At 65.3% G+C, this 41,725-nt stretch carries 29 protein-coding genes, 1 tRNA gene and 1 pseudogene; 17 read left to right on the top strand and 14 right to left on the bottom strand.

Going from position 1 to position 41,725, the window contains the following annotated elements; translation table 11 throughout:
- From I5M_RS34385 to I5M_RS04395, 5 genes are all read right to left on the bottom strand, one after another.
- Positions 1-172, bottom strand: a 172-nt coding sequence (locus I5M_RS34385; protein ID WP_376738664.1) for a DUF6538 domain-containing protein, incomplete at its 3' end; no start/stop codon positions are given.
- Positions 173-309: 137 nt separating this feature from the next.
- Positions 310-399, bottom strand: a tRNA-Ser gene (locus I5M_RS04410).
- Positions 400-556: 157 nt separating this feature from the next.
- The gene (otsA, locus tag I5M_RS04405; RefSeq protein WP_022720297.1) at positions 557-2,044 is read right to left on the bottom strand and encodes an alpha,alpha-trehalose-phosphate synthase (UDP-forming); all 1,488 of its coding nucleotides are present in this window, start codon (positions 2,042-2,044) and stop codon (positions 557-559) included.
- Between the two features lie 114 nt (positions 2,045-2,158).
- Positions 2,159-2,959 (bottom strand): trehalose-phosphatase, encoded by an 801-nt coding sequence (gene otsB, locus I5M_RS04400; RefSeq protein WP_022720296.1) that lies wholly within the window; start codon positions 2,957-2,959, stop codon positions 2,159-2,161.
- A 135-nt stretch (positions 2,960-3,094) separates the two neighbouring features.
- Entirely contained in the window at positions 3,095-5,173 is a 2,079-nt protein-coding gene (locus I5M_RS04395) for a methyl-accepting chemotaxis protein (protein ID WP_083909505.1), read from the bottom strand.
- Between the two features lie 227 nt (positions 5,174-5,400).
- Between I5M_RS04395 and I5M_RS04390 the strand changes: the two genes are divergently transcribed.
- The 5 genes and pseudogenes from I5M_RS04390 (at position 5,401) to I5M_RS04375 (ending at position 10,628) form a co-directional block, all read left to right on the top strand.
- The gene (locus tag I5M_RS04390; RefSeq protein ID WP_022720294.1) at positions 5,401-5,886 is read left to right on the top strand and encodes a (2Fe-2S)-binding protein; all 486 of its coding nucleotides are present in this window, start codon (positions 5,401-5,403) and stop codon (positions 5,884-5,886) included.
- Between the two features lie 123 nt (positions 5,887-6,009).
- Positions 6,010-7,162, top strand: a pseudogene (locus I5M_RS34380) (xanthine dehydrogenase family protein molybdopterin-binding subunit); the annotation flags it as partial.
- 93 nt (positions 7,163-7,255) lie between these two features.
- Positions 7,256-8,353 (top strand): xanthine dehydrogenase family protein molybdopterin-binding subunit, encoded by a 1,098-nt coding sequence (locus I5M_RS34375; protein ID WP_376738663.1) that lies wholly within the window; start codon positions 7,256-7,258, stop codon positions 8,351-8,353.
- 177 nt (positions 8,354-8,530) lie between these two features.
- A complete protein-coding gene (locus tag I5M_RS04380) occupies positions 8,531-9,331 on the top strand; it encodes a xanthine dehydrogenase family protein subunit M (protein ID WP_022720293.1) in 801 nt (266 codons plus the stop codon).
- Between the two features lie 187 nt (positions 9,332-9,518).
- A complete protein-coding gene (locus I5M_RS04375) occupies positions 9,519-10,628 on the top strand; it encodes a CaiB/BaiF CoA-transferase family protein (RefSeq protein ID WP_022720292.1) in 1,110 nt (369 codons plus the stop codon).
- 265 nt (positions 10,629-10,893) lie between these two features.
- On the opposite strand, the gene fahA is transcribed toward I5M_RS04375, so the two are convergent.
- From fahA to I5M_RS04345, 6 genes are all read right to left on the bottom strand, one after another.
- Entirely contained in the window at positions 10,894-12,159 is a 1,266-nt protein-coding gene (fahA, locus tag I5M_RS04370; protein ID WP_022720291.1) for a fumarylacetoacetase, read from the bottom strand.
- Positions 12,160-12,322: 163 nt separating this feature from the next.
- Positions 12,323-12,991, bottom strand: a complete 669-nt coding sequence (maiA, locus tag I5M_RS04365; RefSeq protein WP_022720290.1) for a maleylacetoacetate isomerase — start codon at positions 12,989-12,991, stop codon at positions 12,323-12,325.
- Complete coding sequence (gene hmgA / locus I5M_RS04360) at positions 12,988-14,334, bottom strand: homogentisate 1,2-dioxygenase (RefSeq protein WP_031335341.1); 1,347 nt, start codon at positions 14,332-14,334, stop codon at positions 12,988-12,990. Before hmgA ends, maiA begins: the two co-directional genes overlap by 4 nt.
- Positions 14,335-14,382: 48 nt before the next feature.
- Complete coding sequence (locus I5M_RS04355; protein WP_022720288.1) at positions 14,383-15,333, bottom strand: MBL fold metallo-hydrolase; 951 nt, start codon at positions 15,331-15,333, stop codon at positions 14,383-14,385.
- Positions 15,334-15,519: 186 nt separating this feature from the next.
- Positions 15,520-15,735 (bottom strand): DUF2783 domain-containing protein, encoded by a 216-nt coding sequence (locus tag I5M_RS04350; RefSeq protein ID WP_022720287.1) that lies wholly within the window; start codon positions 15,733-15,735, stop codon positions 15,520-15,522.
- Positions 15,736-15,951: 216 nt separating this feature from the next.
- Complete coding sequence (locus tag I5M_RS04345) at positions 15,952-17,556, bottom strand: FAD-dependent oxidoreductase (RefSeq protein WP_022720286.1); 1,605 nt, start codon at positions 17,554-17,556, stop codon at positions 15,952-15,954.
- Between the two features lie 179 nt (positions 17,557-17,735).
- On the opposite strand from I5M_RS04345, the gene I5M_RS29165 reads away from it, so the two are divergent.
- Positions 17,736-18,287: a MarR family transcriptional regulator gene (locus I5M_RS29165; protein WP_051048655.1), complete on the top strand. Its 552-nt coding sequence runs from the start codon at positions 17,736-17,738 to the stop codon at positions 18,285-18,287.
- A 192-nt stretch (positions 18,288-18,479) separates the two neighbouring features.
- Here I5M_RS29165 and I5M_RS04335 read toward each other — a convergent pair whose 3' ends face one another.
- Positions 18,480-20,378, bottom strand: a complete 1,899-nt coding sequence (locus I5M_RS04335; RefSeq protein WP_283804860.1) for an autotransporter domain-containing protein — start codon at positions 20,376-20,378, stop codon at positions 18,480-18,482.
- Between the two features lie 616 nt (positions 20,379-20,994).
- Here I5M_RS04335 and I5M_RS04330 point away from each other — a divergent pair.
- From I5M_RS04330 to I5M_RS04300, 7 genes are all read left to right on the top strand, one after another.
- On the top strand, positions 20,995-21,615 hold the full coding sequence (locus I5M_RS04330; RefSeq protein ID WP_031335338.1) for an OmpA family protein: 621 nt from the start codon (positions 20,995-20,997) through the stop codon (positions 21,613-21,615).
- Positions 21,616-21,912: 297 nt separating this feature from the next.
- Positions 21,913-24,075, top strand: a complete 2,163-nt coding sequence (locus tag I5M_RS04325; protein ID WP_022720282.1) for a caspase family protein — start codon at positions 21,913-21,915, stop codon at positions 24,073-24,075.
- A gap of 23 nt (positions 24,076-24,098) precedes the next feature.
- A complete protein-coding gene (locus I5M_RS04320) occupies positions 24,099-24,626 on the top strand; it encodes a hypothetical protein (RefSeq protein ID WP_148287821.1) in 528 nt (175 codons plus the stop codon).
- A 305-nt stretch (positions 24,627-24,931) separates the two neighbouring features.
- Positions 24,932-26,473 carry a caspase family protein gene (locus tag I5M_RS04315; RefSeq protein ID WP_022720280.1) on the top strand — a complete coding sequence of 514 codons (1,542 nt, stop codon included), beginning with the start codon at positions 24,932-24,934 and terminating at the stop codon, positions 26,471-26,473.
- A 138-nt stretch (positions 26,474-26,611) separates the two neighbouring features.
- Complete coding sequence (locus I5M_RS04310; protein ID WP_022720279.1) at positions 26,612-27,256, top strand: OmpA family protein; 645 nt, start codon at positions 26,612-26,614, stop codon at positions 27,254-27,256.
- A 283-nt stretch (positions 27,257-27,539) separates the two neighbouring features.
- Complete coding sequence (locus tag I5M_RS04305) at positions 27,540-28,424, top strand: efflux RND transporter periplasmic adaptor subunit (protein ID WP_376738662.1); 885 nt, start codon at positions 27,540-27,542, stop codon at positions 28,422-28,424.
- The gene (locus I5M_RS04300; protein WP_022720277.1) at positions 28,424-31,582 is read left to right on the top strand and encodes an efflux RND transporter permease subunit; all 3,159 of its coding nucleotides are present in this window, start codon (positions 28,424-28,426) and stop codon (positions 31,580-31,582) included. The genes I5M_RS04305 and I5M_RS04300 overlap by 1 nt, the downstream gene beginning before the upstream one ends.
- A 169-nt stretch (positions 31,583-31,751) precedes the next feature.
- Here the strand turns inward: I5M_RS04300 and I5M_RS04295 are convergent, their stop codons facing one another.
- Positions 31,752-32,432, bottom strand: coding sequence for a Crp/Fnr family transcriptional regulator (locus I5M_RS04295; RefSeq protein WP_022720276.1), 681 nt, complete (start codon positions 32,430-32,432; stop codon positions 31,752-31,754).
- A gap of 250 nt (positions 32,433-32,682) precedes the next feature.
- Here I5M_RS04295 and I5M_RS04290 point away from each other — a divergent pair, with 250 nt between their 5' ends.
- The 4 genes from I5M_RS04290 to I5M_RS04275 all read left to right on the top strand — a co-directional run bounded on the left by I5M_RS04290 (position 32,683) and on the right by I5M_RS04275 (position 40,204).
- Positions 32,683-34,614, top strand: a complete 1,932-nt coding sequence (locus tag I5M_RS04290; RefSeq protein ID WP_022720275.1) for an AsmA family protein — start codon at positions 32,683-32,685, stop codon at positions 34,612-34,614.
- 146 nt (positions 34,615-34,760) lie between these two features.
- Positions 34,761-37,217 (top strand): adenylate/guanylate cyclase domain-containing protein, encoded by a 2,457-nt coding sequence (locus I5M_RS04285; protein WP_022720274.1) that lies wholly within the window; start codon positions 34,761-34,763, stop codon positions 37,215-37,217.
- 214 nt (positions 37,218-37,431) lie between these two features.
- Complete coding sequence (locus I5M_RS04280) at positions 37,432-38,343, top strand: efflux RND transporter periplasmic adaptor subunit (protein WP_031335335.1); 912 nt, start codon at positions 37,432-37,434, stop codon at positions 38,341-38,343.
- A 181-nt stretch (positions 38,344-38,524) separates the two neighbouring features.
- A complete protein-coding gene (locus I5M_RS04275; RefSeq protein WP_022720272.1) occupies positions 38,525-40,204 on the top strand; it encodes a methyl-accepting chemotaxis protein in 1,680 nt (559 codons plus the stop codon).
- Positions 40,205-40,316: 112 nt separating this feature from the next.
- On the opposite strand, the gene I5M_RS04270 is transcribed toward I5M_RS04275, so the two are convergent.
- Positions 40,317-41,725, bottom strand: a 1,409-nt coding sequence (locus I5M_RS04270) for a lysine--tRNA ligase (RefSeq protein WP_022720271.1), incomplete at its 5' end; no start/stop codon positions are given.

The raw sequence follows: 41,725 nt of genomic DNA, 5'->3' as shown, positions 1-41,725 counted from the left end.
TTTGGATATTGGTGGCCATGGAGATGCTCGTGCCAAACCGCTCGATCTCAGCATTTCTCTCCCGGAAGAGAACCTCCGCGAGTTTGGGGTCGGAGGTGCCAAGCGAAAATTTGATTTCGCGTTTACCCCCATAAACTCGACAAGGTTGGCCGGCACTCGCCGCCTGAACCACCAATTTTCGCTACGGGGATTCTTCCAAGGACTCTGAATTTTAAAGGCCATTTGTGTCCACTTTCGTGTATCACTTGGCGCTTGCAGAAAGCCTTAATTCGTCTAGTGAATTTGAATCACTCGGGTTTTTGGAAGCCCTGGCGGAGAGAGTGGGATTCGAACCCACGGTACGGTTTCCCGCACACACGCTTTCCAAGCGTGCGCCTTAAGCCACTCGGCCATCTCTCCGGCGGCCTGTTCATGACCGCGCCGCGGGGATTTGGCAAGGGATCGGCGCCCTGGCCGGGGATTTTTGGCTAAGGTATTGTGGATTCGGCACATTCGGCGCGGCCGGAGAGCCCGCCCAAGGGCAGAGAAGCGACTACAATCCGCCGAATGCCCCCGCTTAGTGCAGCATTGTCCCGTCGTTGGCCTTGAGGACGCGCGGCGACCAGCTGCCGCTGGAGACCGCGATGGTGGCGCCGCTGCCGGCTGCGGCGGGGCGACTGCGGCCGTTGCCGGCGTGGGCCTTTTCCAGGGCCGCGATGAAGTCGGCGAACCACGCCTGGACGCCGCCGCTTCGCAGCTTGGCCATCATGGCTTCCCAGCGCATCCGTCGTTCGACCAGCGGCATCGCCAGCGCAGTGGCGATGGCTCCGGCCATGCCGTCGAGGTCGTGCGGATTGACGAGCAGCGCGGTGTCGAGCTCGCTGGCGGCGCCGGCATATTTGGACAGCACCAGCACGCCGGGATCCTCGGGATTCTGTGCAGCGACATATTCCTTGGCGACCAGATTCATGCCGTCGCGCAGCGGCGTCACCAGTCCGACCTGAGCGGTGCGATAGAGGCCGGCCAGCACCGCTTGGCGATAGCCCTTGTTGAGATAGCGGATCGGGGTCCAGTCGACTTCACCGTGGCGGCCGTTGACGTCGCTGACCAGCTTGGCGAGTTCGCCCTGCAGATTGCCGTAGGCCTCGATCGCGCCGCGCGACAGAGTGGCGATCTGCAGAAGCGACACGCTTCGCTTGAGCGCCGGGCGGTCGGTCAGCATGTGATCGAAGGCGTTGACGCGATTGATCAGGCCCTTGGAATAATCGAGCCGGTCGACACCGATCACCAGCTTCTCGCCGTGAAGGCTGCGGCGCAGCCGTGACACTTCCGGATGTGCCAGCGCCTTCTGGGCCTGATGCGCGAATAGATCGGCCTCGATGCCGATCGGGAACACCGCGCAGCGGGCGGTGCCGTGCGCAGTGGCAACGACACCGTTGCAAACCTGACGGCCGAGCTCGGTGCGGACGTAGTTGAGAAAGTTGGCGCGGTCCTGTTCGGTCTGAAACCCGATCAGATCGTAGGCCAGCATCGCCTCGATCAGCTCGCGATGATGCGGCACGCCGGCGATGACCGAGGACGCCGGCCACGGCGTATGCAGGAAGAAGCCGATCGGCTGATCGACGCCGAGACTGCGTAGTTCGGCGCCGAGCGCGAGGAAGTGATAGTCCTGGATCCAGAACGTCGTCGCCGGCTTGCGAAACCGCAGCAGCGCACGCGCCATGAAGCGGTTGACTTCGCGATACGAGCGATAATCGTCGTGAGTGACCCGGATCAGATCGGCGCGCGAATGCAGCGCAGGCCACAGGGCCGAATTGGCATAGCCTTCGTAGTAACCTTCATAGTGCGCCGCCGGCAGATCCAGCATCGCCAGCGCGCCAGCGCCGAGCGGCTCGACATCCGCGAACGGCTCCCGACCGGATTCTTCCCGTAGCCGCCCCGAGGAACCGACCCAGATCGCGCCGGATTTTTCCACGACTGGCAGCAGCGCCGCCGCCAATCCGCCCGTCATCGGCTCATTGGCCGACGCACGCGCCACCCGGTTGGATACGACAACGAGGTCCACGATCCCCTCCGGCTCCCGAATACGACTGACGTTGGCCGATTAACAATTGTTCATCGACTTCGTTCCTTTCTGTCGTCAGAGACTTGGTACGTCCTGCACATTGCGGACATAACGTCAGGAAACGCCGGCCCGATCGACCAGTTTTCCGAGCCATTCGCGCACTTCACGCGGTTCCTGGAACTGGCCTGCCACAAATTCGCTCTCGCGTGCGACGGCGTACGCAAGGCCTTCAAGTTCCGGCATGATCGCGAAAACGGTTTCATCGGTGACGTCGTCGCCGATGAAAACAGGCTTACGGCCGCAGAATGGCGCGTGGGTCATGAGTTCCTTGACACCGCTCGCCTTGGTGAAGCCTGAGTGCTTGATCTCGCACACGGCTTTGCCCGGCATCACTTCGAGGGGCGCATCCGGGTTCTCAGCACGAATGGCTGCGACCGACTCGTAGATCGCGCGCTCGGCATGCGGTGCTAAGCGATAGTGCAGCGCCAGTGAGTAGCCTTTGTCCTCGAGCAGAATGCCTGGGCTGATGCGTGCGATAGCAGCCAGACGACTCTTCAATTCCGGATCGAGCGGCGGGGCGTGCGTCGCGACGGCGTCACTATCGGGAGACAACCGCATCTCGGCGCCATGGCCGCCGACCGCAGGGAGCCGCAGCGGGGCGAAGATCAGGTCGATATCGTTGATGGAGCGGCCGCTGACCAGCGCCAACGCGCCCGAGGTTCGCTGGTAAAGCGCTCGCAGCGTCCGCTCGAGCTCCGGCGGCACCCAGACCTCACGCGGCGTCGGCGCAAAATCGAGCAGCGTACCGTCGATGTCGAGCAGCATCGCAGAGGCGCTCAGGTCGACGGCATCGGGAGACGGCGGCTGGGAACGCGGCGAAGGCGCCGCGGTTTCGGCGGCGGATGGCGAATTCATCTGATCTCCTCGGCTGCAGGCAAAAGCTCCGCTCGCCGGGCCGAGGCCGCGACCGCGTTGCTCGCGAAGGCGGATTGCCGCACCAACAGTCTGCGCCGGTGCAGGTTCCAGCCCAACCGGTAAATGAGGCGAGGATCAGGCGGCGCGGATATTGGCCATGAAACGGTCGAGTTCGCTGCGCAGCCGCGCGCTCTCGGACGACAGGCTGCGGGCCGATTGCAGCACCTGCTCGGAGGCCGTGCCGGTGTCGGCAGCGCCGCGGTTGACCGCCAGGATGTTACCAGCGACCTGCTCGGTGCCATGGGCGACGCTCTGCACGCTGCCGGCGATCTCGCGGGTGGCGGCGCCCTGCTGTGCCACCGCGCTGGCGATCGACGCCGAAATGGTCGATATCTCCGTGATCGTGTCGCCGATCGACTTGATCGCCGCCACCGAGTCGCGAGTAGCCTGCTGCATCTCGGCGACCTGGGTGGAGATATCTTCGGTGGCCTTGGCGGTCTGTGTCGCCAGCGACTTCACTTCGGCGGCGACGACAGCAAAGCCGCGGCCGGCGTCGCCGGCGCGCGCGGCTTCGATCGTGGCATTGAGCGCCAGCAGATTGGTTTGCTCGGCAATGGCGTTGATCAATTGCACCACCGCGCCGATCTGATCGGCGGCCTGCGTGAGCTTGCCGATACGGCCGTCGGTCTGATGCGCCTGCTCGACCGCGCCAGCTGCGATGCTGCTCGACTGGCCGACCTGGCGGCCGATCTCGCCGACCGACGCCGATAATTCCTCCGTCGCAGTCGCCACCGACTGCACATTGGCCGAAGCCTGGCGCGACGCTTCGGCGGCAGCTCCGGACAAAGTCTGGGTGCTCTCGGCGGTGCTGGTCAGACTGTCGGCAGCGCGCGCGAGTTGCTCGGCGGCTTCGGAAACGTGCGCCACGATCGCGCCGACGGCAGATTCGAATTCATCGGCGATGCCGATCAGCTCGGCACGGCGGGCCTCGCGCGACGCCGCTGCACCTTGTTCACGCGCTTCCGCGTCCTGCGCCGCCTTGCGGGCAGCCTCGACCTTGAAGGCCTCGACCGCCGCCGCCATTTCGCCGATCTCGTCGCGGCGGCCGAGCCCGGGCAGCACGACCTCGAAATCGCCGCCGGCGAGCCGGCGCATGGCCGCACACATCGTCTGCATCGGCCGCGAGATGCCGCGGCCGAGCAGCACTGCCAGGACCGCGCCTAACAGGAAGCCGCCGACGCCGAGCATGGCGACCAGCCGCTCGGTCGCCGCGATGGTGCGGTCGGACTCGTGCTCGAGCCGCTGCTGACTGGCGACGAAATCGGCCTTCATGGCATTCGAATCCGCCGCTATCGTCTGCTCGCCCTGCAACATCCGGCCGGCGCGGTCGTCGATCTCCTTGGCGTTGTCGACCAGCTTGGTCAGCGCCTGCGTGTAGTCGGCCAAAAGCCCGTTGATCTCCTTCAGCCGCTCCTTGATATCGGCGTCGTCAGCGGCGATGGCGCGCAGCGAATTTTCGACGAATTTGAGCCGCGCCAGCGCGCTGGCGGCGACGCTGCGATCGAAATTGATGACGAAGGTGCTGACCAGCGTCGTCGCCGCCAAGAATTGCCCCGACACCTGCTTGGCACCCAACTGAACCGCCGGCAGATTGTTCTCACCCGCCTCGCTGGCGAGATCCTCGATCTTGTAGCGCAGGCTGTTGCCACCGCGCACCAGCCGGTTCTGCACCAGGAGCGCGCTGTCGTTCTTCAGCGACTGAATGTCGGCGAAGACGCCGGCGAGACGATCGAATTCCCCGGACAGCCGAGCGATCCGATCGCGTTGCTGCGGATCGTCAGCCGATTGTAGCGACCGATTGATCGCCGACTTCAGCGCTTGCTGCGCTGCGATAGCAGCCTTGGCGTCGTCATCCTTGCCGGTGACGATATAGAATCGGGCCCTGGCACGGTATGCGGTCAGCGCCGAATCAATGTCGCGGGCGAGGTCGGACTGCCGCACCGCATCACGATAGCCGACCGCGACGCCCGAGACCTGCTCGAAGCCGAGATAGGCCAGCCCCATGCTGACGGCGGTGATACCGAGAACGACCGCAAAGCCGAGCGTCACCTTGCCGCGAAAGCGCAACGCAGGAAGCGCCGCGGACCATCCCCCAGGACCCGGTCGGTTCGTATCAGTCACTTGAATGCACCCCGTACCGCTACGGGCATACATCCCCGCGCCACTGCACAGAATAGCGGCGGATTATCTAAGACCGCGTAAACCACGTCCATCACACGCACCTCGCGTGATTACGGTGAAGCGGCGGCATTGGAGGCTCGCGGCGAGTCACCAAAACGTCATCAACTTCGCGCCGACATCGCGTGAAAAATCCCAGTTGCAAAGTCGGCACGGCCTGCGTCTAATTAGAATAATGAAAAATTCACTGGGAGGACTACCGCGTGTCCAAGGTCTCACTGACAATCAACGGCAAGCAGGTCACCGCCGAGGTCGAGGATCGCACCCTCCTCGTCAACCTGCTGCGTGACCATCTCAATCTGACCGGCACCCATGTCGGCTGCGATACCAGCCAATGCGGCTGCTGCGTGGTGCACATCGACGGTCGCGCCGTGAAGTCCTGCACCACCCTGGTCGGCCAGGTCGACGGCGCCAACATCACCACGATCGAAGGCATCTCCAAGGGCGACGAACTGCACCCGATGCAGGCGGCTTTCCGCGACAATCACGGCCTGCAGTGCGGCTATTGCACGCCCGGCATGATCATGTCGGCGATCGACATCGTGCATCGCTACGGCGGCAACCTCGACGAAGAAACGGTGCGGCACGAGCTCGAAGGCAATATCTGCCGCTGCACCGGCTATCATAACATCGTCAAGTCGGTGCTCGACGCCGCCTCCAAGATGAAGATGGCCGAAGCTGCGGAATAAGGCCGCCGAGTAACCCCGCCGCGCCGCGGCCTCGCCTAACAAGCCGATCATCGCATCGAAAACAGCGACTACGGGCTGCCGATCACCATCGGCGCGGCTCGATCAGTCCACAGGGAGAACACCATGGGCATCGAAGGAATCGGCGCGCGAATTGCGCGTAAGGAGGACCGCCGCTTCATCACCGGCCGCGGTCGCTATGTCGACGACATCAAAATGCCGGGCATGAGCTACGCGCATTTCGTGCGCAGCCCCCACGCCCACGCCAAGGTCAAGAGCATCGACGTGTCCGCCGCCAAGGCGATGCCGGGCGTGATCGACGTGCTCACCGGACAGCAGATCGTCGACGACAAGGTCGGCAATCTGATCTGCGGCTGGGCGATCCACTCCAAGGACGGCTCGGCCATGAAGATGGGCGCGTGGCCGGCGATGGCGCCGGAGACCGTGCGCTTCGTCGGCCAGGCGGTCGCCGTCGTGATCGCCGAGAGCAAGAACCTCGCCCGCGATGCCGCCGAAGCCGTCGTGGTCGACTACGAAGAGCTGCCGGCCGTCGCCAACATCAAGGCGGCGATCGCCGACGGCGCGCCGCAGCTGCATCCCGAAGCGCCCGGCAACATCGTCTACGACTGGGAGATCGGTGACCAGAAGGCGACCGACGAAGCCTTCAGCAAGGCCGCCAACGTCGTGACGTTCGAACTCACCAACAACCGCCTGGTGCCGAACGCCATGGAGCCGCGCGCCGCGCTGGCGAACTACGATCCGGCCGAAGAGCACTTCACCCTCTACACCACCTCGCAAAATCCGCATGTCGCCCGGCTCGTTTTGTCGGCGTTCTACAACATCGCGCCCGAGCACAAGCTGCGCGTGGTGGCGCCTGATGTCGGCGGCGGCTTCGGCTCCAAGATCTTCATCTATCCCGAAGAGATGGTGGCGCTGTGGGCCTCCAAGCGCACCGGCCGCCCCGGTGAGTGGACCGGCGACCGCTCCGAAGCTTTCGTCACGATGCGCACGCCGCGACAATGTGTCGAAGGCCGAGCTGGCGCTCGACGCCGACAACAAGATGATCGGCCTGCGGGTCAAGACCTACGCCAATTTCGGCGCCTACATGTCGCTGTTCTCGTCGTCGGTGCCGACCTATCTGTATGCGACGCTGCTCAGCGGCCAGTACAACATCCCGGCGATCTACACCGAGGTGGTCGGCGTCTACACCAACACCACGCCGGTGGACGCCTATCGGGGCGCCGGACGCCCGGAGGCCTGCTACCTCTTGGAGCGGCTGGTCGAGACCGCGGCGCGTCAGCTCAAGGTCGATCCGGCCGAGCTGCGCCGCAAGAACTTCATCACCCAGTTCCCGCATCAGACCCCGGTGATCATGGCGTACGACACCGGCGACTTCAACGCGTCGCTCGACGCGGCGCTGAAGGCGATCGACTACGCCGGCTTCCCGGCCCGCAAGGCCAAGGCGAAGAGCGAAGGCAAGCTGCGCGGCCTCGGCTTCTCCTGCTACATCGAAGCCTGCGGCATCGCGCCGTCGAAAGCCGTCGGCTCGCTCGGCGCCGGCGTCGGCCTGTGGGAGTCGGCGGAGGTGCGCGTTAATCCGGTCGGCACCATCGAGATCCTGACCGGCTCGCACAGCCACGGCCAGGGCCACGAGACAACGTTCGCCCAGCTCGTCGCCGACCGGCTCGGCATTCCGATCAGCCAGATATCGATCGTCCACGGCGACACCGACAAGGTGCAGTTCGGCATGGGCACCTATGGCTCGCGCTCGGCGGCCGTCGGCATGTCGGCGATCTTCAAGGCGATGGAAAAGGTCGAAGCCAAGGCCAAGAAGATCGCGGCGCATCAGCTCGAAGCCAGTGAGAACGACATCGTCATCGAGAACGGCGAGTTCAAAGTCACCGGCACCGACAAGTCGATCGCACTGCCGATGGTCGCGCTCGCCGCCTACACGGCACACAATCTGCCGGACGGCATGGAGCCGGGCCTGAAGGAAAGCGCGTTCTACGATCCGACCAACTTCACCTTCCCGGCCGGCTCCTACATCTGCGAACTCGAAGTCGATCCCGGCACCGGCAAGACCAGCTTCGTCAACTTCGTCGCGGTCGACGATTTCGGCCGGCTGATCAACCCGATGATCGTCGAGGGCCAGGTTCACGGCGGCTTGGTGCAGGGCATCGGTCAGGCGCTGCTCGAACACGCCATCTATAATGACGACGGCCAACTCGTCACCGCATCGTTCATGGACTACGCCATGCCGCGCGCCGAAGACGTGCCGTCGTTCAAGGTGTCGCACACCGAAACGCTGTGCCCGGGCAATCCGCTCGGCGTCAAGGGCTGCGGCGAGGCCGGCGCCATCGGCGCTTCGGCGGCGGTGATCAACGCCATCACCGACGCCATCGGCAACAACAAACTCGAGATGCCGGCGACGCCCGACCGGGTGTGGCACGCCATCCACGGCAACGCTTGAGCCAGGGAGTATTCGTCATTGCGAGCGAAGCGAAGCAATCCAGCCGAGCGCACTGAGCTGGATTGCTTCGTCGCGGAGCCTGCACTCGGACGGCGCGAAGCGCCGATCCGGGTGCTCCTCGCAATGACGGGGAGATTCAGGAACAAAGAAACAATCGATCTCTGAGAGGAGACGTCCATGTACACGACCAACTATCACCGCGCCTCCAGCGTCGACGAAGCCGCGGCGCTCTACGCCAAGGGCACCGACGCCAAGTATCTCGCCGGCGGCCACACGCTGCTGCCGGTGATGAAGCAGCGGCTGACCGCGGCCGGCGACCTGATCGACATCGCCAAGATCCCGGCGCTGATCGGCATCGAGGCCAGCGGCGACACGCTGACCATCAAGGCGGCGACCACCTACTTCGACATCATGCACAGCCAGGATGTGAAGCGTACCATCCCGGCAATCGCCCATCTCACCTCGGTGCTCGGCGATCCCGCCGTGCGCTATCGCGGCACGATCGGCGGATCGGTCGCCACCAACGACCCGGCGGCCGACTACCCGGCGGCGCTGCTGGCGCTGAAGGCGACCGTGAAGACCAACAAGCGCGAAATCACCGCCGACGAGTTTTTCCAGGGCCTGTTCATGACGGCGCTCGACGACAACGAACTGATCACTGCGATCTCCTTCCCGGTCCCCGAGAAAGCGGGCTACGCCAAGATGCGCAACCCGGCGTCGCGCTTCGCGCTGACCGGCGTGTTCGTCGCCAAGCTCAAGGGCGGCGAGATTCGCGTCGCCGCCACCGGCGCATCGCAGAACGGCGTGATGCGGGTCGGCGTCATCGAGGACGCGCTGAAGTCCAACTGGTCGGCCTCGGCGCTCGATAACATCAAGGTCTCGGACGACGGCCTGATGGCCGACATCCACGGCACCTCGGACTATCGCGCCAACCTGATCAAGGTGATGGCACAGCGAGCAGTCGAAGCTGCCGGCTGATCGCTCTTTCCATCACACGGCAAGCGGCGCGCCTTGTGCGCGCCGTTTTGTTTTTGTGCGGCACCGCAGCCCATGCTGCGATCGCAGACTGCGCTGAAAAGCAGCTTGCTCCACGTCGGCGGCCGTGATGATTTGCTCCCAACAGCAACAGCTCCGCTCAAGCGGACAACAACAATGGACACCCAAGGTGCAAGATTCAGCAACCGCTACGAAGCCCACCAGCCAGACCCGTGTTACCGGTCCGCTCGCCGGATTCCGCATCGTCGAATTCGCCGGCATCGGTCCGGGTCCGTTCGCCTCGATGCTGCTCGCCGACATGGGCGCCGAAGTGATCACGCTGGTGCGCGCCGGCCAGACGCCGACCGGCGCCTCGGCTCGCGGCCGCACGCTCGTTACCGTCGATCTCAAGAACAAGGACTCGCTCGCCGGCGTGCTGGCGCTGCTCGACAAGGCTGATGCACTGATCGAAGGCTATCGTCCGGGCGTGATGGAGCGGCTCGGACTCGGCCCCGATAACGTGATGGTGCGCAATCCCAAGTTGGTTTACGCGCGCATGACCGGCTGGGGCCAGAGCGGGCCGCTGGCCCAGGCGGCCGGCCACGACATCAACTACATCTCGATCACCGGTGCGCTCGCCGCGATCGGACCGAAAGATCGGCCGGTGCCGCCGCTTAATCTCGTCGGCGATTTCGGCGGCGGCTCTTTATATCTCGTCACCGGACTGCTCGCGGCTCTGCTCGAGGCCGGCAGGTCGGGCAAGGGTCAGGTCGTCGACGCAGCGATGTGCGACGGCGCGGCATCGCTGATCACCATGTTCTTCGACATGGCCGGCGCCCGCCGCTGGACCGAGCAACGCGAGAGCAACATGCTGGATGGCGGCGCGCATTTCTACGGCGTCTACGAATGCGCCGACGGCCAGTTCGTTTCGATCGGCTCGATCGAGCCGCAATTCTACGCCCTGCTGCGCCAGATCGCCGGCCTCGACGACACCGCGTTCGACGCGCAATGGGACGCCAAGCAGTGGCCGGCGCTGAAGCAGAAGCTCACCGCGCTGTTCAAGACCAAGACGCGCGACGAATGGTGCCAACTGATGGAAGGCACCGACATCTGCTTCGCGCCGGTGCTGACGATGTCCGAAGCGACGAAACATCCGCACATGGTGGCGCGCGAAGTCTTCATCCAGCACGAAGGCAAGACCCAGCCGGCGCCAGCGCCGCGCTTCTCCCGGACGCCTTCGGCGGCACGGCCGCCGGTGCAGGCAGAGCTGGCAGGTGTCGTGAGGGCGTGGGGTGGTTAGCCCGTAGGGTGGCGCTGAGCGAAGCGAAGCCCACGCGCAACGCGGTGCCGACTCCCGCGCGTGGGCACGGCGCTCCGCGCCTTTGCCCACCCTACGGAGTAACATCTCTCGTTCGTCATTCCGGGGCGCGCGCGGCGCGAACCCGGAATCCAGAAGTTTGGACCACGTCGGCAGTCGCGGAACAGTTCGGGATTCCGGGTTCGCTCACTTCGTGAGCGCCCCGGAATGACAAACGATAGGGCGTGCGACAGCAGCTACGCCTCAATTACTTCGCCGCCAGCACCGTGCCCTCCACCTCCCCGAATCCGACGCGGTAGCCGTCGCCCTGGCACCAGCCGCGCATCACCAGCGAGTCGCCGTCTTCGAGGAAGCCGCGCTGTTCGCCGCCGGGGAGCTGTACCGGCTGCGTGCCGTTCCAGCTCAGCTCGAGCAGGCTGCCGAGCTGATCCTTCTCGGGTCCGCTCACCGTGCCCGAGCCGAGCAAGTCGCCGACGCTCATGGCGCAGCCGCTGGAAGCGTGGTGGACCAGCTGCTGCACCGACGACCAGTACATGTACTTGAAATTGGTGGCGCTGATCCGCGCCGCTTCGGTCATCTTCGGCGTGCACAGCGCCACTTCGAGCGCCATGTCGTAATTGTTGGCGCCCTGCTGCTGCAGATAAGGCAGCGGCGCCGGATCCTGAGCCGGACCGTGCGTACGGAACGGCTCGAGCGCCTCGCGCGTCACGATCCACGGACTGATCGAGGTGGCGAACGCCTTGGCCTGAAACGGCCCGAGCGGCACGTACTCCCACTGCTGGATGTCGCGCGCGCTCCAGTCGTTGAGCAGCGTGAAGCCGAAGATCATCTGCTCGGCCTGCTGTTCGCTCAGCATCTCGCCCCTCGCCGACGGCTGACCGACCACAAAGCCGATCTCCAGTTCGAAGTCGAGCCGCTTGCACGGCCCGAAGCTCGGCACGTCCGCGCTCGGCGGCTTGAGCTGGCCGTGCGGGCGATGGATCTTCGTGCCGCTGACCACGACGGTCGAAGCGCGGCCGTTGTAGCCGATCGGAATGTGCAGCCAGTTCGGCAGCAGCGGATTGGTCTTGTCGCGGAACATCGCGCCGACATTGCTGGCGTGCTCCTTGGACGAGTAGAAATCGGTGAAGCCTTCGACGCGCAGCGGCAGATGCAGCTTGGCGTCGCGCATCGGCATTAGCGCCTTCGCCCGCAAAGCCGCATTGTCGCGCAATTCGGCATTGTCGTGACGCAGCAGTTCGCTGATCCGCGCGCGCGTCGCGCTCCAGACCCGCGGACCCAGTGCCATGAAGGCATTGATCGAGGGCTGCGCGAATACGCCGTCCGGCAAATCGAGCAGCTTCGCCGCCTGCAGCGCGGCGAGATCAAGCACGTAGTCGCCGATCGCGATGCCGACACGGGGCGACGCGTCGCTCGCCGTCGAGAACACGCCGTAGGGCAGGTTCTGGATCGGGAAGTCGGAGTCGGCCTTCACGTCAATGAAGGAGCGAAGGTGAGGATCGTTCGGATGCATGCTCAGTCCTGAGTTCGTTTAGTACAACGACGTCCCTGCAAGAAAGTCGTCATGGCCGGGCTCGTCCCGGCCATCCACGTCTCCTTGCCGCCGCGCCGCTTTCGTGGATGGCCGGCACAAGGCCGGCCATGACGGAACTAATTAGCGTCTGACAATTACAACCTCACTCCGCGTCAGGCTGCCGTCCCGGCTCCGCCGCTACGAAGGCCTCGACCTTCATCGCCTCCGCCTCGATCTGGCGGATGCGTTCGAACGGGGCGAGGTCGGCGTCGAAGCGGCGGGCGTTGAAGACTTGCGGGACGATGCAGATGTCGGCGAGCGTCGGGCTGTCGCCATAGGCGAACGGGCCCGGCGTTTGCGCCAGCCGCGCCTCGATCGCCGCGAAGCCTTGCTCGATCCATTCCTTCGACCAGCGGGCGCGATCAACCTCTCCGATGCCGAGCTCTGTCAGCCGTTTCAAAATACGCAGATTCCCGACCGGATGAATGTCGCATGCCACCGCATAGGCGATCTCGCGCACGATGGCGCGGGCCTTTGGTTCCTTCGGCAGCAGCGGCGGCTCCGGATGGGTCTCGTCGAGATACTCGATGATCGCCAAGGATTGGCCGAGGTTGAAGTCGCCTTCGCTCCAATAGGGCACCATCCCGGCCGGATTGATCCAGCGGAACGCTTCGAGGTTTTGCTCGCCGTTGCGGAGCTGCACGTAACGCTCGGCAACGACGATGTTCTTGAGATTGAGCGCGATGCGGACGCGGTACGACGCCGACGAGCGATAATAGCCGTACAGCACTGCGGCTTCGTGATCCTGTGCCTGGTCCTTGGATTTGGTCATGGCCGGGTCGGATCGAAGCGCTTTTCGAGGCCGCGCCAGCAATCGGCGTAGTCGCTCTGCAGGATGCCGGCGGTCGCCGCATATTCGGTGACGCGCTGCGGGTAGCGTGTCTCGAACATGAACGCCATGGTGCCGGTGAGCTTCACCGGCTTCAGTTCGCCGTTCGACGCGTGATCGAACGCTTCGCGGTCCGGCCCGTGCGGCAGCATCATATTGTGCAGCGATGCACCGCCCGGCGTAAAGCCCTGCGGCTTGGCGTCGTAGACGCCGTAGATCAGTCCCATGAACTCCGACATGATGTTCATGTGATACCACGGCGGCCGGAACGTGTTCTCCGCCACCATCCAGCGCTCCGGGAAGATCACGAAGTCGATATTTGCGGTGCCGGCGGTCTCGGATGGAGAGGTCAGCACCGTGAAGATCGACGGATCGGGATGATCGAAACCGATGGCGCCGACCGGCGAGAAGGTGCGTAGATCGTATTTGTACGGCGCGTAGTTGCCGTGCCAGGCGACGACGTCGATCGGCGAATACGGCAGCTGCGTCGCGTAGAGCTGACCGCCCCATTTGACATACAGCTCCGTCGGCGTGTCCTTGTCCTCATAGGCGGCGACTGGCGTCAGGAAGTCGCGCGAGTTGGCCAGGCAATTGGCTCCGATCGGACCGCGCTCCGGCAGCGTGAAGGCGCCGCCGTAGTTCTCGCACAGATAGCCGCGCGCGGGCCCGTCGATCAGTTCGACGCGGAACTTGACGCCGCGCGGCACCACGGCAATCTCGGCCGGCGCCACGGTAATCACGCCGAACTCGGTGACGAGGCGCAGGCTGCCCTGCTGCGGCACGAACATCATCTCGCCGTCGGCATTGTAGAACGCCTGATCGGTCATCGACTGGGTGATCAGGTAGATATGCGCCGCCATGCCGGCCTGGGTGTTGACGTCACCGGCCGTCGTCATGGTGTGGACGCCCTGCAGGAAGGTCATCTGTTCCTTCGGCATCGGCGGCGGATCCCAGCGCAGCTGCGCGATCGGCAGATCGTGCTCGAGGCACGGCGCCGAGCGCCAGCGATGCATGTCGGCCTTCACGAAGCGCCCGGAGTGCTTCACCGACGGCCGGATGCGATACAGCCACGAGCGCTCGTTGGCGCCGCGTGGCGCCGTGAACGGCGATCCTGAGAGCTGCTCGGCATAGAGACCATAGGCCGCGCGCTGCGGCGAGTTGCGGCCGACCGGCAGCGCGCCGGGCAGCGCCTCGGTCTCGAACGAGTTGCCGAATCCCGACATGTAGCCGGGCGTGATGCCCTGCGACGCGAGGCCGACGATCTGTGGGGCGGCGTTGATGTTCATCATCTCCTCCGAGTGCTGTGCGCCAGCCAGGTGGCTCGCGTATCGGAACTAACCCTGCAGGGCGGCCCACATTTCGCGGTCGCGCTCGGCGGTCCAGATCACCGGATCGTCGATGCCGCTGGCCTCGTCGAACGCGCGCGACACGTTGAACGGCAGGCAGTGCTCGTAAATGGCGAAGCTGGCGAACTTCGGATCCATCAACGCGCGGGTCGCGTCCCAGGTTTCTTTGAGGTTGCGGCCCTTGGCGACGGAGATCTCGGCGGCGCCATAAAGCGTGCCGATGAAATCGCGCGTCATGGCGATCGCCTCGCGCGTGGTCTCGAGGCCCTTCAGCGCGTCACCACGGCCGGGCGCGATCGCCTTGGGGTTGAATTCGCGGATCTCGTTGAGCGTCATCGGCCACTCGCGCAAATACGCGTCGCCGCAATAGCAGGCCGAGTGATACTCGACGAGATCGCCGGTGAACATCACCTCGGCATCCGGCACCCAGGCGACGATGTCGCCCGAGGTGTGACCGGCGCCGAGCTGCATCAGCTTGACTTCGCGCTTGCCGAGCCAGATCGACATCTCGCCCTCGAACGCCAGCGTCGGCCAGGTCAGGCCCGGAATGCTCTCGGCATCCTGGAACAGCCGCGGAAACCGGCCATATTCCGAATCCCAATCCTGCTGGCCGCGCTCGACGATCAACCGGTAGGTCTCCTGCGAGGCGACGATGCCCTGCGCCTGATAGGCCGAAGCACCGAGCACACGCACCGCGTGATAATGTGACAGCACGACGTATTTGATCGGCTTGTCGGTCACCGCCTTGACGCGCTCGATCACCTTGTGGGCCATCGCCGGCGTCGCCTGCGCGTCGAACACCAGGCAGCCGTCGTCGCCGACGATCACCGCCGAGTTCGGATCACCCTCCGCGGTGAAGGCATAGAGATCGGTGCCGATCTCGGAGAACGTCACATTCTTCTCGGCGAGGTCTGTGGTGGAGGCGAAGCCTTTGGCCATGTGTGGTCCTTAGTTGTCTCAAGTCATTACTTAGAGTTTGTCATTCCGGGACACGCCGTCAGGCGTGGGCCCGGAATCCATACTCCCGGCGGTGGTTATGGATTCCGGGCTCGCGCTTCGCGCGCCCCGGAATGACGAACGAGAGGGTGATCTCGTTGCAAAGTCTTGCAGGTCTTGTCTGACTGATTACTCCCGCTTCCCCTCCACCACCCGCCGCTTCGCCAGCGTCACCGCGTCACGCAGGACGGCGAGGTCGCCGATGTGATTGGCGAGGATCAGCACCAGCGCCGCATCGAGTGCAGCGCTGCTGTCGTCGCTGAGGCCGCGATGTGCCTCGACGATGAGACGATACGCGGAATCCGGATCAGCGAAGTTGCTGGCGGTGGAGAGCGCTGTCGTCATCGACCACCTCCGCAAGCTGCGGCACGCTCCCTCTCCCCGCGCGCGGGGAGAGGGTTGGGGTGAGGGGGCGCCTCCGCAAGTCTGAGCGGCTCGGCAGCGTGGAAACGCCCCCTCACCCGACCGGCGTCGCTGCGCTTCGCCGGTCGACCTCTCCCCGCACGCGGGGAGAGGTTAGGCGCGCTTCGCAGGTTCTTAGGACAAATCATCGTTGCGACCTCATCGTCCGCTCGCCCGCGCCAGCGCCGCGTCGAGCGCGGCGGCGGTCGGATGACGGAAGCGCGCGGCGACGTAGCCGTCGGGGCGCAGCAGATAGGCGGTGCCGGGCGCGGCGTCGTAGCGCTTGGCGAATGCGCCCTCGGGATCGCGTAGCGCCGCGTCGTCGCCGATGCGGATGTGGCGGACGCCGGCCGGCAGCGGCGGAGCGCCGCCATTGGCGCGCTCGAGCAGCGTGAAGTTGTTGCCGGCCGCGATAAAGGCCTCGCTGAGGAACGTGGCCGCGCCGTCGGCCGTGCGCAGCGGCGCATCGAGCAGCGCGGTACCGGGCTTCGGTCCGGCCTGCCAGTTATCACTGTCGGGCGTCGACAGCGGCGAATCGTACACCGTCGGCGTCGACAGCCGGCCGGCGTTGACCATGCGCTTGGCGAAGTCGACATCCTGGGCGAGCGCCAGCACGGCGTCGCGCAGCCGGCGCTCCTGCGGCGAATGCGGCGCAATGAAATCGGTCGAGCGCGTCGAGTGGCGGATATTATCGTCGGCAGCCTGGCCGCGTTCGGCCTCATAGCTCTGCAGCAGGCTGGCCGGCGCGTCGCCGCGCAGGACAAGCGCCAACTTCCAGGCGAGGTTCTCGCCATCTTCGAGGCCGGAGTTGGCGCCACGCGCGCCGAACGGCGACACCTGATGCGCCGAGTCGCCGGCGAAGATCACCCGCTGATGCAGGAAGCGCTGCATCCGCCGGCACTGGAATTTGTAGATCGAAATCCATTCGAACGAGAAGTCGCCATGGCCGAGCATACGCTCGATCCGCGGCCGCACCCGCTCGGGCTGGCGTTCGATAGCCGGGTCGGCGTCGGGGCCGATCTGCAGATCGATTCGCCAGACATCGTCGGGCTGGCGATGCAGCAGCGCCGACTGGCCGGAGTGGAACGGCGGATCGAACCAGAACCAGCGCTCGGTCGGAAACTCAGCCGTCATCTTGACGTCGGCGATCAGGAACTGATCCTCGAACACTTCGCCTTCGAACTCGGCGCCGACCATGCCGCGCAGCGCCGACCGGGCGCCGTCGCAGGCGACGACATACTCGGCAGCCAGACGATACGGCCCATCGGGTGTATCTATGGTCAGCACTGCGTGGTCGTTGTGCTGATCGAGCGCCGTCACCTTGTTGCGCCAGCGCAGATCGATCTGCGGCAATTGCTGGACGCGGTCGACCAGAAACGCTTCGGCGTAGTACTGCTGCAGATTGATGAAGGCCGGCATCTTGTGGCCGGTCTCGGGCAGCAGGTCGAAGCGATAGACCATCTCGTCCCGGCGAAACACCTTGCCGACCTGCCAGACAACGCCCTTGTCGACCATGCGGGCGCCGACGCCGAGGCGGTCCCAGACTTCCAGCGCGCGCTTGGAGAAGCAGATCGCCCGCGAGCCCTCGCCGATGCGGTCGGCGTCGTCGAGCAGCACCACGCTTTGGCCGCGTTGCGCCAGATCGATAGAGAGCGACAGGCCGACAGGGCCGGCGCCGACGATCACCACCGGGTGCTGGACAGGCTGGGCGGCGTCCTGATCAGGGTGACGGCGATAGCCGAACTGGAAATGCTGACGGTCCATCGGGGTCAGCCTTCCTGCCTATGGGCGTCTGCCAAAGCGCTGGCCAAGGCGTCCTCCTGCATGATAGTTTCATTTGCAACCATCTAAGCCGCAGACGCGGCGGCACGCAAGCCGGCCCGGAGAAAATTTTGGCGAGACCGAAGCCTCAGTTGAAGCAGCCGCCTGAGGGCACAGCGGAAATTGCGCTCGCGCCGGCGCGCGGAGCCGGCGTTGCCGCGCAGCCGGACGGGCCTGTTTCGGAGCTCGACCTGTTCACCTTCGTGCCGTTCCGGCTGAACCGGCTGGCCGCCGAAGTCAGCGCAGCGCTGGCGGAGGAGTATCGCGAGCGCTACGGACTCGACATTCCGGGCTGGCGCATTCTGGCGACGCTCGGCTTCCGCGGCGACGCCTGCACGGCGCAGTTCATCGCCCAGTGCACCCGCACCCACAAATCGACCATCAGCCGCGCCGTGACGACGCTGCTCGAGCGCGAACTGATCGAACGCGTCGAGAATGCCGAAGACCGCCGCGAATTCCGGCTGCAACTCACTTCTGCGGGACGCACGCTGTATGAGGAGTTGGTGCCACGGCTGAAGCGCAAGGAGCGGGAGATCCTGTCCTGCCTATCGGAGCCGCAACTCGCCGCCTTCACCGCGGCAATCGCGGCGATCGAACAGCATCTTGATTTGATCCAGTCGAGCCACGCGGCGGAGGAGACGACGATTCTGCGGCACCGGACCGAACCGGCCTGAGCGCGTCTTCTCGCCAAGCTTCTCGCCGCCACCAGAAAGCTTGGCTAGTACATCCAGCCTCGCGTCGTTTTACGTGTTGCACAGCCTGGTGCCGAGCATCGGAGAAACGGCCAAAAACGCAGATGGCCGGGACAAGCCCGGCCATGACGCATCGAAGAGCGACCGTTGTGAGCAGCAAATGCTGCTCAGCGATCAGTATTTGGCAACGATTGCCGTCGGCGAGAAACGATAGTTCAGGCCGACCTTGACCTGGCTGACGGTCGCCTTCTCGGTCAGGATCGTGGTGCCGTCGCTGGCCAGCGCATCGCGGCTGCCGAAGTCGATGTAGTTGTATTCGGTCTTGGCCGACCAGTTCTTGCCGAGGTCGAACTCGGTGCCGACGCCGATCAGCCAGCCGGTGCGCGTGTGGCGACCACTGTCGAAGCCGGCGGTCTGCAGCAGCGCCTGGTTGCGACAGACGCGGGCGCCGCCACCCAACGAAGCGGTCGGGCCAAGCGAGCAGTTTGCCGATACCGTGCTGTCCTCGAAGGCGGCACCGCCACGGACGTAGTACAGCGTGCGACCCCACGAATAGCCGGCGCGAGCCGTCGCGGTCGCCATCCAGTTGGTGTGATCTTCGAGCGTGAAGTAGGCCGGCGAGAATCCGACCGGGGTGCCGAAGGCATCCAGGCCCGTGGCAGGCCCGGCGGTGCGACCGCCCTTGATGTGCGCCGCGCCGGCGTCGGCTTCGACACCCAACACCCAGTTGCTGGCGAACTGATAATTGTAGCCGATCTGGCCACCGCCGAGCGGACCGAACACGTAAGGCTTGCTGCCCTGAGTCGGCGCTCCGAGGAAGCCGATGTCGGTGCGGCCATAGGCACCGCCGGCGAAGCCGCCGATGTAGAAGCCGGTCCAATTGGTCGGCGCGATCACCGGATGCGGAGCGGCCTTGGCCTTGACGGGCATGACCGAGGCAATCACTTCCGGCGCGAACTGATAGCGAAGGCCAGCATTGCCGGTCCAACCATCGATATTCGAGCCGTTGCGATAGTCGACCCGCAGGAATCCCAGCCAGCCGGTGTTGACAACCTGCCCGGCGATACCGAGCGAATACTGGCCGTAGGTGCCGACCCGGCTCGTCAGCGTCTGCTGATTGTAGGTCGACGGATTGTTGTTGAAAAAGCCATTGTTGGCGAACGCCGTGAAGTTTGTCCGGACGTTGCCGGCGAACTCATGGAACACGCTGGCCGACGCGAACGGTTGCCAGACCACGTTCGGCGTCGCGATCACGGTCCCGGCCCGCATGCTCAGCCGGCCGATCTCGCTGGCAATGTCGTCGGTCGAAACCGTGCCGCCGATGCCCAGCAGCGCCGTGCCCGAATATGTGAAGTCGTCGACCCGGGTCTTGGAATAGATGAAACCGGCTGACGGCTCGATGAACCAGTTATTAGCCAGCGCGACGTTGTAGCCGGCCGACGTCGAAATCGAGTAGCCATGAGCGCCGACCGGACGATCGAAGAAGGTCGCCGTCGCATTGCCGAGGTCGACGTTGTAGAACTCCTGCCGAACCATAACGTCGGCAAAGAAGCGGCCATAGGTCGCGGCCAGATAGGTGCCGAAGAACGGAATCTGGTAGGAATTACTGTAGCCGTTGCTGTCATTGGACTTCGAGCCGAGATACCCGGCCGTGGTGCCGAGATGGACGTTCCAACCGCCCCAGTTCAGGCGAGCGATATCGGCACCGACCTGCACACCCGCGAAGCTTTGGCGCTGACTGTCGTTACACGAGGTGAGCTGATTGGTAGTGCCGTCGGGAGGCGTTCGGACTGCGACCAGTGTCGAAGTCGAGGTCGACTTGAGAGTGACTTCACCACCTACGGCACGAGCCCAGATCCCGCCGCCTGGCTGCTCAGGAGCCGGGTTCGCCGGCGCCGATACAAAGGCGCTACCCTGCTGCGTCAGGAAGGCGGTGTTAGCATTTCCAATGGCGCCCGCCAGAGAGGCGGCACTTGAGCCGGCAGGGCCCGCAAGGGCCGATAGGTTCGCGCTCGGCGTGCCAGTCTGCGCTGTAACGCACGCAGCGAACGCCCCGCTCGAAACTGAGCCCATCATCGCAAACGCGAAGCCAGCTAAAATCTTGGTGCGATTATTTCGCATGTCTATCGACCCCCACCGATAATGCACGAACAGTATACGTACGACCGCACGACGAGCGCGGCGCCTCGAATCGTTTCTAGGTATTTCGCGTTCTGAGGGAAAGGCTGCCACCCCGCACAACTCGGGCAGAACAAAACAAAGCCGCCCCGTGTGTTGTTAGCGCAACAAACAAATAGCTATCTGTTACCTGCTAGGTAACAGATAACCGAGCCAATAGGTAAAGTGCATCGAAGCCTCAAAGAGTGCCGGCCGAGTGACTATAACCGGTTCATGGTAAAATCAATTTTGTAACCAGACCTGACTACCGACAGTGGACTTCGGACGGCTTGAACCGGCCCCGATTGAACGTCCAACCATCTAGCAGCGTCCAATTCGCGGGTCTAAATGTCTACGGGCCGGAACTGATGAGTCGCTAACAGTTACCACCGGCTACGTTCAACGAGGCCTTAGCTCAGCAGCAGAAGCGTGAGGCAGATCACAGCCCTTGCGGGCCAACAGACTAGGTTCGACAGCTGCGGGGACTACGACCCGCCAGACGCGGCAACGCCACCGGACAGTGGAGATGATCATGATAATTCAGAGGAAATATCAGACCACACTGAGCGCCATCGTCGCCCTGGCCGGGCTCGCAATGACGCTGCCGGCCAGCGCCGGAGAGCTGACTGCCGAGCAAATTCGCGATCAGCTCAAGGCTACCAAGACGCGCAGCCTGAGCGGCGATCGCCCGGCTGCTACACAGGAGGACCGCGCGGCGGTCGAGCGAATCAGCAGAACCCGATCACTCTCGGCCGGCGACCGCGAGCAGATGGCAGCCATCGCCGCCAAGCGCCCGACCATCGATCTGGAAGTCAATTTCGACTACAATTCTGCGGCGATCACGCCTAAGTCCGAGCCGCAGCTCGACAATCTCGGCAAGGCTCTGACCAGCAGCGACCTGCAGGGCGCGATCGTCATGCTGGCGGGTCACACGGACGCCAAGGGCAGCGAACCGTTCAATCAAGGACTGTCGGAGCGCCGCGCCGAAGCCGTGAAGAAGTATCTGATCGAACGCTATAAAATTCCGGCGGACCATTTGATCTCGGCGGGCTATGGCAAGTCCAAGCTCAAGGATCCGAGCGATCCGATGGGCCCGGAGAACCGTCGCGTCCAGATCGTCAATATGGCGGAGCGAGACCAGGCCGCTAAGTGATGCCGCTCACAGTAGTTAGGCGCGCCGTCCGAATGATTGATCGCCGGGCGGCGCGGCGATAGGATCAATAGATAATAATCGACTTCTGAACGGTCTATCCTGGTAGCAGATGCTCGACAGCTGAGGGCGCCGATTGAACCGCCTCTCGACACCGAGCTCAAGCCGGCGACAGACCGGGCTTAAATACCAATGTTCACGACTTAAACTTCGTCGCTCGATATTTCGCTCGATTCCACGACGGCAGAAGACTTTGCCGAACAAGACCTTGCCCCGCACGGGACGCCTGGGACAGCCGCGATGAAGCGCCTCGGCCTTAAGCTCATCTCACCGCTCGCTGCGCTGATCGGCGCCGCGCTGGCGGCGCTGAGCCCGGGCGAGGCATTTGCTGACGCCAAGCGGGTGGCCCTGGTTATCGGCAATTCGAGCTATCAGAACGTGCCGCAACTGCCCAACCCGGCGCGCGATGCCGATTCGGTCGGCCAAATGTTCAGGGACGCCGGCTTCGACGTCACCATGGTGGTCAATACCGGCAACCTCGACTTCAAGCGTGCCATCCGCAAGTTCGAGCTCGCGGCCGACCAGGCCGAGATCGCGGCGATCTATTATGCCGGCCACGGCATCGAGATCAGCGGTACCAACTACCTGATCCCGATCGACGCCAAGCTCGCCTCGGACCGCGACGCCGAGGACGAAGCCATCCCGCTCGATCGGCTGGTGACATCCGCGGATGGAGCCGGCAAGTTGCGGGTCCTGATCCTCGATGCCTGCCGCGACAATCCGTTCACGACGCGGATGCGGCGCGAGCGCAAGGTCGCCAGCCGGGCCGTGAGCTCCGGCCTAGGCAAGGTCGAGCCGACCTCGACCGACACGCTGATCGCCTACGCGGCGAAGGCCGGCTCCACCGCCGAGGACGGCGCCGGCGACCACAGCCCGTTTACCACCGCGATCCTGAAAAACCTGACGGTCCCGGGCCTCGATATCCGCCTGGCGTTCGGCCGGGTGCGCGACGATGTGCTGAAGGCCACCGGCAATCGTCAGGAGCCGTTCGTCTATGGATCGCTCGGCGGCGGCAACATTTCGCTGGTGCCGGCGCCTGCCGTGGCATCCGAGCCGACGGCCAGCGACGTCAAGGCCGACTACGATCTGGTCGCCAAGATCGGGTCACGCCGCGCCTGGGAAGCCTTCCTGAATACTTACAAGACCGGCTTCTACGCCGACCTCGCCCGCGCCCAGATCGCCAGCCTGACCGATCAGGTGCCGAAGCCGGAGACCAACGCGCCCGGTGCCGGCGGCGTGAAGACCGCCGCGGTGCCGCCCGACACGATCGCGCCCGGCCGCGAGCCAAGCTCCAAGGAGGCGCTGGAGTGGGATCGCATCAAGGACGGCAACGACATCTCGGCGCTGGAGAAATTCATCCGTCGCTATCCGGATTCGCCGCTGGCGATCACCGCGAAAAACCGCATCGACGTGCTGCAGCAGATCGTCCGCGAGCGCGAGGACCGCGCCCGCGCGGAGCGAGATGCGGCTCAGCGCGCCGCCGAGCTGAAGCGGATCGAAGCGCAGCAGAAGAAGGCCGAGGAAGCCGCGCAGCGCCAGCGTGAGGACGAAGAGCGGCGCGCCAAGAAGGCCGAAGCCGAAGCACGCGCCAAAGCCGAAGAGGCCGAGCGCAAAGCCGCCGAGGCCAAACGCAAGGCCGACGAGGCCGAGCAAAGGAAAACCGCGGCGGAAGCCGCGCGGCTGCGCGAGGAAAGCGAACGCCAGGCCCGCCAGGCCGAGGACGAACGCCGCAAGGCAGCCGCTGCGGCCGCGCAGGAAGCCGTCTGCAAAGACGAGCAGGCTCGGTTCGATGCGCTCAAGGCCAAGGGGAGCGAAGGCTCCGGCCTCGACGATCTCAAGGGCTTCGCCAAGTCGGCGAGCTGCGACCGCGTCAAGCCGCTGATCGCCGCAGCCATCGACCGCTTCAAACTCGAAGCCGACGAGCGCGCCGCGAGGCAGCCCAACTCGCCCAAGCTGGTCCGCGCCGCCCAGACCGAACTCGCCCGTATCGGGTGCTTCGGCGACAAGCCGGATGGCTCGCTCGGCGGCGGCACCAAGGCGGCGCTCGGCCGCTATCTGTCGACCAAGGGCAAGCCGGCCGAGGACGTCAGCGTCACAGAGACGCTGGTGGCCGACCTCGGCAAGGAATCCGGCCGGGTCTGCCCGCTGGAGTGCAAATCCGGCGAGATCGCCAAGGGCGACGTCTGCGTCGCGGCCGACAAGAAGGACGAGCCGAAGGCCGCCAAGCGCCGTGACCGCGACGACGATGAAGACGAGCGGCCTGCTGTTCGCCGCAAGCCGCAGCGCCGCGAAGCCGAAGAGCGTCGGCCGCGACCAGAGCCGCGGGCGCGCCAGCAGGCATCGTCGCGGCCGAGCGGTGGCGGCCACGGCGGCGGCTCCACCATGATTGGCGTCGGCTTCTGACCGGCGAGACGAAAGGACGGATGATGAGTGCGAAGTACGCAAGCGTGGAATCCTCAAAGCCGTGGCGACAGCGGTTCGGCACGATAAGTTCCGCCTGCTTCGCCGCTGCGCTGATCATCGCAATGCCGGCAGCGACCGAGGCCGCGGTCGGCAGCAATGCAGCCGTACCGATGCCGGTCCAGCTCGATGTCATCGCACAGGATCTCGCCCAATCAGCTGCCGAAGCCGTTGGTACGCCGGCGACGTCCCTGCCGGCTGAAGCGGCGGGCGCGCCTGTTCCTGCAATGTCATCGACGGCCAGAGACCCTGCTCTGGTCGGCACGCCTCCAGCCTCGGTGCAGCGCGCGGCGCAGCCGGCGCCCAGCGCTTCGGGAGTCCCGGCTTCGGTCAAGCGGGAGAGCGCGGCAACTACGCCGCGGTTGGTCTATGGGCGCTCCGTCGACCGGGCGCGGTACCGCACCTCGCACTACGATATGGCCCGGATGCGCCGCGATGCCACACGGGATTGGTCGGGCCGGCACTTCGTCCTGATGCTCGGAATCAGTTACTGAGCCGCGCACCAGGACGGCCGCTCGGCCGACAATCAAGATGCTGCCCTCGTTGCGCAGAAGCCGCGCGCCGAACAATCGTTCCGTGCCGGCCCGGGACGGCATCTTCGCGCCGAATAGTCCGTGTCACCCAGCCGTCGGGAAATCGTCACGACAACGCTCCAAGTAACCAAGTGCCGTAGCCGTTCGGTTCAGCGTTGATTGACAATAGCGATGAGGCCAGTTTCAGTTTATGAAGGCGGGCCGATCGTGACGACTTTCCCGGCGTGATCAGGCAGGTGGCTCGGTATTCCAGGACTGGCGTCGACATGAAAATTCGGACTGCGCTGCTCGTTCTTCTCATCCTGTTAGTGACGCCGGCGGTGCGATCCTACGCCGCCGACGGATCGGGCAATCGAGTCGCACTGGTGATCGGCAACGCCAAATACCCGGACAGCGACAAACCGCTGAAAGAACCCGTCAACGACGCTCGCGACCTCAGCGAGGAGTTGAAGCGCGACGGCTTCGATGTGGAACTCGGCGAGAACCTGACCGGCGACGCCATGCGGCGCGCTTTCAATCGCCTCTATGAGCGCACCAAGCCCGGCTCCGCCGCGCTGGTGTTCTTCAGCGGCTACGGCATCCAGTCCGCGCGTCAGAGCTATCTGATCCCGGTCGATGCGCAGATCTGGACAGAGCCGGACGTGCGGCGCGACGGCATCAGCCTCGAGACCGTGCTGGGCGAACTCAACAGCCGCGGCGCTAAGGTCAAGATCGCGCTGATCGACGCCTCGCGCCGCAACCCGTTCGAGCGCCGCTTCCGCAGCTTCTCGGCCGGATTGGCGCCGATCGTTGCGCCGGGCGGCTCGCTGGTGATGTACTCCGCGGCGCTGAGTTCGGTGATCAGCGAGAACGGCAATGATCGCGGCCTGTTCGTCGGCGAGCTTCTCAAGGAAATTCGCGTCCCCGGCATCAGCGCCGAAGAGACGCTGAACCGCACCCGGGTCGGCGTCACCCGCGCCTCGCGGAGCGAACAAGTGCCGCTGATCTCGTCCTCGCTCGCCGACGATTTCTCGTTCGTGCCGGGACCGAAGGTCGCACCGGAGCCGCCAAAAGCGCCGGTCGCCGAGCGCACCCCGCCGGCCGAAACGCCGCCGACCAAGGAACCCGAGGTCAAGACTCCACCCGCCAAACCGGCAACGCCGCCGACACAGCCGGTTGCCGAAGACAAGCCGAAGCCGCCGGAACCAGTCGCCAAGCCTGCAGAACCCGCTGCCAAACCGGCCGACGCGGCGAAAGCCAATGACGACGGCGCCGTGAAGGCCGACAAGCCAGACGATCGCCGCAACGAGGCCAATCTCGAGATGGCGCTGGCGGACGACCCCACCATCAAGACGCTGAACGGACGTATTCAGGACAACCCGTCCGACGGCAATGCGCTGTATCGACGTGGTCAGGTCTATGCCAGCAAGGGCGCCTACCGGCTCGCGCTGAAGGATTTCGACGAAGTCATCCGGCTCAATCCGAAGGACGTCGAGGCGTTCAACAATCGCTGCTTCGTTCGTACCGTCGTGGACGATCTCGGCGCCGCGCAGAAGGACTGCGACGAAGCGCTGCGGCTGCGGCCCAACTTCGTCGACGCGCTCGACAGCCGCGGCCTGCTGAACCTCAAGAACGGACAGAACGCCAAAGCCATCGCCGACTTCGATGCGGCGCTGCGGATCAATCCGCGCCTGACCTCGTCGCTGTATGGCCGCGGCCTGGCGCGGCTGCGCAGCGGCCAGAAGGTCGATGGCGAGATCGACATCAATACCGCAAAAGGCCTGGACCCGAATATCGGCAAGGAATTCGCCAGCTACGGCGTTCGCTGAGCGACGATAATCGAGACTGAAAGCGCTCGGACGATTGAACCTCCGCCGCAGCGCGGGCGACGACTGAGACGAGCGGACTTATCGAACCACGACCAATTTCGAGGCGACTGATGGATCGCTTCACAAGGGGGTAAGGATATGCGCGCGATTTCAACATCCCGAAACAACACTCGGCTGCGGTCGGCCCTGGTCGCCGTGGCCGCATTGGCGATCGGCGCCGGCGCGGCATTCGCCGAAGACGTCAGCGCGGATCGCATCGTCAACGCGCTGTCGCCGAAGAAGCCGCTGACCCGCAGCCTGTCGGCGCCGCGCCCTGTGGCCGATCCGGCGGAAACCAAGTTCGTCGATACGCTGCGCAACCGCACCACGCGGTCGCTGTCCTCGAGCGAGCGCGAGCACATCGCCGAAGTCACCAAGGACAAGCCGAACATCGACCTCGAAATCAACTTCGACTACAACTCCGCCAATATCAGCCGCCAGGCCGAAGCGACGGTGGCAGCGCTCGGCAAGGCGCTGACCGATCCGGTGCTGAAGGGATCGACCTTCGTGGTCGCCGGCCACACCGACGGCGTCGGCAGCGACCACTACAATCAGGATCTGTCAGAGCGCCGCGCAGAAAGCGTCAAGCGCGTGCTAATGGAAAAATACGGCCTCGCCAGCGGCGATCTCGTCGCGGTCGGCTACGGCAAGAGCAAGCTGAAGGACGCCGCACATCCGGCCGACGCCGTCAACCGGCGGGTGCAGGTCGTGAACATGAGCACGCAGAACACCGCGTCCAAATAATTCGTTTGCGAACGACTGGCGCAGGCTGATCGCTTAGTGACAGTGTGAGGCGCTGGCAGCAACTGATACCTGGACGGTATCACGTCGCTGCCGAGCCGCATGCCGTGGCGCTCCACCCCGCAACCAGCCGCTTTTGCTCTTTTGCCTGTCCGGGGCGGCGTGTAGATTGCGCCGCCGAACCGCGGCACGATGCAGTGAGTAGTTCCATGATCAGAGTCGATTCATGATCAAGGCGTGGACGAACCAGATCGCAGAGATCGTCGCCTCGCCCCGTCGCCTCCTTATCCCCGCCTCCGGAATGCTTCGTGCGCTGACGGCCACAGCCATCGTGGCCGCGTTTGCGTGTGCGCCCGCCCGGGCGGAGAAAGCCGTGAAGACCGAGGCTGCGCCGACCGGCGTGCAGGTGACGGTGGCCAAAGCCACCAACGCCTGCTTCTCCGACCAGGTTCGCGTCACCGGCTTCGTCGTGCCGCGCCGCGAGGCGGTGGTGATCGCCGACAGCGACGGCCGTGTCAGCGACGTGCTGGTGCGCGAGGGCGATGTCGTCAGCGACAATCAGGAGCTGGTTCGCACCATCGGCGCCTCCGGGCAGAAGTCGCTGCGCGCGCCGATGGCCGGCCTCGTCACCGAAGTTCGCACCATTCCGGGCGCCCCCGCCTCACCGGCCGCAGGTCCGGTCGTTCGCATCGCGGTCGGAGGAGAGCTGGAAGTCGACGCCGAAGTGCCGAGCGTCCATGTGCTCAAAGTCAGCCCCGGCGCCACCGCGCGCATTCGCCGCGACGACGGCACCGATCTGATCGGCAAAGTGCGGCTCGCCGCGCCGCAGATCGACCGCGCTTCGCAGCTCGGTCATGTCCGCATCTCGGTCACCAACACGCCCTCGCTCAAATCCGGCATGTTCGTCCGCGTCACCATCGACGCGCGTCGCAGCTGCGGCGTCGCCATCCCGCGCACCGCCATCGACCACGCCACAGTGCAGGTGGTGAAGGGCAACACCATCGAGACCCGCAAGGTCAAAGTCGGGCTGTCGTCCGACGTCGCCACCGAGATTCTGGAAGGTGTGCGCGAGGGCGAGAGCGTCGTCGCCGACGCCGGCACCTCACTGCACGACGGCGACCTGATCAAGCCGACCTATCTCGACGAAACCGATCGATCGCGAGCACGCTAATGGCCCTCAACGTCTCCTCCTGGTCGATCCGGCATCCGCTGCCGTCGATCGTGTTCTCGATCATCCTGCTGGCTTTGGGCTGGATCAGCTTCACCAAGCTGGCGGTGACGCGGCTGCCGAGCGCCGACATTCCGGTGATCTCGGTGGCGGTGGCGCAGTTCGGCGCCGCGCCGGCGGAGCTCGAGGCCCAGGTCACCAAGACGGTGGAAGACGCGGTGTCGGGCGTCGAGGGCGTGCGCCACATCGCCTCGTCGATCACCGACGGCCTCTCGGTCACCACCATCCAGTTCGCCCTCGAGACCAACACCGACCGCGCGCTGAACGACGTCAAGGACGCCGTCACCCGCGTCCGCAGCAACCTGCCGCAGAACGTCACCGAACCGCTGATCCAGCGCGTCGACGTCATCGGCCTGCCGATCGTCACCTATGCGGCGATCTCGCCCGGCAAGACGCCGGAGCAACTGTCCTGGTTCGTCGACGACGTCGTCAAGCGCGCGCTGCAGGGCGTGCGCGGCGTCGCCCAGGTCGAGCGCATCGGCGGTGTCGAGCGCGAGATCCTGGTCTCGCTCGATCCAGACCGGCTCAAGGCCGCGGGCCTGACCGCGCTCGACGTGTCGCGCCGGCTGCGCGGCACCAATGTGGACCTCGCCGGTGGCCGCGCCGAGATCGGCAAGAACGATCAGGCGATCCGCACGCTGGCCGGCGCCAAGACGCTCAACGATCTCGCCGGCACCATGATCAGCCTCAACAGCGGCGGCGAGATCCGGCTCGACGATCTCGGCACCGTCACCGACACCATCGCCGACCGCCGCACCTTCGCGCGGTTCAACGGCGAGCCGGTGGTGGCGCTCGGCATCAAGCGCTCCAAGGGCGCCAGCGATGTCGTCGTCGCAGCGGCCGTGCAGAAGCGCATCGATGCGTTGAAGACGCAGTACCCCGACGTCGATCTCAAGCTGATTGACACCTCGGTCGACTACACCAAAGGCAACTATGAAGCCGCGATCTGGCGGCTGTTCGAAGGCGCGACGCTCGCGGTCATCATCGTCTTCCTGTTCCTGCGTGACTTCCGCGCCACCATCATCGCGGCGATCTCGCTGCCGCTGTCGATCTTCCCGGCATTCTGGGCGATGGACCTGCTCGGTTTCTCGCTCAACCTCGTCAGCTTCCTGGCAATCACGCTGTCGACGGGTATTCTGGTCGACGACGCCATCGTCGAGATCGAGAACATCGTCCGCCACATGCGGATGGGCAAGACGCCCTATCAGGCGGCGATCGAGGCGGCCGACGAGATCGGCCTCGCGGTGATCGCGATTTCGCTGACCATCATCGCGATCTTCGCGCCGGCCAGCTTCATGTCCGGCATCGCCGGGCAATTCTTCAAGCAGTTCGGCATCACCGTCTCGGTGCAGGTGTTCTTTTCGCTGCTTGCCGCCCGCTTCGTCACACCAATGCTGGCCGCGTACTTCCTCAAGGATGCACCGCACGAAGAGAAGCCGCCGGGAAAGATCCTCCAGGCCTACACCAGCATCGTCACCTGGTCGGTGAAGCATCACTACATCACGGTGCTGATCGGTCTCGGCATCTTCGCCGCCTCGATCTGGAGCATCACGCTGCTGCCGCAAGGCTTCCTGCCGGCGCAGGACTCCGCCCGCTCCGTGATGGCGATGGAGCTGCCGCCGGGCACCCAGATCGGCACCACCGAGAAGACCACCGAGAACATCGTGGCCCTGCTGCGCAAGCGGCCCGAAGTGAAGAGCGTATTCGTCGACGGCGGCCGTGTACCGCCCGGCATCCAGGAAGTCCGCCGCGCCGCGCTGATCATCAACTACACCCCCAAGCACGACCGTTCGATCTCCCAGCGCGACCTCGAAGTCGCGATCAGCAAAGACCTCGATCAGGTCCCCGACATCCGCTACTGGTTCCTCGACGAGAACGGCCTGCGAGCGATCTCGCTGGTGGTGACCGGCGCCGACAGCAACATCGTCAACAACGTCGCCCAGGAATTGGCGGCGCAGATGAAGCGCATTCCGATCGTCTCCAACGTCATTTCGGAGACCTCGCTCGACCGCCCCGAACTCCGCATCCAGCCGCGCGCCGATCTCGCCGCACGGCTCGGCGTGTCGACCGAGAGCCTGTCGGAGACCATCCGTGTCGCCACCATCGGCGATGTCGGCCCGGCGCTCGCCAAGTTCAACACCGGTGACCGCCAGATCCCGATCAGGGTGCAGCTCGAGGACACGGCCCGCGGCAGCCTGCCGACGCTGGAGCAGTTGCAGGTGCCGATCTTCGGCGGCCGCGGCTCGGTGCCGCTGTCGGTGATCGCCGACGTCAAGTTCGACCAGGGACCGACCAGCATCAACCGCTACGACCGCGAACGTCAGGCGCTGGTCGCCGCCGACCTCGTCGGCAACGCGGCGCTTGGCGACGCCAACAAGCAGATCAAGGATCTGCCGGTGATGAAGTCGTTGCCCAAGGGCGTCCGCGTCAGTCCGTCGGGCGACGCCGAAAGCCTCAACGAACTGTCCGAAGGCTTCGCCACCGCAATGACGGCCGGACTGATGATGGTCTATGCGGTGCTGGTGCTGCTGTTCGGCACCTTCCTGCAGCCGATCACCATCCTGTTCTCGCTGCCGCTGTCGATCGGCGGCGCCATCGGCGCGCTGCTGCTGACCGGCAAGCAGCTCACCACGCCGGTGTGGATCGGCATCCTGATGCTAATGGGCATCGTCACCAAGAACGCCATCATGCTGGTCGAGTTCGCCATCGAGTCGATCCGCGAAGGCAAGAACCGCGAAGAAGCGATCATCGACGCCGGCCAGAAGCGCGCCCGGCCGATCGTGATGACCACCATCGCCATGGTGGCCGGCATGATGCCGAGCGCGCTGGCGTTCGGTGACGGCGGCGAATTCCGCTCGCCGATGGCGCTGGCGGTGATCGGCGGACTGATCTTCTCCACCGTGCTGTCGCTGATCTTCGTCCCCGCCGTCTTCATGATGATGGACGATGTCGCCAATGCGTTCTGGAAAGTCGGCAAGATGGTGCTGAGCCATCATCACGAGGGCGAAGCCGACGCCGCCAAGGCCCCACAGAAGCCGTCGAAGTCGGAGCCGGCTCCGCCGCAGCCGGCGCGGGGCGTTTCGTTCTGGCGGAGTAAGTAGCAGCCGACCTACCAACGGCATGCGAGCCCAGCGAAGCAAGTGATCACGTCATCGCCGGGCTTGACCCGGCGATCCATCCTCTTCACGAGTAAGCTGCTTCGACTTCGCGCTCCGCGCGATGGATACGCGGGTCAAGCCCGCGTATGACGCCGGGAGAGGCGGTGCCGCCTCACCGCTCCTGATCGCGCGCCATCGCTGTCAGGCGGCTCATGTTCTTCATCAGGATTCGCCCGCGCTGCAAGTCGAGGATGCCGTCCTTGCGCCACGTCTGGAGCTGGCGGTTGACGCTCTCGCGGGCGGCGCCGACATAGACGCCGAGCTGCTCCTGGGAGATATGGACCTCCGAGCCGAAGTCGGCCGCCAGTGCGCACAGGCGCCGCGCCAGCCGCACCGGCAACGGCTGCAGCACCGACTCTTCCATGCGTTCGCTCATCCAGCGGATGCGCTGGCAGAGTAGCGCGATCAGCTTGACCGCGACCTTGGGTTCGCGCTCGAGATGGCCGAGGAAATCCTCACGACGGAGCACGAACAGCTCGGTCGGCTCGCCGGCAGTGGCATCGGCTGTCCGGGTCTGGCCGTCGAGCACGGCGACTTCACCGAACAGATCACCGGGGCCCAGATAGTTGAGCGTCAGGCGGGAGCCGTCTGAGGCGCCGGTCTCGATCCGGACCAGGCCACGGCGTACACCGAACAGGGCGTCGCCCTCGTCGCCCTTCTGAAACAGGACCTCGCCGGATTGAAGCTCGCGGGTGTGGCACAGCCCGGCGATCCGCTGCAGCTCTTCGGGCCGCAGATCGGCAAACAGCGGGTTCATCTTCAGCATCACCGCGAACTCTGCTTGTGTACTCATCGCGATGAGGCACTCCCTTACTGTTGTGTCGGTGGAGCTGCCGCTCCGGTTCAAGCCGGACCGTGTCATGGGTCACAGAATTTTGGGCTCCCCGCGCTTAGCTGTGCGACCGTGCAGGTGTCTGGTTGTGATGTCGCAGACGTGGCGGAGTTTGCCTTTGGATCGACACGCCCGGTGACGTAAATAGACGCTCGGGTACTCGCCGCCGCGGCGGGTGGCACAGGCGTCTCCCGGTTGGGGATAGATCGAGATGAAGATCGGCAAAATTGCCGCAGCCCTCCTCGCCTTGCTGATCGTCGCCGCTTTGGCGCTGATGGTCGTCGGACTTCCGGCGGGCGCGCTGACGGCCGCGATCCAGTCGCGCGTGGAGTCGGAGACCGGCTACCGCATCGACATCGGCGGCGCCGGGAGGCTGTCGCTATTTCCACGGCCGGGCCTGACGCTCACCGAGGTGAAGCTGCGCGACCCCGCCGATACCCAGGCACCTCAGATCGATATTGCCGAACTCCGCGCCGAGCTGCCGCTCGGCAGCGTGTTGTCCGGTAAACCCGAGGTCAGCCAACTCACTGTGACCCGGCCGGTCGTTCGCGTCCCGCTGCTACGCCGACGTGCCGCCGCACCTGCCGTGCCCATTTCTCCGCGCGGCAAGGAGGCCAGGTCCGGCGCGCAGCCGACCATCACCCGCATCGTGGTCGAGGACGGCACGGTGATCCTGGCCAACGCCGCCGACGCGGTCGAGAACCGCATCACGCCGATCAACGCCACGATCGACATCGACGCGGCGCGCCACATGAGCGCCCATGGCGGCGCGCGGCTCGACAACAAAGCACTGCAGTTCGATATCACCGCAGCGCTGCCCGAGGACGCCAGCCAGCCCACGCCGGTCGAATTCAAGTTCGACGCGCCCGATCTGTTGCCGGCCAAACTCGCCGCCAAGGCCGAACTGCGCCGGCGCGGCCCGCTGCTGCAGATCAACAACCTGTCGGGCTCGCTCGGCGACGGCACGTTCAACGGCTGGGCGTCGGCCGATCTCGGCGGCAAGCCGCAGGTCAAGCTCGATCTCGACTTCTCCCGGCTGGAGCTGCCCGCTTCCAGAAGGCCGGCGCCACCGCCGGGCGCGCCGTGGAGCGACGCGCGGTTCGATCTCACCGGCCTCAACTATGTCGATGCCGAGCTGCGGCTGTCGGCGGCGGAATTCGATGCCGGCGCGGTTCATCTGGCGCCCGTCGCGCTCGACGCCAAGCTGAGCAACGGCGTGCTGGGCGCGCAGACATCCCAGCTCGGCGCCTATGGCGGCACGGCCACAGGCCGGATCGTCATCGACGCGTCGGGCCGCGTGCCGGCCCTCACGCTCAGCGGCGATCTCGACGGCATCCGCGCACTGCCGCTGCTACGCGCGGCCACCGATTTCGACCGGCTCGACGGCAAGCTGCAGGCCAAGTTGGCGCTGCAGGCCAGCGGCGACAGCCTGCGCGGCCTGATGACGACGCTCTCCGGCACCACCTTCGTCACAGTGCGCGATGGCCAGATCCGCGGCGTCAATGTCGCCGGCATGATCAGGTCGTTGATATCGAGTCCGCTCGACGGCTGGCAGCAGTCCCGCGACGAAGTCACCGACCTGACCCAGCTCGCCGCCTCGTTCCGGCTCGATCAGGGCAAGGCGCAGACGTCGGACCTCACGCTCGCCGGCCCGCTGGTGCGAATGACCGGCGCCGGCACGATCGATGTCGCTGCCAAAACGCTGGCGCTGAAGGTCGAACCAAAGCTGGTGCTGACGACGCAGGGCCAAACGCCGCAAGCCGGCCAAAGCGAGACGGCTCAACCGATCGGCTTCGGCATCCCGGTCGTGATCGAAGGGCCATGGGCCAGTCCGCGCATCTTCCCCGACACCGCCGGCATCCTCGACGATCCCGCCGCCGCCTATGCGCGGCTGCGCCAGGTCGGCAAAGGGCTATTCGGAGTGCTGGGCGGCAAGAGCGGTGCGGACTCGCCCGGTGGCGACGCACTGGGCGGCGCCCTCGGTGACAGCCTCGGCCGGCTGATCCAGCAGGGCCTGAGCGGCGGCGGCCTCGGCGTCACGCGCGGCGCGCCGCCGCAAGGCGCTCCGCCTGCCCCCGACCCCGCGCCGCGCGACAACGACGCCACCATGAACTCGATCATGAAGCAGCTGTTCAGCCGCTGATCTCGTGCACCGGTCGGGCCTTTCCCGTGCGGACGCCGGCTGCCACCCGGGAGGCAGGCCTGGCCGGCCAATCTGTGGTAAGAACTTCTGCCGCAGTTAGCGGAGATCCGGCCCTCCGGGCCGCTTCGTGCTGCAGAAGGACACGGATGGCAGGGCTCACCACGATCATCGGCGCACGGCGCGGCGGTCTGTTCGCCAAATACGTCGTCTCGCTGGTCGGGCTGGTGGTGTTCGTGCTGGCCGTCAACGGCGCACTGGAAATCTGGTTCAGCTACCGGCAAAGCCGCACCGCGCTGCTCGGCGCGATGGCCGAGAAGGCCGATACCACGGCGCGGCGCATCGAACAGGCGATGACCGATCTGGAGCGCCAGATCAGCTGGGTGACGCGCGCCAGCGTCGCCACGCTGGACAAGCGCCGCGACGACTACACGGCGCTGATGCAGCAGGTGCCGGCCATAACCCAGCTGGTGCTGGTCGACGGCGCCGGCCAGGAGGCGCTGCGGTTGACGCGGACCGGCATCGCCATCGGCAGCGGCCAGGATCTCTCCAAGGACCCGCAGATCGCCCGCGCGATCGAGCGCGGCTCCAGTTTCGGCCGCGCTTACTTGCGTGACCGCCGGCCCTACATGACGATCGCGGTGGCGCATTCCGGCCGCGATCCGGCGGTGACGCTGGCGGAGATCGACCTGCGTTTCCTGTCTCAGTTCGTCGGCGACGCCAGGATCAGCAAGATCGGCACAGCCTATGTGGTCGATAGCAGCGGCCTGGTTGTGGCGAGTTCGGGCAGCGCCGCTGTCCTTGGTGACGACCGCGCCGCGCTGCCGCAGGTCGCCGCTGCGTTGAAGAACGGCCACGCCGAAGGCGGCGGCCGGGATGCCGACGGCAACGCCGTGTTGGCGGCCGCGGACGCGGTGCCGCGGCTCGGCTGGGCGGTGCTGTTCGAACAGCCGCGCAGCCAGGCTTTTGCGCCGGTCGAGGACGTGCTGATCCGCACGGTGCTGCTGATCGGCTTCGGTCTCGTCGTCGCCACCATCGCCGGCATGGTGCTGGCTCGCCGGATGCTGGTGCCGATCGAGGCGCTGCACGCCGGCGCCAAGCGGCTCGGCGCCGGCGACTTCGGCCAGCGCATCGAAGTCCGCACCGGGGACGAGTTGCAGGAGCTGGCCGATCAGTTCAACTCGATGGCCGGACAGCTGCAGGAGACCTATGCGGGGCTGGAGAGCAAGGTCGAGGCCCGTACCCGCGATCTGGAACGCTCGATCGCCGAACTCAAGGCGCTTGAAGAGGTCGGCCGCGCCGTCGCCGCCTCGCTCGATCCCGCCGCGGTGCTGCCGACCATCGCCGACCGCGCGCTCGATATTACCCGCGCCGACGCAGTGCTGATCTACGGCTACGACGCCGCGTCCAAGTGCTTCACGCTGAGCGAGGCACACGGAATTTCGGCGACCGCCGGTGCCGCCTATGCGGCAATCGCCGCGGACGGCAGCATCCTCGGCGACGCAGCCGAAGCCGGCGAGCCGGTCGTCATCGGCCGTCTGGCCGATGCGCCCGATCATCCGCTGAAGCAACTTGCGCTCAGCGCCGGCTTTGCCGCTGTGCTGGTCGTCCCGCTGGTCGACCAGCAAAGCACGCTCGGCGCGCTGGTGGTGCTGCGCAAGAGTGAGGGCGACTTCCCAGCCAATCTGGTCGCCCTGATGCGCACCTTCGCTCATCAGGCCGTGCTGGCACTGCGCAATGCACGGCTCTTCCACGAGGTTGACAACAAGGGCCGCGAACTCGCCGCCGCCCATGCGACGGTGCAGCAGCAGGCCCACAAGCTGCAGCAGCAAACCGATCAGCTTCGCGACTGGAACAAGTCGCTGGAGGACCGTGTCGCCGTTCAACTCACCGAGCTCGAGCGCACGCGGCGTCTTGAGCGCTTTCTGGCACCTCAGGTCGCGCAGCTGATCGCCGCGTCGGACGGCCACGACAAGCTGCTCGACAGCCATCGCCGCGAAGTCACCGTGGTGTTCTGCGACCTGCGCGGCTTCACCGCCTTCACCGAAGCGGCCGAGCCCGAAGAAGCGATGAACGTGCTGCGCGAGTATCACAAGGCGCTCGGCGAACTGATCTTCCGCTACGAGGGTACGCTCGACCGCTTCGCCGGCGACGGCGTCATGGTGCTGTTCAACGCGCCGCTGCCGCTACCCGACCACACGAGCCGTGCCGTCAAGATGGCGGTCGACATCCGCGACGCGCTCGGCGAACTCACCGCGCGCTGGCGCCACCGCGGCCACAGCCTCGGCTTCGGCATCGGCATCGCCGCCGGCTACGCCACCATCGGGCAGGTCGGCTTCGAGCGCCGGCTCGAATATGCGGCGATCGGCAGCGTCACCAATCTGGCGTCACGGTTGTGCGCCGAGGCGGCGCCGGGCCAGATCATCGTCAGCCAGCGTGCTTACGCCGTCGTCGAGAACTTCGCCGAAGCGCGGCCGATCGCGCCGCTGACGCTGAAAGGCTTCGGCCATCCGATACCAGCCGTCGAAATTCTGCGGTGGCGCGAAACCGATCGCGGCGTAGCCGACACCAATAACGTGCGGAGCATCGCTGCACGTAAGGTATGAGGATGATGTTCTAACCGTCATTGCGAGCGAAGCGAAGCAATCCAGCTCGGTCCACCGAGCTGGATTGCTTCGTCGCTACGCTCCTCGCAATGACGTGGTGAGTCATTGCAATCGAGCGACCTTCCGCTGCTTGGCGAAGTTGGCTCGCTTGGCTAGAATTAGCTTGTCCGTAGCCATGGGCCAGGTCGGGAAGTTGCGGGAACGAGGACGAATGATGCGTAGGACGATTGCGTGCGATCTCTCCCGCCCCACAGCGCGTTGCGCGTGTACCATCGTGGCCGCGGCGGCATTGATCGCTACGATGTCTCCGGCCCACGCGGCCGACGATTCGGAGGCCGTCAAAGGACCGGCCGTTTCCGTTCTGAAAGCCACCAAAGCCTGCTTCCCGGCAATCGTCGAAGCCTCGGGCTTTCTCATCCCGCGCGACGAGGTCCAGGTCCGCCCCGATCGGCCGGGTGCCAAGGTGGTCGATGTGATGGTCGATGCCGGCGAGGCGGTGACGCAGGGTCAGGCACTGGCGAAGGTCGCCGGACAGGACGGCTCGACCACCATCAACGCGCCAGTCGCCGGGTTGGTGTCGAGTTCGACCGCCGTGATCGGCTCGCCCGCCTCAGCCAAGGGCGAGGCGCTGTTCACCATCGTGTCGCGCGGTGAATTCGATCTGGTCGGCCAAGTCGCGGCGCGCAACCTCAGCAAGCTCGCGGTCGATCAGCCGGCGACGGTGAAGATCGTCGGCGCCACAGAGGAGATGACCGGCAAGGTGCGAAGGGTGGCCGCCACCGTCGAGCCCAACAGCCAGCTCGGCAACGTCTTCGTCGGCATCGCCACCACCAAGCGGCTGCTCGCCAACGCCTCGGGCCGCGTCATGATCAAGACCGGTGAGAGCTGCGGCATCTCGGTCCCGCTGACGGCTGTGATCTATTCTTCGGCCGGCACCATCGTGCAAGTCGTCAAGCGTCAGACCGTCGAGACCAAGCTGGTCGAGGTCGGCTTGATGAACGGCGGCAATGTCGAAATCCGCGAGGGCCTGCATGAAGGCGACGTCGTCGTCGCGCGCGCCGGATCGCTGCTGCGCGAGGGCGATGCGGTGCGGCCGGTGGTGGCCGCCGACGCCGGCGGCAAATAGTTCAGTCGGACTGATGGCTGGATTGGCAAGTATATAGGCAAGCCGGACATCGGCGTTTCTACCTGCTTATTCACACAATGCGTTATTGCACCTGTGCATTTCACGATGTTGCTCGTTAACGCGACGATCAGCGGTCGGAACTAGTCGTCATCGATAACTTCAATCGATCGCGAGCAATTCCATGCGACTGACCGTGACGCGCGCCGTGCTCCTCTTTGGATTGACCATCGGCTCTGGGCTGATCGCGGCATTCGGCGCCAGTCATTATGGCCTGTCGCAACTCAAGGTCGGCGGTCCGCTGTACGATCAGTTGAAACTTGGTAACGATCTGGTGGCCGACATTCTTCCGCCGCCGGCTTACGTCGTCGAGGCCTATCTCGAAGCCACTATGGCGATGCAGGACCCCGAGGCGGCCGCTCTCCACCACGAGCGACTGAAACAGCTCAAGAAAGACTACGACGAGCGGCAGGCATTCTGGCGCAGCGCGCCGCTGGATTCGGCCATCAAGGCGCGGCTGATCAAGGACTCCGATCGCGAGGTCAGGCAGTTCTGGGAAGTGGTCGAGACCGGGCTGTTCCCCGCGCTCTCCGCCAAGGATCCGGACGCCGCGATGCTGGCCTACGGTCAACTGACTGCGCTCTATACCGCGCATCGTGCGATCATCGACGACATCGTCAAGCGCACCACCGAGCTCAACGCCGCCACCGAAGCCGCTACCGCAGTTCGCGTCAACGATCTCAACTATCTGCTATGGGGCGTCTCGGCCGGCGTCTTCGTACTCTTCGTCGTCGGGCTGACTGCTATTCTGAGAGGCGTGATCGCTCCGATCACACGAATGACCGAGGTGATGCGGCGGCTCGCCGAAGGCGAGCGTTCGATCGCGATCCCTGCCATTACGCGGCGCGACGAAGTCGGCGCAATGGCGCGTGCGATTCAGATTTTCAAGGACAATGCGCTGCGTGTCGAGGCGATGGAGTCCGAGAAGGACGTACGCGCGCGAGCCGAGGCCGAACGCCGCGACGAGATCCACAAGATCGCCGACGATCTCGACCGTGCCATCGGCCGGATCGTCCAGACCGTGACCTCCACCTCTGCCGAGATGGAAGCGGCGGCCAGCAAACTGGCCGGCGCCGCCGATTCGACTCAGCAGCTCGTCGGCAATGTCGCCGCAACCTCGCAGCAATCCTGCGCCAGCGCCCAATCCGCCGCGGAAGCCTGCACGGAGGTGGCCTCGTCAGCTTCGCAGATCGGCAGTCAGATGCGGCAATCACAAGACATTTCGCGCGCCGCAGTGCGCCAAGCGCAGGAGACCAACGCCAGAATTTCGGAACTCTCGAGCGCTGCAAATCGCATCGGCGATGTCGTCAACCTGATCAACGCGGTCGCGGCGCAGACTAATCTGCTCGCCCTCAACGCCACCATCGAAGCTGCGCGCGCCGGTGAGGCGGGACGCGGCTTCGCGGTCGTGGCCTCCGAGGTCAAGGCGCTGGCGGCGCAGACCGCCAAAGCCACCGAGGAGATCGCCGGACAGATCGCTCAGGTGAAGGCCGCGACTGATCAGTCGGTGTCGGCGATCGGGACCATCGGCGCCACAATCCAACAGATCTCGGACATTTCCGATCAGATCGCCGCCGCGGTCGACCGGCAAGGAACGGCGATGCGCGATATCGCCGGCAGCGTGCGGCAATCAGCCGACGGCGCCAGCGAAGTCTCGGGGACGATCATCACCGTGCGCGAGGGTGCCGAGCAAACCGGTGCGGCGTCGGCGCACGTCTACGAACTTGCCGCCTCCCTGCTCAGCGAAAGCCGCCACCTCAAATCCGAGGTCGACCGCTTCTCCGCCGCGGTGCGCGCGGCGTAATTGCATGATCTCGCAAGATGGGTTGAGCGCAGCGAAACCCATCCTGCGCTATCTACCTCAGCAAGAGCTGGGTTTCGCTGCGCTCTACCCACGCCATGGGTTACAAGCGTAACTACGCGCTCCTTGCCAGCGCGCCGTCGATCATCGCCACCGCGTTGGCGAGACCGTAGACCGCGACGAAGGAGCCGAAGCGCGGGCCTTTTTCCTGGCCGAGCAGCACCTGATACAGCATGTTGAACCAGTCGAGCGAGACGCCGGGCTGGCCGTCTTTGGCGGTCTTCTTGTGATCGAGGAACGGCTCGCGGCGGCCGATCTCGTAGACCACGTCCTGGATCGCTTCCGCCGTCGCATCTGCGGGAAGCTGCGACAGCGCATCGCGCAGATCCTGCAGCGCGGCGCGCTCCTGCTCGGTAGGCTCGCGGAACACCTTGGTGGGCGCAACGAAATCCCGGTAGTAATTGATCGCGTAGCCGACCATAGCGTCGAGCCGGGGATGAGTCTGCGGCGTCACGCCCGGCCGGTAGCGGCCGATGAAGCCCCATAGCGTCTCGGCGTTCTCGGCGTTCGACGACGAAACCAGCGTCAGCAGCAACTGGAACGTCACCGGCATGTCGGCCTTGGGCGGCCGTCCGGCATGGATGTGCCACACCGGGTTGGCGAGCTGCTGCTTGAGATCCTGGCGCTGGAAGCCGTCGAGGAATTGCTGATAGTCGTCGACGTTGCGCGGGATCACGTCGAAATACAGCCGCTTGGCCGCCTTCGGCTCGCGGTACATGAACAGCGACAGCGATTCCGGCGAGGCGTAGCGCAGCCACTCATCGATGGTCAGGCCGTTGCCCTTCGACTTGGAGATCTTCTGGCCCTTGTCGTCGAGGAATAGCTCGTAGTTGAAGCCCTCCGGCGGCGTGCCGCCGATCGCCTGGCAGATCTTGCCGGACAGCTTCACCGAGTCGATCAGGTCCTTGCCGGCCATCTCATAGTCGACGCCGAGCGCGGTCCAGCGCATCGCCCAGTCCGGCTTCCACTGCAGCTTGCAATGCCCGCCGGTGACCGGAACGGTGACACGCTCCTTTGTCTCGGGATCGTCGTACGACACCGTGCCGGCCTTCACATCATGCTCGACGATCGGCACCTGCAGCACCACACCGGTGCGCGGACAGATCGGCAGGAACGGCGAGTAGCTGGCGGCACGCTCTTCGCGCAGGCTCGGCAGCATGATGGCCATCACCTTGTCGAGCCGCTCCAGCACCTTGAGCAGCGTCGCATCAAACCGGCCACCCTTGTAGTAGTCTGTCGCCGAGGCGAATTCGTAGTCGAAGCCGAACGTATCGAGGAAGGCGCGCAGCCGCGCATTGTTGTGGGCACCGAACGACGGGTGCGTGCCGAACGGATCGGGCACGCTGGTCAGCGACTTGCCGAGATTCTGTTCCAGCAGCTCCTTGTTCGGCACGTTGTCCGGCACCTTGCGCAAGCCGTCCATGTCGTCCGAGAACGCGAGCAGCCGGGTCTTGATCTTGTCTT

Origin of the sequence: Rhodopseudomonas sp. B29, assembly GCF_000333455.1 — a bacterium.
Lineage (GTDB): Bacteria > Pseudomonadota > Alphaproteobacteria > Rhizobiales > Xanthobacteraceae > Rhodopseudomonas.
This window is presented reverse-complemented; position numbering and strand designations above follow the sequence as displayed.

Excerpts from the sequence above, each read along its gene's own strand:
- I5M_RS04275 (WP_022720272.1), top strand. The coding sequence starts at position 38,525 with ATGCGACTGACCGTGACGCGCGCCGTGCTCCTCTTTGGATTGACCATC.
- otsB (WP_022720296.1), bottom strand. The coding sequence starts at position 2,959 with ATGAATTCGCCATCCGCCGCCGAAACCGCGGCGCCTTCGCCGCGTTCC.
- maiA (WP_022720290.1), bottom strand. The coding sequence starts at position 12,991 with ATGACCAAATCCAAGGACCAGGCACAGGATCACGAAGCCGCAGTGCTG.
- I5M_RS04290 (WP_022720275.1), top strand. The coding sequence starts at position 32,683 with ATGAAGATCGGCAAAATTGCCGCAGCCCTCCTCGCCTTGCTGATCGTC.
- I5M_RS04280 (WP_031335335.1), top strand. The coding sequence starts at position 37,432 with ATGCGTAGGACGATTGCGTGCGATCTCTCCCGCCCCACAGCGCGTTGC.
- I5M_RS04315 (WP_022720280.1), top strand. The coding sequence starts at position 24,932 with ATGAAAATTCGGACTGCGCTGCTCGTTCTTCTCATCCTGTTAGTGACG.
- I5M_RS34375 (WP_376738663.1), top strand. The coding sequence starts at position 7,256 with ATGGCGTACGACACCGGCGACTTCAACGCGTCGCTCGACGCGGCGCTG.
- fahA (WP_022720291.1), bottom strand. The coding sequence starts at position 12,159 with ATGCATCCGAACGATCCTCACCTTCGCTCCTTCATTGACGTGAAGGCC.
- I5M_RS04325 (WP_022720282.1), top strand. The coding sequence starts at position 21,913 with ATGAAGCGCCTCGGCCTTAAGCTCATCTCACCGCTCGCTGCGCTGATC.
- I5M_RS04330 (WP_031335338.1), top strand. The coding sequence starts at position 20,995 with ATGATAATTCAGAGGAAATATCAGACCACACTGAGCGCCATCGTCGCC.
- I5M_RS04285 (WP_022720274.1), top strand. The coding sequence starts at position 34,761 with ATGGCAGGGCTCACCACGATCATCGGCGCACGGCGCGGCGGTCTGTTC.
- I5M_RS04345 (WP_022720286.1), bottom strand. The coding sequence starts at position 17,556 with ATGGACCGTCAGCATTTCCAGTTCGGCTATCGCCGTCACCCTGATCAG.
- I5M_RS04320 (WP_148287821.1), top strand. The coding sequence starts at position 24,099 with ATGAGTGCGAAGTACGCAAGCGTGGAATCCTCAAAGCCGTGGCGACAG.
- I5M_RS04350 (WP_022720287.1), bottom strand. The coding sequence starts at position 15,735 with ATGACGACAGCGCTCTCCACCGCCAGCAACTTCGCTGATCCGGATTCC.
- I5M_RS04335 (WP_283804860.1), bottom strand. The coding sequence starts at position 20,378 with ATGGGCTCAGTTTCGAGCGGGGCGTTCGCTGCGTGCGTTACAGCGCAG.
- I5M_RS04295 (WP_022720276.1), bottom strand. The coding sequence starts at position 32,432 with ATGAGTACACAAGCAGAGTTCGCGGTGATGCTGAAGATGAACCCGCTG.
- hmgA (WP_031335341.1), bottom strand. The coding sequence starts at position 14,334 with ATGAACATCAACGCCGCCCCACAGATCGTCGGCCTCGCGTCGCAGGGC.
- I5M_RS04380 (WP_022720293.1), top strand. The coding sequence starts at position 8,531 with ATGTACACGACCAACTATCACCGCGCCTCCAGCGTCGACGAAGCCGCG.
- I5M_RS04310 (WP_022720279.1), top strand. The coding sequence starts at position 26,612 with ATGCGCGCGATTTCAACATCCCGAAACAACACTCGGCTGCGGTCGGCC.
- I5M_RS04355 (WP_022720288.1), bottom strand. The coding sequence starts at position 15,333 with ATGGCCAAAGGCTTCGCCTCCACCACAGACCTCGCCGAGAAGAATGTG.
- I5M_RS04395 (WP_083909505.1), bottom strand. The coding sequence starts at position 5,173 with ATGTATGCCCGTAGCGGTACGGGGTGCATTCAAGTGACTGATACGAAC.
- I5M_RS04300 (WP_022720277.1), top strand. The coding sequence starts at position 28,424 with ATGGCCCTCAACGTCTCCTCCTGGTCGATCCGGCATCCGCTGCCGTCG.